This window comes from Mesorhizobium sp. EU05-FHT14A09 (assembly GCF_058790995.1).
In genome coordinates, this window is the sequence record NZ_JBYTDF010000003.1 from 1 (window position 1) to 55,360 (window position 55,360).

Annotated in this window: 55 protein-coding genes and 1 tRNA gene (1 of these 56 cut by a window edge); 22 read left to right on the plus strand and 34 right to left on the minus strand. The window is 62.4% G+C overall.

Going from position 1 to position 55,360, the window contains the following annotated elements:
* The first annotated feature begins 537 nt into the window (after positions 1-537).
* Both AC3WTO_RS11515 and AC3WTO_RS11520 read left to right on the plus strand, forming a co-directional pair.
* Complete coding sequence (locus AC3WTO_RS11515; RefSeq protein WP_492558412.1) at positions 538-3,003, plus strand: DNA translocase FtsK; 2,466 nt, start codon at positions 538-540, stop codon at positions 3,001-3,003.
* Positions 3,004-3,171: 168 nt separating this feature from the next.
* A complete protein-coding gene (locus tag AC3WTO_RS11520) occupies positions 3,172-4,665 on the plus strand; it encodes a M81 family metallopeptidase (protein WP_492460882.1) in 1,494 nt (497 codons plus the stop codon).
* A gap of 31 nt (positions 4,666-4,696) precedes the next feature.
* Here AC3WTO_RS11520 and AC3WTO_RS11525 read toward each other — a convergent pair whose 3' ends face one another.
* The 3 genes from AC3WTO_RS11525 to AC3WTO_RS11535 all read right to left on the minus strand — a co-directional run bounded on the left by AC3WTO_RS11525 (position 4,697) and on the right by AC3WTO_RS11535 (position 8,731).
* On the minus strand, positions 4,697-5,536 hold the full coding sequence (locus tag AC3WTO_RS11525; RefSeq protein ID WP_492461521.1) for an endonuclease/exonuclease/phosphatase family protein: 840 nt from the start codon (positions 5,534-5,536) through the stop codon (positions 4,697-4,699).
* Positions 5,537-5,643: 107 nt separating this feature from the next.
* A complete protein-coding gene (locus AC3WTO_RS11530) occupies positions 5,644-7,104 on the minus strand; it encodes a phospholipase D-like domain-containing protein (protein ID WP_492460883.1) in 1,461 nt (486 codons plus the stop codon).
* 271 nt (positions 7,105-7,375) lie between these two features.
* Positions 7,376-8,731, minus strand: coding sequence for a hypothetical protein (locus tag AC3WTO_RS11535; RefSeq protein WP_492558413.1), 1,356 nt, complete (start codon positions 8,729-8,731; stop codon positions 7,376-7,378).
* Positions 8,732-9,186: 455 nt separating this feature from the next.
* Between AC3WTO_RS11535 and AC3WTO_RS11540 the strand changes: the two genes are divergently transcribed.
* The 3 genes from AC3WTO_RS11540 to AC3WTO_RS11550 are packed head-to-tail and all read left to right on the plus strand — an operon-like array spanning position 9,187 to position 11,657.
* Positions 9,187-9,588, plus strand: a complete 402-nt coding sequence (locus AC3WTO_RS11540) for a PepSY domain-containing protein (protein ID WP_492460885.1) — start codon at positions 9,187-9,189, stop codon at positions 9,586-9,588.
* A gap of 3 nt (positions 9,589-9,591) precedes the next feature.
* Positions 9,592-10,251 (plus strand): response regulator transcription factor, encoded by a 660-nt coding sequence (locus AC3WTO_RS11545; protein ID WP_492460886.1) that lies wholly within the window; start codon positions 9,592-9,594, stop codon positions 10,249-10,251.
* Positions 10,251-11,657 (plus strand): sensor histidine kinase, encoded by a 1,407-nt coding sequence (locus AC3WTO_RS11550; protein ID WP_492460887.1) that lies wholly within the window; start codon positions 10,251-10,253, stop codon positions 11,655-11,657. The genes AC3WTO_RS11545 and AC3WTO_RS11550 overlap by 1 nt, the downstream gene beginning before the upstream one ends.
* 125 nt (positions 11,658-11,782) lie before the next feature.
* On the opposite strand, the gene AC3WTO_RS11555 is transcribed toward AC3WTO_RS11550, so the two are convergent.
* A tRNA-Gly gene (locus AC3WTO_RS11555) sits at positions 11,783-11,857 on the minus strand.
* Between the two features lie 211 nt (positions 11,858-12,068).
* On the opposite strand from AC3WTO_RS11555, the gene AC3WTO_RS11560 reads away from it, so the two are divergent.
* The 4 genes from AC3WTO_RS11560 to AC3WTO_RS11575 all read left to right on the plus strand — a co-directional run bounded on the left by AC3WTO_RS11560 (position 12,069) and on the right by AC3WTO_RS11575 (position 14,583).
* Positions 12,069-12,566, plus strand: a complete 498-nt coding sequence (locus tag AC3WTO_RS11560; RefSeq protein WP_492460888.1) for a prolyl-tRNA synthetase associated domain-containing protein — start codon at positions 12,069-12,071, stop codon at positions 12,564-12,566.
* 75 nt (positions 12,567-12,641) lie between these two features.
* Positions 12,642-13,613 carry a thioredoxin gene (gene trxA, locus AC3WTO_RS11565; protein ID WP_492460889.1) on the plus strand — a complete coding sequence of 324 codons (972 nt, stop codon included), beginning with the start codon at positions 12,642-12,644 and terminating at the stop codon, positions 13,611-13,613.
* 77 nt (positions 13,614-13,690) lie between these two features.
* The gene (locus tag AC3WTO_RS11570; RefSeq protein ID WP_492460890.1) at positions 13,691-14,362 is read left to right on the plus strand and encodes an LON peptidase substrate-binding domain-containing protein; all 672 of its coding nucleotides are present in this window, start codon (positions 13,691-13,693) and stop codon (positions 14,360-14,362) included.
* A gap of 14 nt (positions 14,363-14,376) precedes the next feature.
* Complete coding sequence (locus AC3WTO_RS11575; protein WP_492460891.1) at positions 14,377-14,583, plus strand: Trm112 family protein; 207 nt, start codon at positions 14,377-14,379, stop codon at positions 14,581-14,583.
* 53 nt (positions 14,584-14,636) lie between these two features.
* On the opposite strand, the gene AC3WTO_RS11580 is transcribed toward AC3WTO_RS11575, so the two are convergent.
* The 3 genes from AC3WTO_RS11580 to AC3WTO_RS11590 are packed head-to-tail and all read right to left on the minus strand — an operon-like array spanning position 14,637 to position 20,435.
* On the minus strand, positions 14,637-17,999 hold the full coding sequence (locus tag AC3WTO_RS11580) for an error-prone DNA polymerase (protein ID WP_492461522.1): 3,363 nt from the start codon (positions 17,997-17,999) through the stop codon (positions 14,637-14,639).
* 2 nt (positions 18,000-18,001) lie between these two features.
* Complete coding sequence (locus tag AC3WTO_RS11585; RefSeq protein WP_492460892.1) at positions 18,002-19,471, minus strand: DUF6504 family protein; 1,470 nt, start codon at positions 19,469-19,471, stop codon at positions 18,002-18,004.
* The gene (locus AC3WTO_RS11590) at positions 19,425-20,435 is read right to left on the minus strand and encodes an ImuA family protein (RefSeq protein WP_492460893.1); all 1,011 of its coding nucleotides are present in this window, start codon (positions 20,433-20,435) and stop codon (positions 19,425-19,427) included. Before AC3WTO_RS11590 ends, AC3WTO_RS11585 begins: the two co-directional genes overlap by 47 nt.
* A gap of 284 nt (positions 20,436-20,719) precedes the next feature.
* On the opposite strand from AC3WTO_RS11590, the gene AC3WTO_RS11595 reads away from it, so the two are divergent.
* The gene (locus AC3WTO_RS11595) at positions 20,720-21,142 is read left to right on the plus strand and encodes a metallopeptidase family protein (RefSeq protein WP_492460894.1); all 423 of its coding nucleotides are present in this window, start codon (positions 20,720-20,722) and stop codon (positions 21,140-21,142) included.
* Entirely contained in the window at positions 21,139-21,483 is a 345-nt protein-coding gene (locus AC3WTO_RS11600; RefSeq protein ID WP_492460895.1) for a YunG family protein, read from the plus strand. The genes AC3WTO_RS11595 and AC3WTO_RS11600 overlap by 4 nt, the downstream gene beginning before the upstream one ends.
* Before the next feature lie 69 nt (positions 21,484-21,552).
* On the opposite strand, the gene AC3WTO_RS11605 is transcribed toward AC3WTO_RS11600, so the two are convergent.
* Together AC3WTO_RS11605 and AC3WTO_RS11610 are read right to left on the minus strand one after the other, a co-directional pair.
* Entirely contained in the window at positions 21,553-21,762 is a 210-nt protein-coding gene (locus AC3WTO_RS11605; protein ID WP_129412415.1) for a DUF1737 domain-containing protein, read from the minus strand.
* Positions 21,763-21,870: 108 nt separating this feature from the next.
* Positions 21,871-22,761: an HpcH/HpaI aldolase/citrate lyase family protein gene (locus AC3WTO_RS11610; RefSeq protein ID WP_492460896.1), complete on the minus strand. Its 891-nt coding sequence runs from the start codon at positions 22,759-22,761 to the stop codon at positions 21,871-21,873.
* Between the two features lie 158 nt (positions 22,762-22,919).
* Between AC3WTO_RS11610 and AC3WTO_RS11615 the strand changes: the two genes are divergently transcribed.
* Together AC3WTO_RS11615 and AC3WTO_RS11620 are read left to right on the plus strand one after the other, a co-directional pair.
* The gene (locus AC3WTO_RS11615) at positions 22,920-24,089 is read left to right on the plus strand and encodes an NAD(P)/FAD-dependent oxidoreductase (RefSeq protein WP_492460897.1); all 1,170 of its coding nucleotides are present in this window, start codon (positions 22,920-22,922) and stop codon (positions 24,087-24,089) included.
* A gap of 356 nt (positions 24,090-24,445) precedes the next feature.
* Positions 24,446-25,480 (plus strand): aspartate-semialdehyde dehydrogenase, encoded by a 1,035-nt coding sequence (locus tag AC3WTO_RS11620; protein ID WP_144378619.1) that lies wholly within the window; start codon positions 24,446-24,448, stop codon positions 25,478-25,480.
* 269 nt (positions 25,481-25,749) lie between these two features.
* Here AC3WTO_RS11620 and leuC read toward each other — a convergent pair whose 3' ends face one another.
* Both leuC and AC3WTO_RS11630 read right to left on the minus strand, forming a co-directional pair.
* The gene (gene leuC, locus AC3WTO_RS11625; RefSeq protein ID WP_492460898.1) at positions 25,750-27,159 is read right to left on the minus strand and encodes a 3-isopropylmalate dehydratase large subunit; all 1,410 of its coding nucleotides are present in this window, start codon (positions 27,157-27,159) and stop codon (positions 25,750-25,752) included.
* Between the two features lie 72 nt (positions 27,160-27,231).
* Positions 27,232-27,360 (minus strand): hypothetical protein, encoded by a 129-nt coding sequence (locus AC3WTO_RS11630; protein WP_492461562.1) that lies wholly within the window; start codon positions 27,358-27,360, stop codon positions 27,232-27,234.
* 170 nt (positions 27,361-27,530) lie between these two features.
* Between AC3WTO_RS11630 and AC3WTO_RS11635 the strand changes: the two genes are divergently transcribed.
* Entirely contained in the window at positions 27,531-28,151 is a 621-nt protein-coding gene (locus AC3WTO_RS11635; protein ID WP_492460899.1) for a DUF1287 domain-containing protein, read from the plus strand.
* A 23-nt stretch (positions 28,152-28,174) separates the two neighbouring features.
* Here the strand turns inward: AC3WTO_RS11635 and AC3WTO_RS11640 are convergent, their stop codons facing one another.
* From AC3WTO_RS11640 to AC3WTO_RS11650, 3 genes are all read right to left on the minus strand, one after another.
* Positions 28,175-28,810, minus strand: a complete 636-nt coding sequence (locus AC3WTO_RS11640; RefSeq protein ID WP_492460900.1) for a class I SAM-dependent DNA methyltransferase — start codon at positions 28,808-28,810, stop codon at positions 28,175-28,177.
* 111 nt (positions 28,811-28,921) lie between these two features.
* Positions 28,922-29,740 (minus strand): amino acid ABC transporter permease, encoded by an 819-nt coding sequence (locus AC3WTO_RS11645; RefSeq protein ID WP_492460901.1) that lies wholly within the window; start codon positions 29,738-29,740, stop codon positions 28,922-28,924.
* The gene (locus tag AC3WTO_RS11650; protein ID WP_492460902.1) at positions 29,737-30,099 is read right to left on the minus strand and encodes a winged helix-turn-helix transcriptional regulator; all 363 of its coding nucleotides are present in this window, start codon (positions 30,097-30,099) and stop codon (positions 29,737-29,739) included. Before AC3WTO_RS11650 ends, AC3WTO_RS11645 begins: the two co-directional genes overlap by 4 nt.
* Positions 30,100-30,163: 64 nt before the next feature.
* On the opposite strand from AC3WTO_RS11650, the gene AC3WTO_RS11655 reads away from it, so the two are divergent.
* Positions 30,164-30,550: a YybH family protein gene (locus tag AC3WTO_RS11655; RefSeq protein WP_492460903.1), complete on the plus strand. Its 387-nt coding sequence runs from the start codon at positions 30,164-30,166 to the stop codon at positions 30,548-30,550.
* Between the two features lie 17 nt (positions 30,551-30,567).
* On the opposite strand, the gene AC3WTO_RS11660 is transcribed toward AC3WTO_RS11655, so the two are convergent.
* From AC3WTO_RS11660 to rplS, 4 genes are all read right to left on the minus strand, one after another.
* The gene (locus tag AC3WTO_RS11660) at positions 30,568-31,365 is read right to left on the minus strand and encodes a transporter substrate-binding domain-containing protein (RefSeq protein WP_492460904.1); all 798 of its coding nucleotides are present in this window, start codon (positions 31,363-31,365) and stop codon (positions 30,568-30,570) included.
* Positions 31,366-31,525: 160 nt separating this feature from the next.
* A complete protein-coding gene (locus tag AC3WTO_RS11665) occupies positions 31,526-32,038 on the minus strand; it encodes a MarR family winged helix-turn-helix transcriptional regulator (protein WP_492460905.1) in 513 nt (170 codons plus the stop codon).
* Positions 32,035-32,460, minus strand: coding sequence for an organic hydroperoxide resistance protein (locus AC3WTO_RS11670; RefSeq protein WP_492461523.1), 426 nt, complete (start codon positions 32,458-32,460; stop codon positions 32,035-32,037). Before AC3WTO_RS11670 ends, AC3WTO_RS11665 begins: the two co-directional genes overlap by 4 nt.
* A gap of 164 nt (positions 32,461-32,624) precedes the next feature.
* Positions 32,625-33,164 (minus strand): 50S ribosomal protein L19, encoded by a 540-nt coding sequence (gene rplS / locus AC3WTO_RS11675; RefSeq protein WP_492460906.1) that lies wholly within the window; start codon positions 33,162-33,164, stop codon positions 32,625-32,627.
* A gap of 276 nt (positions 33,165-33,440) precedes the next feature.
* Between rplS and AC3WTO_RS11680 the strand changes: the two genes are divergently transcribed.
* Together AC3WTO_RS11680 and AC3WTO_RS11685 are read left to right on the plus strand one after the other, a co-directional pair.
* Positions 33,441-34,340: an alpha/beta fold hydrolase gene (locus tag AC3WTO_RS11680; protein WP_492460907.1), complete on the plus strand. Its 900-nt coding sequence runs from the start codon at positions 33,441-33,443 to the stop codon at positions 34,338-34,340.
* Positions 34,341-34,404: 64 nt separating this feature from the next.
* Positions 34,405-35,157: a sulfite exporter TauE/SafE family protein gene (locus AC3WTO_RS11685; protein ID WP_492460908.1), complete on the plus strand. Its 753-nt coding sequence runs from the start codon at positions 34,405-34,407 to the stop codon at positions 35,155-35,157.
* On the opposite strand, the gene trmD is transcribed toward AC3WTO_RS11685, so the two are convergent.
* Positions 35,154-35,858: a tRNA (guanosine(37)-N1)-methyltransferase TrmD gene (trmD, locus tag AC3WTO_RS11690; protein WP_492460909.1), complete on the minus strand. Its 705-nt coding sequence runs from the start codon at positions 35,856-35,858 to the stop codon at positions 35,154-35,156. The genes AC3WTO_RS11685 and trmD overlap by 4 nt on opposite strands.
* The gene (gene rimM / locus AC3WTO_RS11695) at positions 35,855-36,475 is read right to left on the minus strand and encodes a ribosome maturation factor RimM (protein WP_492460910.1); all 621 of its coding nucleotides are present in this window, start codon (positions 36,473-36,475) and stop codon (positions 35,855-35,857) included. Before rimM ends, trmD begins: the two co-directional genes overlap by 4 nt.
* Positions 36,476-36,686: 211 nt before the next feature.
* Here rimM and AC3WTO_RS11700 point away from each other — a divergent pair, with 211 nt between their 5' ends.
* Complete coding sequence (locus AC3WTO_RS11700) at positions 36,687-37,625, plus strand: tyrosine recombinase XerC (RefSeq protein WP_492460911.1); 939 nt, start codon at positions 36,687-36,689, stop codon at positions 37,623-37,625.
* Positions 37,626-37,693: 68 nt separating this feature from the next.
* Positions 37,694-38,761 (plus strand): TraB/GumN family protein, encoded by a 1,068-nt coding sequence (locus AC3WTO_RS11705; RefSeq protein ID WP_492460912.1) that lies wholly within the window; start codon positions 37,694-37,696, stop codon positions 38,759-38,761.
* A gap of 6 nt (positions 38,762-38,767) precedes the next feature.
* Here AC3WTO_RS11705 and AC3WTO_RS11710 read toward each other — a convergent pair whose 3' ends face one another.
* Positions 38,768-39,226 (minus strand): DUF2867 domain-containing protein, encoded by a 459-nt coding sequence (locus tag AC3WTO_RS11710; protein WP_492460913.1) that lies wholly within the window; start codon positions 39,224-39,226, stop codon positions 38,768-38,770.
* Positions 39,227-39,549: 323 nt separating this feature from the next.
* Between AC3WTO_RS11710 and AC3WTO_RS11715 the strand changes: the two genes are divergently transcribed.
* Complete coding sequence (locus AC3WTO_RS11715; protein ID WP_492460914.1) at positions 39,550-39,813, plus strand: hypothetical protein; 264 nt, start codon at positions 39,550-39,552, stop codon at positions 39,811-39,813.
* 153 nt (positions 39,814-39,966) lie between these two features.
* On the opposite strand, the gene lpdA is transcribed toward AC3WTO_RS11715, so the two are convergent.
* The 12 genes from lpdA to mdh form a co-directional block, all read right to left on the minus strand.
* Positions 39,967-41,373, minus strand: coding sequence for a dihydrolipoyl dehydrogenase (gene lpdA / locus AC3WTO_RS11720; RefSeq protein WP_492460915.1), 1,407 nt, complete (start codon positions 41,371-41,373; stop codon positions 39,967-39,969).
* A gap of 24 nt (positions 41,374-41,397) precedes the next feature.
* Positions 41,398-42,153, minus strand: coding sequence for an SDR family oxidoreductase (locus tag AC3WTO_RS11725; RefSeq protein ID WP_492460916.1), 756 nt, complete (start codon positions 42,151-42,153; stop codon positions 41,398-41,400).
* Complete coding sequence (locus AC3WTO_RS11730; protein WP_492460917.1) at positions 42,150-42,632, minus strand: hypothetical protein; 483 nt, start codon at positions 42,630-42,632, stop codon at positions 42,150-42,152. The genes AC3WTO_RS11725 and AC3WTO_RS11730 overlap by 4 nt, the downstream gene beginning before the upstream one ends.
* Before the next feature lie 7 nt (positions 42,633-42,639).
* Positions 42,640-43,281, minus strand: coding sequence for a LysE family translocator (locus tag AC3WTO_RS11735; protein ID WP_492460918.1), 642 nt, complete (start codon positions 43,279-43,281; stop codon positions 42,640-42,642).
* 16 nt (positions 43,282-43,297) lie between these two features.
* The gene (locus AC3WTO_RS11740; protein ID WP_492460919.1) at positions 43,298-43,711 is read right to left on the minus strand and encodes an MAPEG family protein; all 414 of its coding nucleotides are present in this window, start codon (positions 43,709-43,711) and stop codon (positions 43,298-43,300) included.
* A gap of 21 nt (positions 43,712-43,732) precedes the next feature.
* Positions 43,733-44,404 (minus strand): DUF4241 domain-containing protein, encoded by a 672-nt coding sequence (locus tag AC3WTO_RS11745; protein WP_492461524.1) that lies wholly within the window; start codon positions 44,402-44,404, stop codon positions 43,733-43,735.
* Positions 44,405-44,464: 60 nt separating this feature from the next.
* Complete coding sequence (gene odhB, locus AC3WTO_RS11750; RefSeq protein ID WP_492460920.1) at positions 44,465-45,727, minus strand: 2-oxoglutarate dehydrogenase complex dihydrolipoyllysine-residue succinyltransferase; 1,263 nt, start codon at positions 45,725-45,727, stop codon at positions 44,465-44,467.
* A 41-nt stretch (positions 45,728-45,768) separates the two neighbouring features.
* Positions 45,769-48,756, minus strand: a complete 2,988-nt coding sequence (locus AC3WTO_RS11755) for a 2-oxoglutarate dehydrogenase E1 component (RefSeq protein ID WP_492460921.1) — start codon at positions 48,754-48,756, stop codon at positions 45,769-45,771.
* A gap of 131 nt (positions 48,757-48,887) precedes the next feature.
* Positions 48,888-49,790 (minus strand): succinate--CoA ligase subunit alpha, encoded by a 903-nt coding sequence (sucD, locus tag AC3WTO_RS11760; protein WP_492460922.1) that lies wholly within the window; start codon positions 49,788-49,790, stop codon positions 48,888-48,890.
* Between the two features lie 11 nt (positions 49,791-49,801).
* Positions 49,802-50,299 carry a DUF1579 family protein gene (locus AC3WTO_RS11765; RefSeq protein ID WP_492460923.1) on the minus strand — a complete coding sequence of 166 codons (498 nt, stop codon included), beginning with the start codon at positions 50,297-50,299 and terminating at the stop codon, positions 49,802-49,804.
* A 28-nt stretch (positions 50,300-50,327) separates the two neighbouring features.
* Positions 50,328-51,521 carry an ADP-forming succinate--CoA ligase subunit beta gene (gene sucC / locus AC3WTO_RS11770; protein ID WP_492460924.1) on the minus strand — a complete coding sequence of 398 codons (1,194 nt, stop codon included), beginning with the start codon at positions 51,519-51,521 and terminating at the stop codon, positions 50,328-50,330.
* 16 nt (positions 51,522-51,537) lie between these two features.
* The gene (gene mdh, locus AC3WTO_RS11775; protein WP_492460925.1) at positions 51,538-52,506 is read right to left on the minus strand and encodes a malate dehydrogenase; all 969 of its coding nucleotides are present in this window, start codon (positions 52,504-52,506) and stop codon (positions 51,538-51,540) included.
* 219 nt (positions 52,507-52,725) lie between these two features.
* On the opposite strand from mdh, the gene AC3WTO_RS11780 reads away from it, so the two are divergent.
* Both AC3WTO_RS11780 and AC3WTO_RS11785 read left to right on the plus strand, forming a co-directional pair.
* The gene (locus tag AC3WTO_RS11780; RefSeq protein ID WP_492460926.1) at positions 52,726-53,154 is read left to right on the plus strand and encodes a GNAT family N-acetyltransferase; all 429 of its coding nucleotides are present in this window, start codon (positions 52,726-52,728) and stop codon (positions 53,152-53,154) included.
* A 90-nt stretch (positions 53,155-53,244) separates the two neighbouring features.
* Positions 53,245-54,660 carry a phospholipase D-like domain-containing protein gene (locus tag AC3WTO_RS11785; protein ID WP_492460927.1) on the plus strand — a complete coding sequence of 472 codons (1,416 nt, stop codon included), beginning with the start codon at positions 53,245-53,247 and terminating at the stop codon, positions 54,658-54,660.
* Positions 54,661-54,771: 111 nt separating this feature from the next.
* On the opposite strand, the gene zapE is transcribed toward AC3WTO_RS11785, so the two are convergent.
* Positions 54,772-55,360, minus strand: partial view of a cell division protein ZapE gene (zapE, locus tag AC3WTO_RS11790; protein ID WP_492460928.1) — the 3' portion only. Its footprint extends 578 nt past the window's final position; only the last 589 of its 1,167 coding nucleotides appear in the window; its start codon lies beyond the right edge, outside the window; the stop codon is at positions 54,772-54,774.

A 55,360-nucleotide genomic window follows, 5' to 3' on the forward strand; every position in this document is an offset into this window, starting at 1 on the left:
CAATGGTACTTCGTCTCAAGACGCGGGAGAGTAGGTCGCTGCCAGGTCTGCTAAATGCACGTAATAATCTTCTCTTTATGACAACAGCTGAGCCAAGCGCCGGCTGTTGGCTGCAGGACACCCTTCTCCCAGCTCGGATCAGCCATCTTGCGGACTGTCGCGTTGCGACAGCCGCTGAAACTGTTTCCAACGGACAGCCGTTGCAGGGCGAGCTGACGCCCTTGATATCCTGCTGCCCTCTCCTGTTTCCGTCCGCTGTACGGCCTCAGCCTCGAAACCCGCCAGGCCGGCGTGATTTCGAGGTCTCTTCGTTGCGAGTCGCGATCGGGGCCCTGGAGCAATCCGCAAAAAAATCTTCGGCAGTTTCGCGCCTCCTGCTTGCCCGCAGGAGGCTGGTTTTGCGCCTCCAGGGCTGCTGCGCGGCTGTGCCAAAACGGCGCTGTTGCTTGCGTCCAGCCGGTTTTCGGAAGGGACTGTTAACCATCGGTTCCTATGTCTCAGGGGACATTCAATTGGCGAGTCTCCGGTATGGCATCCATGCGTTTTTCTCGGGCAAATCTGACGGCAACAGCGCTTGGGGAGGATGAGCAGCAACGCCACGAGCCGGCACAGCCGCATGCCATCGATTTTGCCGGTCGAATCATCGGCCGGGACACCAATGCGCATAGCTATGTGAAACCCCAGAACGACGGTGCGGTGTTCCCCAATTTCGGCGGAGACGGCGCGTTTGCACGCCCCGAATGGCAGGACTATTTCTTCTTGGCACCCAATGTCCGCTTCACGCGCACACCCGATCGCGAGATCAAGAAAATCTCGACTGAGGACGGGGAGCATGAGCCGCAGGTCGAGCAGCCGGCCGTAGCCGTTCAACAAGCTGCCGCGCCCGCTCCGGCGCCAACCACGACCACCAGACCAGCTTCTCCGCAGCCCCAGACGGCAATACCGTCCGCGCGGCAACCGTCACCTGCGCGTGTTGCAAACCAGGCTCCGGTCGCGCCCGTGATCGCTGCACCCGCTGCTGCCCCTGCGGTTGTTGCCCCCCGGCAGCCGGCGGCCCAGGCGCCGCGGCGCAACACACGCTGGTCCTACATTTCGGATCACGCCTTCTTCGAGTTTGCTTGCGAATTCCAGCCGCAGCACGCGGCAGCCCCTGCCCCGGTGGCGGCGGCCAAAGCACCGGCTATCACGCCGCGCCAGGCTGAGCCGCGGCGGCTCGTGTCTCCGGATGCGACGTCTCTCTACAAGGTCATCGAGGTGTCGACCTCCATGCAGCTGACGCCGGTCGAAGCGACCAGGGCAGCGGTCGTGGCGGATGTTGCCGAAGCAGTTGCGCCCGCCGTTGAAACGCCGGCTGCCGTTGCCGCCGCCTCGGCCAGCAGGCCGGTTGCCGCCAATGACGCCACGCCGGCCGCTCCGTCGCGCACCGTCGAGATCACTATGCCGGCGCCGCGCCAGTCGCTGCCAATGGTCGGCAAGGTGGTTCAGGTCGAGCCTGGCGAATACGAACTGCCGTCGGAAGAACTGCTGCAGCTGCCGCCGGAAGGCCAGGGTTTCTACATGTCGCAGGAGCGGCTGGAGCAGAACGCCGACCTTCTCGAAAGCGTGCTGGAGGATTTCGGCGTCAAGGGCGAGATCATCCACGTCCGTCCCGGCCCTGTCGTTACCCTTTATGAGTTCGAGCCGGCGCCGGGTGTGAAATCCTCGCGCGTCATCGGCCTTGCCGATGATATCGCCCGCTCGATGTCGGCCATCTCGGCGCGTGTCGCCGTTATCCCGGGTCGCAACGTCATCGGCATCGAACTGCCGAATGAGACCCGCGAAACCGTCTATTTCCGCGAGCTGATCGAATCCGACGGCTTCCAGAACACCGCCTGCAAACTGGCGCTCTGCCTCGGCAAGACCATCGGCGGCGAGCCCGTCATCGCCGAGCTTGCCAAGATGCCGCACCTGCTCGTCGCCGGCACCACCGGCTCGGGCAAGTCGGTGGCCATCAACACCATGATCCTGTCGCTGCTCTATCGGCTGAAGCCGGAAGAATGCCGCCTCATCATGGTCGATCCCAAGATGCTGGAACTGTCGATCTATGACGGCATTCCGCACCTTTTGACGCCTGTCGTGACCGATCCCAAGAAGGCGGTCACCGCGCTGAAGTGGGCGGTGCGCGAAATGGAGGATCGCTATCGCAAGATGGCGCGGCTCGGCGTGCGCAACATCGACGGCTACAACCAGCGCGCCGCGGTTGCCCGCGACAAGGGCGAAGTCGTGGTGATGCAGGTGCAGACCGGCTTCGAAAAGGGCACTGGCGCGCCGCTGTTCGAGGACCAGGAGATCGACCTCGCGCCGATGCCCTATATCGTCGTCATCGTCGACGAGATGGCCGACCTGATGATGGTCGCCGGCAAGGAAATCGAAGGCGCCATCCAGCGTCTCGCCCAGATGGCCCGTGCCGCCGGCATCCACCTGATCATGGCGACGCAGCGTCCGTCGGTCGACGTCATCACCGGCACGATCAAGGCCAACTTCCCGACCCGCATCTCGTTCCAGGTGACGTCGAAGATCGACTCGCGCACCATTCTTGGCGAACAGGGTGCCGAACAGCTGCTCGGCCAGGGTGACATGCTGCACATGGCCGGCGGCGGCCGCATCGCCCGCGTGCACGGACCGTTCGTCTCCGACGCTGAAGTCGAACATGTCGTCAACCACCTCAAGTCGCAGGGACGCCCCGAATATCTCGAGACGGTGACCGCAGACGAAGAGGAAGAGTTGCCCGAGGTCGACGAGAGCCCGGTGTTCGACAAGAGCGGCATGGGTGCCGAGGACGGTGACAACCTCTATGACGAGGCGGTCAAGGTGGTTCTGCGCGACAAGAAGTGCTCGACCTCCTACATCCAGCGCCGCCTTGGCATCGGTTACAACCGTGCCGCTTCGATCGTCGAGCGCATGGAAAAGGAAGGCATCGTCGGCGAACCCAACCACGTCGGCAAGCGCGAGATCATCCGATAATCGGGAATCGCCTGGCTCTGTCGCGCGGCAGGTGTCGCCCGAAGCCGGCTGCGCTTTGACGAAAATGCCGTCTGGCCCGCGCGCGAGCGCGGGTTGGCGCTATCGGAAACGCCGGTTCGACGGAACATCGCCGGCAGCGCTTCTGAAACAGCGCACGGAGAAACGAAAATGCGCATCGTTGTTGCCCGGCTGAACCATGAAACCAACACGTTCTCGCCGGTCGTGACGACGCTTGCTTCCTTCGATCCGCAATGGGGCGAAGCGGCGCGCATCTTCGGCAAGGGCTCCAACACCGCACTTGGCGCGTTCCATGCTTATGCAGAGCGTATCGGCGCCGAACTGGTGACGCCGCTGGCTGCCACCGCCAATCCCAGCGGTCCGGTCGACAACGAGGCTTTCGAGACGATGGCGAACGCCATTCTCCGCGCTGTGGAAGCCGGCTGCGATGCGATCCTTCTCGATTTGCATGGCGCCATGGTCACAGACCGTTTCGACGACGCCGAAGGGGAGCTGCTCGCCCGCATAAGAGCGCGCGCACCGCAGGTTCCGCTTGGCGTCGCACTCGACCTGCACGGCAATGTCACGCAGCGCATGGTCGACAACTGCGATTGCATCGTCGGCTTCAAGACCTATCCGCACGTCGACATGTATGCGACCGGCGAGCATGTCACCCGCATCATCGACGCGATGCTCAAAGGTGCCGGCCGCCCAAGCCAGCACTGGGTTCATCCACCCATGCTTGCGGCGACATTGCGCATGAACACCAACCTCTCCTGCGCGATGACCGACATCGTCGACCTGGCGCGGGAAGCGGAAAAGCGCGACGGCGTCCATGCCGTCACCCTCTTCGGCGGCTTTCCGATTGCCGACATGGCGCAGACCGGCGTCTGCGTGGTGGTGGTTGCTGATGATGCCGGTACGGCCAAAGCCGTGGCCGACGAGATCGCCGAACAGACCTGGCGCCGCCGCGCGGAATTCCTTTACGACGAGCAGCCATTGGCGGCTTCCCTGGCAAGCGCCGTCGAAGCTTCACAACGGCCGGGCAACGGGCCTGTGCTCCTGCTCGACCATGGCGACAACTGCATGTCAGGCGGTACCTGCGATACGATGGATGTTCTGGAGGCCATGCTTCAGGTCGGCCTCGACGGGATTGTCGCTGGTCCGATCTGCGATCCGGAAGCGGTCGAGGTCCTGACGTCCGCCGGCGTCGGCGCGTCGATCGCCATCGAGCTCGGCAACAAGCTGAGCGCGAAAGGTTTTGTCGCGCCGCGGCCTCCCCTGAAACTTGAAGGACGGGTCGCCGCGACCAGCGACGGCAACTACATCGTTTCGGGGCCGATATATACGGGACAGCTCTGCAGGATGGGGCGCGCGGTCAAGTTCGAGGCCGCAGGCGCGTCGATCCTGATCACCGAATTGCCGCACGAGCCGTGGGATCTCGGGGTCTTTCACTGCACCGCGCTTGATCCTCTGGCGGCGCGCTTCCTGCTGCTGAAGTCGCGTATGTATTGCCGGCCGGTGTTCGAGCCTCGCTGCAGGGCTGTCGTCGAATGCGCGAGTTCGGGTGTGACGAGTTCCAACTACGGTCTGTTTTCGTTCAGCAAGCTTGCCAGGCCGATCTATCCGCTGGATGGCGACTTCCATTGGACGCCGGCTGGCTAGCGCGTAACCGTCCGAAAGGATGCGCGGCGCTCTAAGCGGCCCGAAGCTTATCGCCGGCTGGCTTCGACTGCGCGGCGGCCAGGTTGACCCAGGCCTTGATCGGGAGGTGGTCGGAAGCCAGGCGTGCCAGAGGCGTGTCGTGAGCGATAACGGGCGACAGGATATCCTTCCGATTCGAGATCAGTCGGTCGAGCGCCAACAAGGGCAGCCGCGACGGAAAACTGGGAACGGCAGGCGGCAATTCGCCGAATGCGGTCTCGAACATGGCAAGCGCGGAACGGTCGTTGAGCCGCCACTCATTGAGGTCGCCCATCAGCAGCGTCGGGGTCTCGCGCTTGTCATTCATGATGTCCAGGATCGCGCGAACCTGCCGCGTTCGCGAGCGGCGCAGCAGACCGAAATGCGCTGCGACAATGCGGATGATGCCTCCCGCTTCGAGCTCGATTTCTGCAACCACGGCGCCGCGCGGTTCCAGACCGGGCAGCTTGATCTGGTGGACATCGCGCACACTGCCGCGCCTGAACAGCACGACATTGCCGTGCCAGCCATGCGCCTTGAGCTGGCCTGGGATCGGTACGGCGGTGAGCCCGGCCTCACGCTCGAGGCGCGCCAGATCCAGCAAGCCATTGCGGTCACCGAAGCGCTTGTCGGCTTCCTGCAAGGCGATGACATCGGAATTGATCTCGTGAATGACGCGCCCGGTGCGTTCCGGGTCGAACTTTCCGTCCGTGCCCACGCATTTGTGGACGTTGTAGGAGGCGACGAGCACACCTGCCTGCTCGTTGCTCCCGGTCGACGGCTCCGGGTGATCCCGGCGTGTCCGAATGCGCTCCAGGATGTTCGCGGGAAGGCCTCCGCCCAGCCTGTGCATGGTGTTTTTCGTCTCTTTGCCGATCATCAGTTCCGAGCCTGCGTCGCCCTTTTCTAATTAGGTAAAGCTTCGTCTCCCTGCAACCGGCAGAAATCCAGGGCGCCGGTTCAAAGATAGGGCGATCCAAGCCAGAGAATCCGGTCGATCAAACGTACAAGAAATGGACGCTGACGCAATTCATGCAGCGTCACCTGCTTTGCCGAACCGACCGCGCCTTCGATGCGCGCCGCGATCTTTTCGGCGAAGACAGGATCCAGCACTTCGAGGTCGATCTCGAAATTCAACCTCAGCGAGCGCGGATCCAGATTGGAGGAGCCGATGAACGCCCAGGTGGAATCGACGACAAGCAGTTTGGAATGGTCGAATGGCCCCTGCGCGCGCCACACCTTGCAATAACTTCTCAGCACCTGGTCGAACTGGGCGGTCATGGCGCGGTCGACGAGGACGAGATTGTTGGCGGACGGCACGACGATATCGATGTCGACGCCGCGCCGTGCCGCCGTGGTCAGGGCGCTGATCAATTCCCGGTCCGGAAGGAAATAGGGTGACATGATGCGGATGGAGCGGCGGGCGACCGAAAAGGCGGCCATCAGCATCTTGTGATTGGCTTCCAGGCTGGCATCGGGACCGGAGGGCAGCGCACGCATGAGTGTCGGTGAGCCTGGATCTCCATTGGTGTCGAACGCGATATGCCAGGCTTCGCCTTCCAGCCGCTCACCACTGGCGAAAAACCAGTCTTCGGCGGCAACCGAGAAAATATCGGCGACCACCGGGCCATCGATGCGGAAATGCGTGTCGCGCGCCATGTCGGCGCCGGCGAATTCGGCGGTGAAACCCTGCCTGATGTTCATCCCACCCATGAAGGCCACGGCGCCGTCCGCCACCAGGATCTTCCGGTGGGTTCGCAGATTCGCATAGGGCAGGCGCAAGCCGACGATGATGCTGCCGTTGAACACGTCGGTCGGGACGCCACTCTTTTGCAGATAACCGACAATGCTGGGGACCGAGTAGCGGGCTCCGACCGCGTCGATCAGAACCCGCACGGCAACGCCGCGCCGCACGGCTTTTATCAAGGCATCGGCGATGCGCAGCCCAATCGGATCGCGGTCGAAGATATAGGTTTCCAGGATAACGCTGCGTTGAGCACTGTCGATCGCCTCGATCATGGCGGCATAGGCTTCATCTCCGCTTTCGATCATGGTGAGCGCATTCGCCGTCGTCAGGATGTGGTGGGTTATCCGGTCGCCGGCGGTCTTGAGGGCAACGAAACGCGGGCCGAACCGGGCTTCGATGGAGCTGTCGGTTGCGTCGAAACGCGTATGCTCCAGCACCGCGCGGCCGGCGGCGGCTCGTTCCGCTGCGAGTGAAACACCCCGGATGCGGTTTATCCCGGCAATGGCATACAGCGCCGCACCGATGAAGGGCGACAGGATGATGATGCCGACCCAGCCTATGGCCGCACGCACCTCATCCTTGGTCATCGCCGCGTGAGCGGCAGCGACCGCCGTTATCACCATCGATACGGCTGCAAGGATTTGGCCCCAATGGGTCGCGATCAACGTCCACATGGCGACATCTACGCAATTATCCTCGATGTCGTCGATCGATATCCTTGAAGGCGCGCCGATTGGGCGGCTCCGAGCAGCCTGCTGTCGTTGATCTTCAAAACAGTGGCCGGAAAACCGAAAGCGCCCTGAAGGGCGCCTTTTCACATGACTGGTTTTCGGTTGAAAACTGCAGGGATGAGGTGATCCGAACGCCTGACCTCATCCCTGCAAAGGGAAAGATTGGCTATCGCGCGGCATTCGCAGTGCAGCCAAACCTTTCCGTCCGCCGATCTTATCGTCGGGGTAGAGTCCCATTTTGGGGTGGAGCGTCTTCGTTCTCCGGAGGCGTGTCATCCTGCGAAGGTGAGGCCTCGTCCGTTGGGGGTAAAACCTCATCATGCGGTCGGGTCTGATCAACGTCGGCCGGCATTTCTTCGTCTACAGATGGCTCGGCTCGGGGCGCTTGTCTCCCTGTGTCGATCGCTTCGCCATCATCCTGTCTGGAAGGCTCGGCTTGTTCACGGTCGATATTGGCATCGTTGATGTCGTTGTCGCTGCTATCCGGCCGTGCGGCGGTTTCATTCGTCGCGGCCCTTTCGACGGTGAAATCGACATCCGCTGGCAATGGCTCGACAGCGACCCGCGACAGGTCCTCTTCCGGCAGCGCCACATAGATGTTGGTCGTCTCGTTGGTCACATTGTAGATCGTCTCATAGGTGACGTCCTGATAGATCGCCGGCTGACGGACCTCCAGGATGGGATCGGCGATGATGATCGGGTCGTCGTACCAGCTTGAGGCCAGCCCGTCATAATATCCGTCATAGTAACCATCCCAATAATCATCGAAGCGCGGCGATATGTAGTAGGCATTGTCGAAATATACGTAATATGCGGGATAGTAGGTTCGTGTCGTCACAACGAAGGCATCGAAATATCCCGCGAACACCACCAGCATGAATGCGGCACGCTGGTAGACCACCGGGTCGTCGAAACGATCGTCGAGATAAGCAATCTCGCGATGCATGCGCCGAACTTCGGCCCGCAATGCGGCGTTGTCCGCCACCTGGTTCTCCAGTGTCCGAACCCTGACGGTAAGGTCGGAAACTTTCCTTTTGAGCGCCTGCACTTCTGCCTTGGAAGCCTTTGGAGCCGGTTTTGCCGGCTTGGAAAGCACATAGCGCGAGGAGTAGGCAGACCAGGCGACATTGAACCGCTGCAACGCTTTCGTGGCGGTGGTACTCTTCGTTGCTGACAGCGCGTATCGGGTCTGGAGATCTCCGACGGCCCTCGACACGGCCTTTGTGTCTTTGGCAATGGACGCCGCGTTTTTCGATGCCAACGCCCCTTCGAGTTTCTGCATGGCTCTGGACGTGTCGGTCACGGCCGCAACAACGTTCGCGCCGCTCCGACGTCTGCTGTCGGCGGAAGCTTCCTTGAAGCTGAAGGCCAGCGCTGCCAGAGAGCCACGCATGTCCTTGAGAAGAGCGGCAGCATTCATCTCAACCGGGGCGGATGCGTGTGCCTCGGTTCCCATTGAGAGACGGGGGCCGAAGACGGGCGCGATGAGCGGGCTTGCGGTGTTCATTGCAGCAGCAGCCAACGCGATGCCGAGCGTGAAAGGTCGCCTTTTTGTCGAGATCGAGGACATGTGTCTCCAGGGAAAACGTTGCGGTTTGGCTTTGCTGGTCAAAGGCTGGTGTTCAGGACATGTTCCAACCAATCCCAAACCGGAGTGGGTGGTCTTGTTCAACGGCTGAGGAAGCAGCCCATGTGTTTCCACTCATGGCATTGCAGCACCCGGTACAGGTTCGATGAAGGTCGGTGCTGCACCACGGGAATTGCGAGCGCGATCGCGCACAAGATGGTGACGAATGCGAAACCAGGGATGAGGCGAAACACCATTCTTACCCCTTGCCTGCCGTGGCGCGCTTGCGGGTCGCTCTGTCTCATAGGCGCGGTTTTAAACCGGCCAAGCTGACAGGCCCCTGAAGCGATTGTCAGCGAATTTTCAGCTACGCTCCTGTAAACTGACGAGCAGGTCCGGAGATTGCTGTGAGACGACTGGCTGAGTTGAGGTGTCTCGTGACATGCGGGGCGCTGCTGTTGCTGCTCTCGGCAGGCGCGCACGCTCAGGATTCGGGCGAAGGCTCGGACGATGGTGGAAACGGCGGCGTCAGCAGTTCGGATACGGAGTCCGAGGACGCGGGTAGCGGGCACGGCGGCGGTATCTGGGGGGACTATTCGGTTTCGCGGCCGTCCCCGGACCTTGAGGATGATGATCAAGGCAGGGACGCAGCCCTCGATGCCGTGCAGAATCAGCACGCCCTCCCCTTGGACGCCATCACTGAAGCGACCCGGAAGTTGACTAACGGCCAGATCCTGGATGCGCAGCTGAAGTCGGTCGGCGGGTCACTTCGCTACGAAATGAAGGTGCTGGAATCCGGGGATCAGCTCCGGCGCTATTCGTTCGACGCCCGCAGCGGTCGCCTGGTCGGAGTGAAATGACGGATGCGCGTTCTGGTTGCTGAAGATGATCGCCGCATCGCCCAGGCGCTTGGCCAGGCACTCGGCGCGGCCGGATTTGCGATCGAGTTCGCCTCCCAGGGGGAGGATGTCTGGTTTCGCGGCGATACCGAGACATTCGATGCCGTCATCCTCGACCTGGGGCTTCCGGACCTGGACGGCCTGACGATCCTCAAGCGCTGGCGTCGCGCAGGACGGAACATGCCTGTGCTGATCCTGACCGCCCGTGGCCAATGGAATGAGAGAGTGGAGGGCATTGAGGCCGGTGCTGACGACTATGTGGTCAAGCCCTTTCGTATCGAAGAGGTCGTAGCCCGGATACGTGCGCTCGTGCGTCGCGCGGGTGGGTTTTCATCGTCCCAGATCGAGGTCGGGCAATACATGCTCGACACGCGCATGAAGCAGGTGACCCGCGACGGGCTTCCGATAGCGCTGACACCGCAGGAATACCGCCTCTTTGCTTTTATGGTGCATCAGCGGGCGAGAGTTGTCTCGCAGCTGGAAATAACGGAGCATCTCTATTCGCAGGATTTCGCAAGGGACTCCAACTCCGTCGAGGTCCTGGTCGCCCGTCTGCGCAAACGCCTGGGCGCCGGCGTGATCGTGACGCGTCGGGGACTCGGATACACGCTTGGCAATTTCTGATGAAACTTGGCTCGCTCAAGGTTCGGATGATTGTCGGGACTGCAGTCTCGATCGCTTTTGCGCTCGTGCTGGCCGGAATCGCACTCGGCTACATGTTCGTGGAAAGCGTCGAGCGGGGTGCGCGGTCCGATCTGTCGGCAACCATGGCGCGTCTTGTGGCGCTGGTCGATCTGGACGTGAGCGGCGCTGTACCGCGTCTTTCGGGTCGATTGCCCGACCCCCGCTATGACACGCCGCAAAGCGGCCTTTACTGGCAGGTCCGTGATATGGACTCGCAGCGGACAACACGCTCGCGTTCACTCTGGGACCGGATGCTGGATACGGATCCCAAGCTGGAAGGACAGCGGTTCTCGACGATGACGGGACCTGCGGGGCAGTCCCTGATCGCGTTGTCGCTGAACGCGAACTTCAAGACCAATCAGCAGGACAAGCGTTATCAGATCATCGTTGCCCAAGACCGCTCCATACTCGACGATTCCATCAAGGATTTCGCCTGGTCAATGGTCATAGCCCTGCTTGTTCTGGGCGGCGCCCTCGTCGTCATTGCTGTCCTGCAGGTGCATTTCGGCCTCCTGCCGTTCAAGAAACTGCGCCAGGATGTCGAGAGCATTCGCAAGGGGACGGCCAGCTCTGTCGAAAGCAGCTATCCTGACGAGGTTGTTCCCTTGGTCGTCGAGGTCAACGAACTGCTCGCGTTGCAGCAAAAATCCATCGAGTTCGCGCGTTCGCGTGCCGCAGACCTGGCCCACGGGCTTAAGACCCCGCTGTCCGTAATAGGCACCATCGCCCACGAACTGGAGATGCGTGGCGATCATCACCATGCGGCCGCCATCTCCGACCTGGCGAACGAAATGCACGAGCGCATCGATTATCAGCTGCGCCTGTCGAGGCTGCGCCATCGCGCACGGCTGCACACGCTGAGAGCTCCGCTTAACCCTGTGATCACGCGGGCGATGCTCGTCCTGCAGAAGACAAAAGAAGGCGAACGCCTCGAGTGGCTGACCGACAACGACGAGCTCGATGTCGATATCGACGCAAACGACCTCATCGAACTTGTCGGGATCATTTTGGAGAACGCCGCCAAATGGGCGAAGTCCACGGTGAGCGTCGAGGTTCGCAAAGACGGCGACACGGCTGAAGTGAGAATCAGTGACGACGGGCCAGGGATAGGTCAGTCGAACTTGAATCTGGTTGGCGTACGAGGGCAGCGCTTTGACGAGAGCGCACCTGGAAGCGGTTTGGGGCTTGCAATCGCGAGAGAGATCGTAGCGCTGAACAACGGATCGATGTCGTTTCAGAACCCTTCGAGCGGTGGCACGCTCGTCATCCTGAGGCTGCCTCTCGCGCTGGCGCAGAATGCCGCCGAGGGAGAAGGGTCGAGCCGGCTGGCTGGTTCCACATCGTGAGATGGGCCTGCTGACAGCTCCATCGAACCGGTCCCGCTGAGGCTGGATTGCGACCAGACGTAAAAAACAGAAAAGGCCGCCTCGCGGCGACCTTTTTCTAACAGCTTGGTTTTCCGAAGGAAAACTGGAGCGGGTGAAGCGATTCGAACGCTCGACCCCAACCTTGGCAAGGTTGTGCTCTACCCCTGAGCTACACCCGCTCACACGGCCTTGGGCCGCAAGCCGGGCCTATATGGCCGAAGACCGCGCCGAATGCAACAGGGAAAAATGCGCTTTTTTCATCGTCGGCAAAACTGGCCAAAACGCCTTGGCTTGCAGGCTCCCTCTGCTCTATGGGTCAGAGGGTATGACATCGTATGGCTCAACGGTTGCGATGTCGGATATTTTTACGCGGCAACAGGGTGAAGCTTCATGGCCAAGACAGAAGACGAGCTTTTCGCTTTCCTCGCTGGGCTGGGCATCGAGGTTTCGACCCGCCGGCATGCGCCGCTGTACACCGTCGCCGATTCGCAGGCGCTGCGTGGTGAAATCGCCGGCGGACACACCAAGAACCTGTTCCTCAAGGACAAGAAGGACAATTTCTTTCTGGTGACGGTGGACGAGAATGCGGAGGTCGATCTCAAGCAGATTCATCGTCTGATCGGCGCGGCCAGCAAGGTTTCGTTCGGCAAGCCGGAGAAGCTGCTGGAACTGCTCGGCGTCGTTCCGGGCGCGGTCACCGTGTTCGGGCTGATCAACGACAGCGAAAAGCAGGTCAGGATCGTGCTGGATGCATCGTTGATAGAAAATGCGGTGATCAACGCGCATCCATTGACCAATGAAGCGACCACGTCGATCACTTCGCGCGATCTGGTCAGATTCATCGAGGCAACCGGCCATGAGCCTGTTATCTTGAAAGTCTCGGCGTGATCGCCACATTGGTGGCAAACCAGCCCCTGCAGAACAGGGCCGCCGTTTTGTGTGGCGACCCGAAAGGACAAGATGATGAGTGACCAAAATCCGTTCGGCGGCGGCAGTGCGTATACGACGACTGTGCAATATGGCGGGCAGAACGGCGCAGCAGCCCCCGCAAATGGTGCGGCCGGCAACCTGATCAAGGATACGACCACGGCGGCTTTCACCGCCGACGTCATCCAGGAATCGCGCAGCCAGCCGGTGCTAGTGGATTTCTGGGCGCCATGGTGCGGTCCGTGCAAGCAGCTGACGCCGCTGCTGGAAAAGGCGATCAACGCCGCCGGCGGCACGGTGAAGCTCGTCAAGATGAACATTGACGACCATCCCTCGATTGCCGGACAGCTTGGCATCCAGTCCATTCCGGCGGTCATCGCCTTCAAGAACGGCCAGCCGGTCGACGGTTTCATGGGTGCCATTCCCGAAAGCCAGATTCGCGAATTCATCGAGCGGGTCGGTGGCAAGGGCGGCGGCCAGCCGCAGCTCGCCGAGGCCTTGGCTGCCGCGACCGAGGCTCGCGACGCTGGCGATGTCCAGACGGCCGCGGATATCTATCAATCGATCCTGGAGCAGGCGCCCGACACGGTCGAGGCCATTGCCGGTCTTGCCGAGATCCTGTTCGAGGCAGGCGATACCGCCGGTGCGGAGGCCGTGCTGGCGCAACTGCCCGAAGGCAAGGCGGATGCTCCGGCCATCAGCGCCGTGCGCGCGCGCATTGCGCTTGCCGCGCAGGCGTCCGACCTCGGCAACCCCGCTGAACTGGAAAAGCGTCTTGCCGAGAACCCGAAGGATCACCAGGCCCGCTTCGACCTCGCCATGATCCAGAATGCGACGGGCGAACGTGAAAAGGCGGCTGACAATCTGCTGGCGATCGTGAAGGCCGACCGTACCTGGAACGACGACGGCGCGCGCGCGCAGTTGTTGCAGCTGTTCGAAGCCTGGGGCCTGACCGACGAGGTGACCTTGTCGACGCGCCGCAAATTGTCCTCGCTGCTGTTTTCGTAGAACGCAGCGCAGACGGAGCCCTGCCGGCAACCTGTCGGCAGGTTCTGCGCAGCAATGTGACTGGAACGGGAAGAAGAATGCGCGCGGGAAACACGCGATATCGGCTCGAAACCGATTTGCCTGCCTCGATCGCGGTTTTCCCGCTGGCGGGGGCGCTGCTCTTGCCGGGCGGGCGCCTGCCGTTGAACATCTTCGAGCCGCGCTACCTGCAGATGGTGGATGACGTTCTCGGCGGTTCTCGGCTGATCGGCATGATCCAGCCGAGCCTTGACGGCGCATTGCGCGACGATGGCGAGCCCGAACTCAGTGGCATCGGCTGCATCGGCCGGTTGACGTCCTACATGGAAACCGGCGACGGCCGTTATGTCGTGTCGCTGCAAGGCATTTGCCGCTTCCGGGTCGCGCAGGAACTTGCCGTGCGCACGCCTTTCCGCCAATGCCGGATGGCGCCGTTCCTGGCGGATCTCGAGGAGGACCCATCGGCCTCGGCGGTTGACCGAACGGCCCTGCTAAAGGCTTTCCGCGCCTATCTGCAGGCCAATGACCTGGAGGCGGATTGGGAAAGCGTAAGCCGGGCCGACAATGCCATGCTGGTCAACGCGCTTTCGATGATGGCACCTTACGGCGCGGCCGAAAAGCAGGCGCTTCTGGAGGCGCAGGACCTGAAGAGCCGAGCCGAGACGTTGATTGCGATCACCGAAATGACGCTCGCGCGCGAGGGCGAAGATTTCGGGCCGGGTCTGCAATAAGGGTGGAGGCAGGCATGGGCGAACGGGAAGGCAAGAAGGTCGATGTCGACCCGAAGCTCTTGGAGCTGCTGGTGTGCCCGCTGACCAAGGGACCATTGACCTGGGACGCCGAGCGCGGCGAGCTGGTCTCGCGCGTTGCCAGGTTGGCTTATCCCGTGCGTGACGGGATTCCAATCATGCTGCCCTCCGAGGCGCGGTCGATTGCGCCGGGTGAGGATTGAGCCCAGGCATTGCAGGCGACTTTGCAGGCTCTACCGACCTGATTCCCGGCGGATCAATGAAAATTGCGGCCTTTCGGCATGACGCGCTGCGCAGCATCGGCAAGGTTGCGGAAATCCTGTTCTGACGGCTTACGCTGAATTTCGGGCATACTGCTGTGACTTCGCCCGGCGGGACCGGTTAGGAGATTCTTGGCATCCGCTGATCTGGCAAGGTCCGGATGGGCGTCCTCCAGCAATGACGATAGCCAGGGTGTCAGGTCTTCGATCTTGTCGGCAACAATGTGAATGACGTTCGATTCACATTGCAACTTGCCGGCGACGCGGACCAAACGTGCGCCCATGATCACTGGCCGAAAGCGTTGGAAGACCCGTTCCCAGAAAATAACATTGGCCACGGTCTTCTCATCTTCCAACGTGAGAAAGATAGCTTTGCCACTGCCGGGCCGCTGGCGCACCAGCACAAGGCCGGCAACGGTGACGCGCCTGCCGTCCGGTACCGAAGACAACAGCGCGTTCGGCGTGACGCCGCTGCGGGTAAGCCGGTCGCGCAGGAACGAGACCGGATGCGCCTTGAGCGATAGGCCGAGCGAACGATAATCGTGAATGACGTGTTCACCCGACTGCATCATCGGCAGTTTTGTCGCCGGTTCGAGATCGGGAAGCCTGATGTCGGGCTGATCGAACAAGGGGAGTCGCTCCGCAGCCTTGCTAGCATCCAGGGCGCGCACCGCCCACAGGGCGTCACGCCGGCTGATGCCGAGCGAGCGAAAGGCATCGGCCTCGGCCAGTTTTTCGATCTCGTCGGTGTCGAGACCGGAGCGCAGCCAGACATCGCGCACGGATTCGTAGCCGTCGCCGCGCCGGGCGACGAAGACGGCCATTCTCTCTTCCGACAGACCCTTGATCTGGCGGAACCCAAGCCTGACAGCGTGGTCGGTCAGGATCACGTTCCGCATCTCGGCATGGCGGGTGACGATACGTTGTGGATCGAAGAAGGCTTTTTCGAGCGTGCAGTCCCAGACCGAGGTGTTGATATCGACATCACGAATCTCGACGCCGTGGTCGCGCGCATCCCGCACCAGTTGGGCTGGCTGATAGAAACCCATTGGCTGTGAATTGAGGATCGCGGCGCAGAAAACGTCGGGATAGAAAGTCTTGAGCCAGCAGGACGCGTAGACGAGCAAGGCGAAAGACGCGGCATGGCTTTCCGGGAAGCCGTATTCGCCGAAGCCCTCGATCTGCTTGAAGCAGCGCTCGGCAAATTCCCTGGGGTAGCCGCGCTCGACCATGCCGTTGATCATGCGGTCACGATAATTGCCGATGGTTCCGGTGCGCTTGAAGGTCGCCATGGCGCGACGTAACTGATCGGCTTCGCCGGGCGTAAAGCCCCCAGCATCGATCGCGATTTTCATGGCTTGTTCCTGGAACAGGGGTACGCCGAGCGTTCGTTCCAAAATGTGCTCAAGTTCGACACTCGGATATTCGACCTTTTCCTTTCCCTGTCGGCGGCGGAGATAGGGATGAACCATGTCCCCTTGGATCGGACCGGGGCGAACAATGGCCACCTCAATAACGAGGTCATAGAATTTTCTGGGTCGCAGACGCGGTAGCATCGACATCTGCGCACGGGACTCGATTTGAAAAACACCGAGCGTGTCGGCCCGGCAGATCATATCGTAAACATGGTTGTCTTCCTTAGGGATCGTGGCCAAATCGAGCTTGCGACCATATCGATCCCGAACGCCGTAGTGATTTTCCAACAAATCGAAAGCACGCTTCAGGCAAGACAGCATGCCAAGCGCCAGCACATCGACTTTAAGCAGCCCGACCGCATCGAGGTCGTCTTTGTCCCACTCCACCATCTTGCGTTCGTCCATCGCCGTCTTGATGATGGGCACGATCTCGTCGAGCCGATCCTTGGTGATGACGAAGCCGCCGACATGCTGGGTGAGATGGCGTGGAAAACCCATGATATCGTTGGCCAGATCGAGGACATGTCTGGTCAGGGGCTCTGTCTGATCGAGACCACCAGCCTGGGTTTCCCGTTCGCCAAGTTCCGATGAATACCAGCCCCAGATCGAGCTGGACAAAGCACTTCGAACATCTTCGGAAAGACCCATGGCCTTGGCGACCTCACGCAGGGCCGAGCGGCCGCGATAGCTGGTTACGGCTGCAGCCAGCGCAGTGTGTTTTTCGCTGTATTTTTCATAGATGTAAGCAATGATCTTTTCCCGCTTTTCATGTTCAAAATCGACATCGATATCAGGCGGCTCGTCACGTTCGGTCGAGATGAAACGTTCGAAAAGCACGTCCATCAGGCTGGGGTTCACCTCGGTGATTTTGAGGCAATAGCAAATCACCGAATTGGCAGCCGAGCCACGTCCCTGACAGAGGACATTCACGTCCTCGCGGCGGGCATAGCGAATGATGTCATGGACCGTGAGAAAATAGCGCGCGTAATTCTTCTGTCCGACAATCGCCAGTTCGTGGCGAATCAGCCGATCGACCTTCTCTGGAACACCTTCAGGGTATCGTTCATGTGCCCCTCGCCATGTCAGGCGCTCCAACTCCGTCTGCGGGTCCACGCCTTCTTCTGTGGTTTCGTCAGGGTAGTTGTGTTTCAATTCGTTCAGCGAAAACCGCAGCGTTTCGGCGAAGCATCGCGTTTGCGCCAAGGCGTCCGGATATCTGCGGAAAAGCCGGGCCATTTCGACAGCCGGTTTCATGTGGCGTTCGGCATTTGCCGCCAGTTCGAAACCGGCGTCGGCAACGGGGACGTTGAGGCGAATGGCGGTGACCACGTCCTGGAGCGGCCGGCGTGCAGGCGTGTGATAGAGCACATCATTGGTTGCCATCAGAGGCAGTCTGGCCGCCGCCGCCAGGGCGGCTGCCTGCTCCAGCCGGAAACGGTCGTTGCCCTGATAATTGGGTGCCGCCGCCAGCCATAGGTTGCCGTCGAAGCGATCCTTCAACTGCCGCAGCAAGGCCAGCTGCGTTTCACCGTTGCCCAGCAGATCGGGCAGGACGGCAAGCGACAGGCGGTCGCCCCATTCGAGCAGGTCGGTCCGCTCAAGCAGCGTCGCGCCTTTTTCCGTCTCGGGACGCAGATTGGCCTGGGTGAGCATGCGGCACAGATGGCCCCAGCCTTCGCGATCCTGCGGATAGGCAAGGATGTCGGGAGTGCCGTCACCGAAAACCAGCCGGCAGCCGGGATGGTAGGAGAGGCCTTCGACCTTCGACTGCTGCCAGGCGCGCACGACACCGGCGACCGTGTTGCGGTCGGCAAGGCCGACCGCCGATAAACCATAGAGCTTGGCGGTGACGACCAGTTCCTCGGGGCGCGAGGCACCACGCAGGAAGGAAAAATTCGATTGCACGCCGAATTCGGCATAAGCCGGTGCGTGCTGGACGATCATGTTCACGCAAACACCCCGTGCATGAACCAGCGCGGCGGCGGTTTCGAAGCGTCATAGAAGCCCTGGCGATAGAGCCAGTAGCGGCGGCCGTCAGTATCCTCGATGCGGAAATAGTCACGCGTTGGTTCGTCCTTGCGCCACCATTCCGCTGCGAGACGTTCCGGCCCTTCGACCTTGGCGACACGGTAGAGTGCCCGCCGCCAGCGGAATTGCCGCGGCGGACCGTCCGGAATTTCCGAGGCGGGGACTTCGACGGGTTCTGGCGCTTGAAACAGCCGGATCGGACGCTCCGGCTGAAAAGGCACGGCGGAGGGCTGTTCCTTGGGACCGGCCGGCTTTTTCGGAGGCGAAACCCGTTGCGGTGCATCCTGCCAATAAGGAATGACCGCAACGGCGCGTTCCGGCAGATGGCTCTCGATGGCGACTGGTTTCAGGATGGCGCCGTCGCCCAGGCGCGCACGGATGCGGTCGGCGAACAGGGCCAGATCCTCCTCACTGTCTTCGGTCGTATCGACAAGATCGGCCTGATGCATGTCGAAGGGAGCGGTTGCCAGGATGGCGAGGCGGACCAGATCGAAGCCGTAGCCGGCGTCGAAATCCTCACCGATTGCGGTCAGCTTTTCCTTGAACAGCTTCAGGATCAGCCGCGGCTCACGCATCGGGCGCGATGTGCCGACGACAAGGCGGGCGACCACGCCATCGACCCTGAAGAGCAGGAGCGCAATGGCGCGGGCGCCTTCACCCCGCCGCTCGAGATCGGTTTTCAAGGCTGTTGCAAGCAGAAGCACCAAACGTTCGATGTCATCGATCAGGGTGACCGGTTCGGCGAGATGGCGCTCGACCGAAAGCGGCGCAATGGGCAGGCGTGGCGAGACCGCTTCGTCCTGTCGCCCGAGCGCCTGGTCGATGCGCAGGAGCAAGGCCGCGCCAAAGCGGCGCACCAGCGGCGCGCGCGGTGCCGCCAGGACCGCGCCAACCGTGCGCAGGCCGACGCTTTCCAGGCTGCCGCGGATGGTCGGTTCGAGGCGCAGGGCCGCAAGCGGCAACGGGACGAGAAGAGCCTCCTCCTGCCCTACTTCGATAATGCAGCGGCCGCGAAACCTGGCGGCAGCCCAGGCTGCCCCCGCCGTCGAAGCGATGCCGGCACGAACGTCGAAGCCCTGGTGGAAGAAGCGGGCCAGGATTTCGTCGAGCATGGCGTGCTCGCCGCCGAACAGGTGCGTGCAGCCGGTGATGTCGAGGAACAGGCCGTCTGCACCGTCCAGCGCGACCAGCGGCGTGTAGCGGTCGCACCAGTCGGCGAGGCTTTCGAGCAGGCGCAGGTCAGCCTGGGCATCGGCCTCGACGACATCGATCTTGGGGTGCATGGCGCGGGCGTCGGCAATGCCCATGCCGGGTTTCAGCCGCAGGGCCTCGGCCCGTTCGTCAAGCGCGGCGATGCGCTGAGCGTTGCGGTCGCGATGGCTGATCACCAACGGGCAATGGCTGGCGGGACGGGAACGCCAGGACCGGCCGTGCCGCTGCCGCAGGATTCGTTCCGCCGGAAGGTAAGGGAACCAGAGCGACAGGATCCTCTGCTTGGTTCTGGATGTCCCATGGCCGTTGATGGATTGCGCCCGCGTGCGTTCGATCCAGGAATGTGCGTTCATCGGGGTTCCACTCCAGTGTGAATTGTCCAGGCTGTGCAGCACGGCTCTTGCCGATGGTGACGGCGATGCCCGGACGGCCGATCGTGCCGTCCAGGGGCCCAGCCAGGGTGTTGCGCAATGTGGCGGGTGCCGGCGCGACGACGAGGCGGACAGGTGCTGCGGTCGGTTCGGCAAAGGCGGCCTGGCGCAACAGGAAGACCGGCCGGCCAGCGGCTTGTGCACGACGATGCAGCCGGCGCGTTGCCGTAAGGTCGAGCCGGTCGGGGTTGCCGCGCAGTTCCAGCACGACTGCGGAGAGTGTGCTCAGGCCCGCCCCTTCCTCGGCGATCCACAGGGCATCGGTGATCTTCGGCCCCTCTGCGTAAAGCAGGTTTTCCGGGGCGATGCCGAAACTGGCTTGGAGACCACGCGCATAGGGAAAGCCCGCCTCGCGGAAGATCTCTGTGGTGCCGACCCACAGGATGGGCGCCGGAGTTGCCGCCGCTTTCAGCAGCAGGCCGGCGAGAGCCAGCGCAAAGCCGGCAACGATGCCGGCATCGCGGGTCTCGGCGCCATGGAACTCGGTCAAGGCAGCCTTGGGCAGTCCGCCATTCAGGGCGGCGTCAAAGTGATCCGCGCCGGTGGCGAGCAAGCCGTGGCTTTCCACCACGCCACCACGGCGCACCAGCATGCGGTCGGCGTCGAAACCAGCCGGCGCCTCAAGGCGATCCGGCAGCGTTCCTTCAATCTTCGCGATCTGGCGACGCAAGGCAAAAACAGTGTCTCGCGCCACGGCGTTTGTCGCCATGTCGGTCGGTGTCCGGTCAACATGTTCCTGTTATGTTCTTATAGATTCCAGAGGGTGGAACGAGAGTCAAGCGGACTCATGGAGAATTTATTCCTCTCCTGTCATGCCGGGCTGTCGGCGGAACGCGACCTGGTAAATCGCCGCCCCAAGGGTCTTTTATCCCTGCCACATGACCTTGACCGAAAAATCGGCACCGTTTTCCCAGGCCGACCTTCGCTTCGGGATCATGCTTTATTTGCCGATTTTACCGCAACAGCCTATATGCCGGGGTCAAAGGACAAAGAATGGCCCGCATCTACAAGACCCGCACCTGGCACAATGAGCTTTCCCCCTCCATCGAGGAGCTTGAGCTGCTGGCGCTGGAAGCCTACGCGCATCTGCCGGAGGAATTCCGCAAGCTGACCGGCGAGATCGTCATCCAGGTGGCCGAGTTCCCGACCGACGAGATCATGGACGACCTGTCGCTGGAAACGCCCTTCGACCTGCTCGGCCTGTTCGAGGGGCGCGGCATCGCCGAGCGCTGGAATCCCGCGACCGGCGAAGGACCGAACCGCATCACGCTCTACCGCCGGGCTATCCTCGACTACTGGGCCGAGAATGAAGAAACGATGGGCGACATCGTCACCCATGTGCTGATCCACGAGATCGGCCATCACTTCGGCCTCTCCGACGACGACATGGAACGCATCGAGGCTTCGGCGGAATGACAAAGGGCGGCGAGATCACTGCGATCCATCTGTATGAAAAGCTCAAGCAGGCCTGGAGCCTGGAAACGTCGAGCGGATGGCGACCCGATAATCCGGCAAGAGGCCAGTGCAGCGTCACCGCTATTGCCGTTCAGGATATCCTCGGCGGCGATATCCTGAAGACCCGGACGCCGGGTGGCACGCACTTCTACAATCGGATCAATGGCGTGAAATGGGATCTCACCATCAGCCAATTCGATCGGCCGATTCCATTTGAAGACCTGCCGTCGGATCGTGCTGAGGCGATGGCCGACACTTCGCCCGCCCAATACGCGCTATTGAGAAAAAACCTCGGCCTTTAGAGCAATTCCAGGAAAAGTGCGTAGCGGTTTTCCGTCCGGAATTGCGTCAAGCAAAGAGTTAGCGACCGCCTACCAGTCGCTCAGCTTGGTTTCGCCGGCCACATAGTCCTGGCCTTCGACATCCTTCACCACGGCCTGGCCGCAGCGCATCACCTTTTCCTTCTTGTCGTAGGCATAGGTCGGTGAGCCGTAGAGGTGCCAGCCCTTGTTCAGCGCGGCTGTCACCTTGTGGCAGAAGGTGGCGTCGTCGATGGCGGTGAGGAAACGGTAGAGGCGCATGGTCCTGTCCTTAAAACGGCTGCCCGATCATGCGCCGATGCTAGAGCGTTTCCGTTTTTACGGAAACGCTCTAGCATTTTGTTTTACGCAATTCCGGACGGAAAACCGTTACACTTTTCCTGGAATTGCTCTAGCAGCTTTCGCCAGCAATTTCTGAGCCTGGACCAAGTGGAGACGTTCCACCATCCGGCCATGCAGGGCGATCACGCCCTTGCCGGCGTTGCCGGGCTCGGCAAAAGCCGCGACGATGGCCCTGGCTTCCGCAAGAGCCTGTTCAGAGGGTGAGAAAGCGGCATTCGCCGCCTCGATCTGTGCCGGATGGATCAGCGTCTTGCCGTCGAACCCCATACCGGCGGAATCCGCGCATTCACGCACGAAACCGTCCGAATTGCGGAAATCGTTGAAGACCCCGTCGAGCAAGGCAATGCCGCCGGCGCGTGCGGCGAGCACCATCTGCATCAGCCAGGGCATCAGATAGCGCCGGTCCGCGGTCGCCAGAACGCCGGTTTCCTTGATCAGGTCGTTGGTGCCGGCAACCAGGCAGCTGAGCCGCGATGCGGGGTCGCGGCCGAGCTCGGCGATGGCCGCGATGTTGATCAGCGCTTTGGGCGTCTCGATCATCGCCCAAAGTTTCACCTCGTCGGGCGTATCGGCTTCGTCGAGGGCATCGCCGGCCTCCAGGATGTCGCGCGGCGTGTCGATCTTTGGCAGCAGGATGGCGTCGGGCTGGCAGGCAAGCGCGGCGGCAAGGTCTTCCGGGCCGCCTTCACCACCGAAGCGGTTGATGCGCACCACCATTTCACAGCGCCGTTGCGGGCGATTGGCGAAGATCGTCGCGAGCCTGTCGCGCGCCGAGGCCTTTTCACCGGACGCCACGGCGTCCTCCAGGTCGATGATGACGGCGTCGCAGGCAAGGCTCGGGAGCTTGGCAAGCGCGCGCTCGTTCGCAGCGGGAATGTAGAGAACGGAGCGGCGCGGACGGTAGGGATTTTCAGCCATCTGGTCTTCTTGCCCGCCAAAGCTGGCCCTTGCAAGAGAGTGAATAGCGAATAGCGAACAGGGAAGTAGAGTAGTATGAGGCTCATCGTCGGACCCAAAGCCGGCCCTATTTGCTACTCACCATTCGCTGCTCGCTCATCCAATCCGGAACGGACCTCATGGCGCAATACGACATCGTGATCATCGGCGGAGCCATCGTTGGCGCCTCGGTTGCCTATTATATGCGCGAGGAAGGCTTCTCCGGCTCGATCGCGCTGGTCGAACGCGACCCGCAATTCGCCCATGCCGCGACGACGCTGTCCTGCGCCTCCATTCGCCAGCAGTTCTCGATCCCGGAAAACATCCGCCTTTCGCAGTTCACCTTGAAATTGTTCCGGAGGATCAAGGAAGAATTCGGCGAGGATGCCGATATCGGCTTCCGCGAGGGCGGCTACCTGATCCTGGCCGGCGAGAACGGCCTGCCGATCCTGAAGGCCAACCACGACGTACAGGTGGCAGAGGGCGCCGATATCGTGCTTGAGGACGCGGAGGCGCTGACCCGCCGTTTTGCCTGGCTGTCGGCTGAAGGCATCACGGCCGGCGCCTACGGCCGCTCCGGCGAGGGCTGGTTCGACGCCCATGCCTATCTGCAGCTGTTCCGTAAGGCGCTGCGCAGCAAGTCGGTCGACCTGATCACCGCTTCCGTCACAGCCATTGCCCGTGACGGCGACACGATCCAGTCGGTGGCGCTGGACAATGGCGAGACGCTGCAGGCCGGCATCGTCGTCAACGCCGCCGGCCCCAATGCCGGCAAGGTTTCGGCGATGGCCGGGCTCGACCTGCCGGTCGAACCGCGCAAGCGCTCGGTGTTCGTGTTCGAGGCGCGCGAGCGCTACGAAGACCTGCCGCTGCTGGTCGATCCGAGCGGCATCTATGTGCGCCCGGAAGGTTCGGTCTACATCACCGGCGGCGCCGAGCCGGAAGACGGCGAACTTGCCGCCGATCCGACCGATTTCGAGCCCGACTGGTCCCTGTTCGAGGAAACGATCTGGCCGGTGCTGGCCACCCGCATCCCTGCCTTCGAAGCGATCAAGATGACGCGCGCCTGGGCTGGCCACTACGACTACAACACGCTCGACCAGAACGCGGTGATCGGCCCGCATCCCGAGGTGAAGAACTTCATCTTCGCCAACGGCTTCTCCGGTCATGGCCTGCAGCAGGCGCCGGCGGTCGGCAAGGCGCTGGCCGAGCTGATCATGCATGGCGGCTACCGCAGCATCGACTGTTCGGCTTTCGGTTATGCCCGCGTGGCGGAAGGCCGGCCGTTCCGCGAGCTCAACGTGATCTGACCGCCACAGCCCAGCCGAACTTCGTCGTTGGCGTTTCGCCGTGCCCATACCACGATTGACTCTTTGCGCAATCGGCGTAAAAGCCGGCACCGAACAGGAACGTCTTCATGCGCGGCCTTATTATGGCTCTTTTCGCATTCGACTTCCCCGGCCATGGCAACATGGTTGCGGGCGGCCGGCAGCGTGCGCTCCTGTCCTCGACCAAAACTATGGCCAAAAAAACTACCGTCACCACGGTTTGATCTCCCTTGGCCTTCTCGCCCTCTCCCCGGGTCTGGCCCGAGGGAGGCGAGACCCGCGGTGGCCGGCGGGTTTCTCCAAGCAGAACGAGCGGAGAGCGACAGGAGAATTTTTCTATGGGTTTCAAGGTTGCGGTAGTCGGCGCCACGGGCAATGTGGGCCGCGAAATGCTCAACATTCTGGAAGAACGCGGCTTCCCGGTCAGTGAAGTCGTCGCGCTCGCCTCGCGGCGCAGCCAGGGCACCGAAGTGTCCTTCGGCGACAAGACGCTGAAGGTGAAGGCGCTGGAAGGTTACGACTTCTCCGACACCGACATCGCCGTCATGTCGGCCGGCGGCAACGTTTCCAAGGAATGGTCGCCCAGGATCGGCAAGCAGGGCTGTGTCGTCATCGATAATTCGTCGGCGTTCCGCTACGACCCGGAAGTGCCGCTGATCGTCCCCGAAGTGAACCCGGACGCGATCGAGGGCTTCTCCAAGAAGAACATCATCGCCAATCCGAACTGCTCGACCGCGCAGTTGGTGGTGGCGCTGAAGCCGCTGCATGACGCGGCGACCATCAAGCGCATCGTCGTTGCGACCTACCAGTCGGTGTCGGGTGCCGGCAAGGAAGGCATGGACGAGCTGTTCACGCAGACGCGCGCCGTCTTCGTGGCCGACCCGGTCGAGGCCAAGAAGTTCACCAAGCGCATCGCCTTCAACGTCATCCCGCACATCGACGTGTTCATGGAAGACGGCTCCACGAAGGAAGAGTGGAAGATGGTGGCCGAGACCAAGAAGATGCTCGACCCCAAGATCAAGCTGACGGCCACCTGCGTGCGCGTGCCGGTGTTCATCGGTCACTCGGAAGCGGTTAATGTCGAGTTCGAGAAGCCGATCACGGCCGACGAGGCGCGCGACATCCTGCGCGAGGCGCCGGGCTGCCTGGTCATCGACAAGCGCGAGGACGGCGGCTACATCACGCCGATCGAGTCCGCTGGTGAAGACGCAACCTACATCTCGCGCATCCGCGAGGATTCGACGCTCGACAACGCCCTCAACATGTGGATCGTCTCCGACAACCTGCGCAAGGGCGCTGCCCTCAACGCCGTGCAGATCGCCGAGCTGCTGGTTGAGCGCGGCCTGATCCAGCCGAAGAAGAAGGCGGCTTAATTCGTCCTCACGCTGTCGCCGCTTCGCGGCTCGCTCCGGACGGGGCGCGCCACGAGGCGCGACGCACGGTCGTGCTTGCGGTCATCTGCCATTGTTCCGCTCACGGGCCGTACCGCCGCCTGTCGGCGGCTGGCCCTCCGCGGGGGGCGCCGGATGACCGGCGGCCCGCAGTCGCGGGCTTAGTCTGTGGTTGAAAAATCTCAAAGAAAAAGGCCCCGGCAGGTTTCCCGCCGAGGCCTTTTTTAGTTGTGAGGAAGATCGCTCTACAATCAGTTCCAGTCGCGGATGTCGACGAAGTGGCCGGCGATCGCGGCGGCGGCGGCCATGGCTGGCGACACCAGATGCGTACGGCCCTTGAAGCCCTGGCGACCCTCGAAATTGCGGTTCGAGGTCGAAGCGCAGCGCTCATGCGGCTTGAGGCGGTCGTCGTTCATGGCCAGGCACATCGAGCAGCCCGGTTCGCGCCAGTCGAAGCCGGCTTCGATGAAGATCTTGTCGAGGCCTTCGGCCTCGGCCTGCTCCTTCACCAGACCGGAGCCCGGTACGATCATGGCGTTGACGGTCGCGGCGACCTTCTTGCCCTTGGCGACGGCGGCGACGGCGCGCAGATCCTCGATGCGGCCGTTGGTGCAGGAGCCAATGAAGACGCGGTCGAGCTTGATGTCGGTGATCTTGGTGCCGGGTTCGAGGCCCATATACTCAAGCGCGCGCTTCTTGGAGTTGCGCTTGTTCTCGTCGGCGATCTCGTCGGGGTTTGGCACGACGCCGAGCACCGAGGTCACGTCCTCGGGCGAAGAGCCCCAGGTGACGATGGGCGGCAGCTTGCCGGCATCGAGCACCACGACCTTGTCGTAATGGGCGCCTTCGTCCGACTGCAGCGTCTTCCAGTAGTCGAGGGCCATGTCCCAGGCTTCGCCCTGCGGCGCACGCGGCTTGTCCTTCACGTAAGCGAAGGTAGTCTCGTCCGGGGCGATCAGGCCGGCGCGGGCGCCACCTTCGATCGACATGTTGCAGATGGTCATGCGGCCTTCCATCGACAGCGCGCGGATCGCCTCGCCGGCATATTCGATGACATAGCCGGTGCCGCCGGCGGTGCCGATCTCGCCGATGATGGCGAGAATGATGTCCTTGGCGGTGACACCCTCCGGCAGCTGGCCGTCGACACGCACCAGCATGTTCTTGGCCTTCTTCTGGATCAGCGTCTGGGTGGCGAGCACGTGCTCGACTTCCGAGGTGCCGATACCATGCGCCAGGGCGCCGAAAGCACCATGGGTGGAGGTGTGGCTATCGCCGCAGACGATGGTCATGCCCGGCAGGGTGAACCCCTGCTCGGGGCCGATGATGTGAACGATGCCCTGGCGGCGATCCTTCTCGGAATAATACTCGACCCCGAAGTCGGCGGCGTTCTTGGCCAAGGCCTCGACCTGGATGCGGCTTTCCTCGTTCTTGATGCCGTTCACGCGGTCCGGCGAGGTCGGCACGTTGTGGTCGACGACGGCGAGGGTCTTTTCCGGGTGACGAACCTTGCGGCCGGCCATGCGTAGGCCCTCGAAAGCCTGCGGGCTGGTCACCTCATGCACGAGGTGGCGGTCGATCCAGAGCAGGCAGGTGCCGTCGTCCTGGCGGTCGACCACGTGTTCGTCGAAAATCTTGTCGTAGAGGGTGCGCGGTGCGCTCATGTGCGTAAATCCGTCGATGTGATGCAAGGAAGATGCGGAGATGCGCCGGCCGGAATGGGGCGCAGTCGGCCGTCAGCTAAGTCGGCTGGTCAGCGCGCCGGAAATGCGGGCGAAGAAGCGCGCGGGCAGGCGTTTCTTGTCCTGCAGCACGAAGCCCTTGTAGGCCGGATCGCCGAAAAGCTCTTCCATCACTGTTGCCATAGCAATCTTTTGGCTTTTCGGCAATTGCGCCGCTTGGAGGCGCGCGTCCGTTCGGACACGCAAAGGACTTCTGCACTTTCCGAAAATCGGTTCCGATCTTCGGACCGCTGCGCTGGTCGCAAATATGCCTGAAAGCTCGATTGCCTTGGGGGCGAAACGAGGGGCCCTGCATGGTCGACCGCCGAACCGTCCTGAAATCCCTGGCGCTGGCTGCCGGTCCAATGCTTTTGCCACGTCCGGTCTTGGCCGCTCAGCAATCGCAGCCATGGACCATGCGGCTGGTCGATGCGGCGCTCGGTCAGGTCGGCGTGACGGTCATCTATGACCCGGCCTATGTGCAGCTCGATTATCCTGGCGGTGATGTTCCTGCGGAGCGTGGCGTATGCACGGATGTAGTGGTGCGCGCCTACCGCAAGGCGTTCAAAGTCGACCTGCAGCGCCTGGTCAACAAGGACATGCAAGCGGCGTTTAGCGCCTATCCGAAGATCTGGGGCCGCAAGCGGCCGGATCGCAACATCGATCATCGCCGCGTCCCCAACCTCGAAACCTTCTTCAAGCGGAAGGGCGCGGCGCTGGAGGTTGCCGATGATGCGGCCGCCTATCAGCCGGGCGATCTTGTCACCCAGCGGCTGCCCGGCAATTTGCCCCACATCGCCATCGTCACCGGCAAGATGGCATCGGATGGCCAGCGGCCGCTGGTGGTGCATAACATCGGCGCCGGCGCCAAGGTTGAGGATACGCTGTTCGCCTTCCGCATCGTCGGCCACTTCCGTTTTGCGCCAGAGGCGTGAGGCGCTTCAACTCGCCACTGGCGTCAGAGGACCTCGAACACGAGAGCCTTCACCTGAGCGTCGGGGTCGGCAACGGCGTAGCAGCGGAACCACGGGCTCTCTTCGAGCGGCCGCCATTTGCCGGCCTGTTCCAGTTCGATGAAAACCTGGCGGAACCCGCCGGTTTCGAACACCTGGTCGCGCACGGTGAAGATGGCATGGCCACCGGCTTTCGTGATGCGCACCAGTTCATGCAAGCCGGAGGCCGGCGCGTGACCGATGGTGAAGACACCGGTTGAGAAGAAAGCGCGGAAATGCCGGTCCGGCCAAGGCAGCGGGCCGCCGAGCATCGCCTTTTTCAGTTCGCCATAGGTCTGCCGCCCGGCTGCGACCTGGAGCATTTCATCAGAGAGGTCGAGCCCGGCAAGATCGGAATAGCCGAGCGCCCTGAGCTGCGGGCCGGTGAGACCGGTGCCGCAGCCGGCGTCGAGCAACGGGCCTTCGCCCGCCGCCACATAACGCGTCACCCAGGCGGTGATCAGGAAAGGCAGCAGATAGCCGAGCGAAGCGGTTTCCCGGTCATAGCTCGCCGCCCAGGCGGCATAGGCAGCATCGAGGGCATCAGGTGAACCAGCGCCATAGACGGAGTCCAGCGCCGCATGCGCCTTGTCGCTACCCATCGCGTCTCTCCCTGCAGTCAAGCTTCGGGCCAGCGTGGAAGCGAACCGTGCTGGCGTCAACCGTGGAGCGTTGCCGTTTTCACGGAAACGCGGAAAGGCTCCACGAGGGTGTCAGCCCTGGCGCTGGCTTCGCCGCATGCGTTGTTCCAGGGCTCTGAGCGCCAGCGACAGGCTGACGGTGAGGGTCAGGTAGATGTAGGCGACGATGGAATAGGTCTCGAAGAAGCGGAAGGAACCGGACGCGTAGATCTTGCCCATCTGGGTTATGTCGGCGACGCCAAGCACCGAGACCAGTGAGGAATCCTTGGTGATGGCGATGAAGTCGTTGCCAAGCGGGGGCAGGATGACCCTGATCGCCTGCGGCATGACGATGAACCTGAAACGCTGCCCGCGGCTCAAGCCGAGCGCCTTGGCAGCCTCGACCTGGCCAATGTCGACCGACTGGATACCGGCTCGAAAGATTTCTGCGATGAAGGGCGAATAACCGAAGGCAAGCGCGATGATGGCACGCCACAGCAGTGAAACTTCGCGCACCAGCAGTGCGTCCATGTAGCCGGCCTGCTGCAACGGCAAGGTGATGAAGTTCCAGCCTGCGACAAAAGCGGGCACGCCGGCGAAGGCGATCCAGAACAGAAGCACCAAAACCGGGATGCCGCGCATGATCTCGACATAGAAGCGTGCGGCCTGCCGCAGCCAGATCGATCCCGACAGTCCCATCAGCGCGATGCCAAGGCCGATCGTTGCCGCCAGCAGGAATGCAACCAGCGCGACGAAGATGGTGATGCCGATGCCTTGCGCGACGGTGGCGAAAACCTGGGCGTAGACGTCGCTGGTGGCGATCGCAAAGGCCGCGATCACCGCGATGGTGGCAGCTACCGCGAGCCACCAGGGAAATTCCTTGGCCTGCTTGCCGGATGCGGACGGGATCAATGTCGCGGCTCGCCAAAGGAGCAAGGCAGTGCCTCGAAGCGGTCGAGAATGGCAACGACCTGACGGCCACCGTCGGAAAGTGAATAGACGACACCGCGCGGGAAGGTCGAGACCGCATCACGTTCGATCAGTCCCCGCTGCATCAGGCCGTCCAGCCGTTCCGACAGCACTTTTGCGGTGATGCCGGGCAGGCAGGCCATCAACTCGCCGTGCCGCTTGGCGCCAGCGGACAGGTGCCACAGGACCAGCGCGTTCCAGCGATGACCGAGGAAGGCCAGCCAATCCTCGACCGGGCACAGATGCGGTCGTCGTGGTGCAGGCGTTTCCAGGCTGGCTTCGGCCATCGCCGGTTCGGTCATGTTGGGTTCCCATTTGGATAGTTCTGAGACGACATGGTTCTGTTCTCGAAACAGGAGAAAGCCAATGTCAAGAAAAGTCTATCAGCCGGCTGAGATGAATGGAGCTTTTGCGGCGGCCCGCAACATCGGAAATCTTGCCGAACTGCTCTCGCTCTACGAAGACGACGCGCAGTTGCTGGTCGATGCGAGTGGGAGACGTCTCTCTGGTAGCGCAGCGATCGCGACAGAATTGCAGAAGCTCATCGAATTGCCCGGCACGATGGTGTCGAACAACACCTTCTGCGTGGAACATGGCGATCTGGCGCTGCTGCGCGCCGATTTCACGCTGACCGATGACAAAGGCATCGTCTTCTATTCCGGCTTCACTGCCGAAATCATTCGCAGGCAGGCTGATGGCTCGTGGCTTTATGTGGTCGATCATGCCGGCGCCAGTCAGTACGCCGCCGGCTGATCCCATCAAGCGATTGCCTACTGGCCAACCTTGTAGTCGAGGAACCATTTCTTGTTCAGGGCGTCGATGGTGCCGTCGGCCTTGATGGCGGCGATCGCCTCATTGACCGGTTTCACCAGATCGGAGCCCTTGGCGAAGATGAACCCAAAATCCTCGGTGCCGAGCGCGCCGCCGACAAGCTTCAGCTTGCCTTCCGAGGCGTCGACATAACCCTTGCCGGCTGTGGAATCGGTGAGCACGACATCGACGTCGCCTGATTTCAGCGCCTGAACGGTAGCGCCGAAGGTTTCGAACAGCTTGATGCGCGGGTTCTGCTCATTGCCGTCCAGCACCGAATAGACCGCGGTGTAGAAGGGCGAGGTGCCCGGCTGTGCGCCGATCAGACCGTCCTTGAAGGCACCGAAGCTCTTGGCGTCATTGAAGCGGCTCTCATCGCCACGCACCAGCATGAACTGTTCGTTGCGCATGTAAGGGTCGGAGAAATCAACCTTGGCCTTGCGCTCGTCATTGATGGTGATGCCGGTCATGCCGATGTCATACTGCTTGTCGGCAACGGACTGGATCATCGCATCCCAGGAGGTGTTCTGGTATTCGACCTTAAAGTTCAGCCGCTTGGCGATTTCGTTCATGAAGTCATATTCCCAGCCGATCTGCTTGCCCGACTTGGGATCGACGAACTGCAGCGGCGGGTAGGCGTTTTCCGTCACTACCACGACCTTCTTGCCGGCGAGGTCCGGCAAGGTCTGGGCGGCGGCCGCAATCGGCGCGAGAAGGCAGGCAGCAATCGCGGCCAGCACGAGTTTCGATCGGATCATGAGACTTCCCCCGAGGAACACGGACCGCGCGGGAATTCCGTCGACGGTCGAAAAAGATCGCCGACATTAGCGTTCCGGCATAACCTTGCAAGCTGCGGTGCTGCAGCTGGGACGAAGAAACTGGAATTCGATACCGGAAAGAAGCGGAATCCGGGACGAATTATCCTTCACCGCCCTGTTCGACCGCTGCGGCCCGGGCTTCTACAGCCCGCAACTGGCTGACCAGTCCATTCAACGTGTCGCGCAGCTTGCCCAGTTCCGTCGGTTCGAGGGGCAGCTGGCAGCCAAGAGCCTCCTGGATACCGCTGGCCGCGGCGCGCAGCGCTTCGCCCTCTGCTGTTGGCTGCACCAGAACGCGCCGCTCGTCGGCAGGGTCACGGCGGCGGCTGATCAACCCGCCCACTTCCATGCGCTTGAGCAGTGGCGTCAGCGTGGCCGGGTCGAGACCGAGCGTGTCGCCCAGTTCGCCGACCGTGCGCGGTGCTTTTTCCCACAAAGCCAGCATGGTGAGATATTGCGGATAGGTCAGCCCAAGCGGCGCCAGCAGCGGGCGGTAGAGCTTGGTCATCAGCCCGCTGGCCGAATAGAGCGCGAAGCACAACTGCCGGTCGAGCCGGGGCGTCTGCACCCGGCTCGCAGCAATTTCTTCCGTGGTCGTGTTCGAAAGGGTCATCCAGCCTTCACCGAAAGAGCGACGTCTACATTGCCCTTGAGCGCATTGGAATAAGGGCAGACCTTATGCGCCGCGGCAACCAGCGCCTCGGCCGCAGCCTGATCCAGGCCCTTGGTTTCGGCGATGAGTTCAGCGCCGAGCCGGAAGCCGCCCTCGCCGTTCGGCAAAAGGTCGATCTTCGCTGTCACCGCGGCATCCGCCAGCGGCAGCTTCTGCTTGCCGGCAATGAAACGCATGGCGCTTTCGAAGCAGGCGGAATAGCCGGCAGCGAAGAGCTGCTCCGGATTGGTGGCGCCGCCCTTGCCGCCCAACTCCTTCGGCATGGCGAGGTCGAGGTTGAGCAGGCCGTCAGCGGACTTCACATGACCGGCGCGGCCGCCAACGGCACGGGCTTCGGTGGAATACAAAGCAGACATCGTCATCTCCATTTGATTTGTGTGCAAATTATTAGTGTACAAAATAAATAGAGTCAACTCGCTTGTTTGTTTTCCTCTCCGGTTGTCATCGCGTCGATGGCGCTGGCGAAACTGGAAATGAAAAAGGCGGCCCAAGCCGCCTTTTTCAAAATCGATATCAGCCGAAGATATTATTCGGCAGCCGCGGTTTCCGCAGCAGCAGCGGCCTCGGCGGCGGCCTTCTTCTCGGCGGCTTCCTGAGCTGCCTTCTCGGCGGCCAGCGCCTCGGCAGCAGCAACCTTCTCAGCTTCGATGCGGGCCTTCTCGGCGGCGAGCGCTTCGCGCTCCTCGTCGTTCAGCTTGCGGGCGCGCACGCCGGTGTTCTCGGAGATACGAGCCGACTTGCCGCGACGATCGCGCAGGTAATAGAGCTTAGCGCGGCGGACCTTACCGCGACGGACGATCTCGACCGCTTCGACCATCGGCGAGTAGACCGGGAACACGCGTTCCACGCCTTCGCCGTAGGAAATCTTGCGGACGGTGAAATTTTCCTGGAAGCCGGAGCCGGAGCGGGCAATCACGACGCCCTCATAGGCCTGAACGCGGGTGCGGGAGCCTTCGGTGACGCGCACCTGGACGCGCACGGTGTCGCCGGGCTGGAATTCGGGCAGCTTGCGCTTGGCTTCGATCTTGGCGGCCTGTTCGGCCTCGAGCTGACGGAGAATATCCATCTCAAAAATCCACTTCTTGTTCTTCCGACAGCCAGAGCGCCCTGCACTTGCCTTGCAGTCTGCATGACCGCTCGGTTATGCCTTCCATCCGAGGATGTCCAGCAGGGGCGACTACACCGCCATTGTTGACGGGTCCGGACGATGCTTGTCCGGTTCGGCGCGGCACATAGCGCTATTTCGCGCGTTTGTCACCTGTCCAACGGTATTTTTTACCGTGGCTGGTTGGTTGAGCTCTCTCACAATGCCAAAAAGACGGCCCAAAGGGAAGCTCTACCCATGACCGAACCCAGTCCCATCCGTTTCGCGCGTACCGCACTGCTCGACATCGCCTATGAAGAGCACGGCGGGCCAAACGGCGCCCCGATCATCCTGCTGCATGGCTTTCCCTACGATCCGCACGCCTATGATGCCGTCTGGCCCCTGCTGGCGGCGCATGGGCATCGCATCATCGTGCCCTATCTGCGCGGTTACGGGTCGACACGCTTCCGCTCTGAAGGTTCGATGCGTTCGGGCCAGCAAGCCGGGCTCGGACAGGATCTCATCGACCTGATGGATGCGCTGTCGATCGAAAAAGCCGCACTGGCCGGCTATGACTGGGGCGGTCGCGCCGCCTGCATCGTTGCCGCGCTGTGGCCGGAGCGGGCACGCTGCCTGGTAACCGGTGATGGCTACAACATCCAGAACATCCCGGCATCGGTGAAGCCGGCGTCGCCCAAGGACGAGTATCGCTACTGGTATCAGTACTATTTCCATTCGGCGCGCGGCGTGCGCGGACTGACTGAAAACCGCGAAGCGCTGACCCGGCTGTTGTGGAAGCTGTGGTCGCCGACCTGGAACTTCAGCGACGATGATTTCGCAAGCACCGCAGCGTCTTTTCACAATCCCGATTTCGTCGACATCGTCATCCACTCCTATCGGCATCGCTTTGGCTATGCGCCCGGCGATCCCGAGTTGCAGGCGATCGAGGACCGGCTGGAGAGGCAGCCGCTGATTTCGGTGCCGACAATCTCGCTGTGTGGTGCCGACGACGGCGTCGGTCCACCTGATGAGGAGGATGGCCATCAATTCTCCGGTCCGTTCGAACGCCGGATCCTGCCGGGTGTCGGGCACAACATTCCGCAGGAGGCACCGAAAGCGACGGCAGAAGCGTTGCTGGAGCTGATGAGCAAGGCCTGAGTTTGCTTGCGCAGCGGTCGAGACGTCCCTAAACCTGCATGACATGCTCGCGACAGGGACAGCCTTGACGTTCATCGACGCCGCCATTCTCTTTGCTGCCGGCCTGCTGTCCGGCATCGTCAACGCCGTTGCCGGTGGCGGCACTTTCCTCACTTTCGGGGCGATGAGCGTTCTGGGCATTCCGCCGATCTCGGCCAATGCAACATCGTCGATCACGCAGTTTCCGGGCTACATCACGTCGACGCTGGCTTACTGGAGCGACATCCGCGCCATCTGGCGCAGCGCCCTGCTGCTCTGCATCGTATCGGCCATCGGCGCGCTCGGCGGCGCACTGCTCCTGCTCGCGCTCGATAACCCGTCCTTCCGCATCATGGTGCCCTGGCTGCTGATCGCGGCAACCGCGCTGTTTGCCGCCGGCCCGTGGCTGAAGCCGAAGCCGAAACCGGGCCAGCCGGCCGCGGTCGGCACCGTGCCGGGCGCCCTCATGCAGTTCGCCACTGCCATCTATGGCGGCTTTTTCGGCGCCGGCATGGGCGTGATGATGCTGGCCACGCTGGGCCTGACCCAGAGCGGCGACTACCACCGCCTCAATGCGCTGAAGAACATGTTCTCCATCGTCATTGCCGCGGTCGCGATCCTGATCTTCGTGTCGGGCGGCGTGGTGTCCTGGCCGCAGGCGATCGTCATGATCCCGGCGGTCGCGGTCGGCGGTTATGTTGGCGTCTGGATTGCCAAGCGCGTGCCGCAGAACGCGGTGCGCGGCTTCGTCATCGCGGTGGGATTGTTCCTGGCGGCATATTACTTCCTGAAAGCCTAGCCACGCTCGCGGCTAAAGTTTCCGGCCAACAGATCCGGCCGTCGTTCTGCCGTCAGCTTTTCGGCCTGTTCGTGCCGCCATGCCGCGATCCTGGCGTGGTTTCCCGAAACCAGCACGTCAGGGATGGGCCGACCCTCGAACTCCTGCGGCCGCGTATAGTGCGGATGTTCGAGCAGGCCGTTCTCGAAGCTCTCTTCCTCGCCGGAACGTTCATTGCCCATGACGCCGGGCAGGAGCCGAACGACCGCGTCGAGCACAACCAGCGCTGCCGGTTCGCCGCCAGACAGAATGAAATCACCGATCGAAACCTCTTCCAACTCGCGCGCTTCGATCACACGCTGGTCGACGCCTTCGAAGCGGCCGCATAGGATGACGACGCCCGGCCCCGCCGCCAGTTCGCGCACGCGCGCCTGCGTCAGCGGCTTGCCGCGTGGGCTCATCAGCAGTTTCGGGCGGGGATCGCCGTCAGGTGCGGCATGATCGATGGCACGTGCCAGCACGTCGGCGCGCATCACCATGCCGGCGCCGCCACCGGCCGGGGAATCATCGACGGTGCGGTGCCTGTCGAAAGCGAAGTCACGGATCTGGATCGGCTGCAGAGACCAGTCGCCACGTTCCATCGCCCGGCCGGCCAGCGAGAGGCCGAGCGCGCCGGGAAACATCTCCGGATAGAGCGTCAGGACGGAAGCCGAAAAGCTCACCGGTTGCCTCCGGCGTCCTTCGGACCGCGCGGCCGCTTTTTGGCATCGAAGCCGTCACGGCCGGGTGCCGTCTCATCGTCGGGCTCGCCATCGCCGTCTTCATCGTCGACAAGGCCGGCCGCGACCGGATCGATGCGCACGAAGCCACCGGAAACTGAAACCTCGGGCACAGCTGCCTGGGTGAACGGGATGAGCACGCCCTTGCGAGACCCAAGCGTGAGGTCGAGGATGTCGCCGCCACCGAAATTCTGCACCGATACGATTTTTCCGATGGTTGCCCCGGTATCGTCCTTCACAGCGAGGCCCATCAGGTCGGTATGGTAGAATTCGTCGTCGTCGCCGTCGTCGGGCAGGGCCGAGCGGTCGATGAACAGTTCAACATTGGTCAGCGCCTCGGCCGCGGTGCGATCGCTGACGCTCTTGAAGCGCACCACGACGACGTTGCCGGCAGGACGGATATCAAGGATCTCCAAGGCCCGGCCGTCCTTCGAATAAAGCGGACCATAGTCGGCGAGCGCCAATGGATCGCCGGTGAAGGTTTTCACGCGCAGCTCGCCCTTGATGCCGTGTGGAGCGCCGATCACGGCCATCTGGACAGGATTTTTCGGTTTGCTCATCGGCCGCGCTTCATCGCTTGGTAACCTGAAAGGCAAATGCTGGTCCGCAGCACCGCCTCCCAATGGGGAGTCTGTCAGGTGTTCTAGAGCATTTCCGGCGAAAACAGAATCGCCTGCAATGCTCTAATCTTTTGTGTTTACGCAATTCCGGACGGAAAACCGCTACGCACTTTTCCTGGAATTGCTCTAGTCAACGGGACTCGCTCTGCCAATGCAGGAATTCCTCATCGCCGCCAAGCCGGACCTTCAGGCCGCCCGCGAAAGCTGGTTGAAGGCGTTGGCCGGTGAGCGCCGGCTGTCGGTGCTGACGGTGGACGCCTATGAGCGCGATACGCGTCAGTTCCTGCAATTCCTGACCGGCCATGTCGGCGGTCCGGCTGGCATCGCCGACATCGCCGCCCTGCGCCCTGCAGACCTGCGCGGCTTTCTTGCCCAGCGCCGCAACCAAGGTGCGGGCGCCCGCACCTTGGGACGCGGGCTTGCCGGTGTGCGCTCGCTGCTGCGGTTCCTGGAACGGCGCGGGCTGGCAAATGCCGCTGGCGCCGTGGCGCTGCGCGCGCCGAAACAGCCGAAGTCGCTGCCCAAACCGCTTACGGCGGCCGATGCGCGCCGGGTCGTTTCGACCGGCGAGCAAATGGCGGAGGAGCCCTGGATCGCCGCGCGCAATGCGGCCGTCCTTACCTTGCTCTACGGGTCGGGTCTGCGCATTTCCGAAGCGCTTGGGCTGACCGGTGGAGATCTTGCGCATGCGTCGGAGACCGTATTGCGCGTCAACGGCAAGGGCGGCAAGGTCAGGCTGGTGCCGGTGCTGCCGGTGGCGTTCCAGGCGGTTGCCGAATACCGCAGGCTCTCTCCTTATCATCTCGGCGCCGATGGACCGTTGTTTCGCGGTGCTCGCGGCGGACCGCTCAATGCCGCCATCATCCAGCGCGAGATGGTGAAGCTGCGCTCGGCATTGAACCTGCCGGAGACCGCGACGCCGCACGCGCTGCGCCATTCCTTCGCGACACATCTGCTGGGGCGTGGTGGCGATCTGCGCACCATCCAGGAACTGCTTGGGCATGCCAGCCTGTCGACGACCCAGATCTATACCGCCGTTGATACAGCGCGATTGCTCGACATCTACGAGGCGGCGCACCCTCGCGCCTGAGACTGTTCGAAGCAATTTTCATCGCCCGGTTAACCGTTTTGCCGCCTTTGGCGCCTAGAACAGTCGCCATGAACATTGCCCTGACAAAAGTCGACCGTTTCGCGCATCTGTCGCTGAAGCTGCTTGCGGCACTCAACCTGCTTCTGTTCCTGTCTTTCGTGGTGGTGGCGCTGCTCGCTTCCAGCCGTGCGCATGCAGAGGCGATAGCCTGCAGCGGGGCCGATATGGTTGCCGGGCTGCAGAAGAGCGATCCGGCGGCCTATGCCGCGATCGAAAAGGAAGCGGCAGCGGTGCCCAACGGCAAGGGCCTGCTGTGGAAGCTGGAGAAGGCCGGCGAGAAGCCGTCCTGGCTGTTCGGTACCATGCACATGACCGACCCGCGCGTGGTGACCCTGCCACCGCTTGCGCAAAAGGCCTTCGACGACTCCCAGACCGTGATCATCGAAACCACCGACGTGCTCGACCAGGGTAGGATGATGGCAGCGCTGGCCAAGGAGCCGGAGCTGATGATGTTTACCGACGGCAAGAGCCTCGGCACGTTCCTGTCGCCGGACGACGTCAAGGCGCTGGACAAAGGCCTGGGTGCGCGCGGCATTCCTTCGGCTTCCGTCGCCAAGATGAAACCCTGGATGCTGTCGGCGATGGTTTCGCTGCCGGCCTGTGAAATGGCGCGCAAGAATGAAGGAAAGCCGGTGCTCGACGTCAATCTGGCGGAACGGGCGAAGGCAGCGGGCAAGGACCTACAAGGGCTGGAGACAGCCGCAGATCAATTGCGTGCCATGGCTTCGCTGCCGATGGAACAGCACGTCAAGGGATTGCTGGAGACGCTCAAGCTGGGCGACAAGATCAACGATGTGTCTGAAACGATGATCGTGCTCTACCAGCGCGGTGACATCGGCATGATCTGGCCGCTGTTTCGGGTGGCGCTTCCGGAAGCAGCGGAAGACGCGGAAGGCTATGCGGCCTTCGAACAGGCCATGATCACCAACCGAAACAAGACCATGGCCGAACGTGCGCTGCCGGTCATGGCCAAGGGAAACGCCTTCATGGCAGTCGGTGCGTTGCATCTGCCCGGGGCGGACGGGCTGGTCGAGCATTTCCGCAAGGCGGGATATACCGTCACTGCCGTCAACTGACGGCTCTCAGGCAACTCGCGACAGCATCGCCGGCACGATGACGCGATGGAACGGCATGACGATCGCCAGGTAAGCACGGCCGAGCAGATTGTGCGTGGCAACGAAAGTCGTGGCGCTGATCGACTGCCGGCCGCCGCCGAGCTCGTCCACTTCGACCAGAAGCCGGAAATCGAGATGCCGGTCGTCCAGGCCCAGAACAACGGTTGACGGGCTTTCGTCGATCAAGGGAAAGAAACCGATCTGTTCCTGACCGGCCGGGATGTCGGTAGGCCCCGCCTTCAGACCGAATGGCTGGACCATGAGGTTGCGCAATGCCATCAGCCAGCGGATCCAGCCGGGCCGACGCAGCATGACACGTTCCGCCGCGGTGCGCGCGTCGAGGTTCTGGCCGTCGACTTCGATCGAATAGCGGTCGAAGAACTGCGCCGCGGGCAGGATGCTTTGATGTCCGGAGAGATTGTGCATGTCAGCCATCTCCTGTTGCTCCGGTTCCGAAGGGTCCCGAGCAATTTCATTCTAGCGCCATCGCAGCCATAGAATCAGCTGACCAAATGTCGCTGTCGTGGAACCAGGACTGGTGCCGGCGTCACGGTTTTCATCAGTAAAAAGCCGGCTATAGATTTCGATCTCTCGATTTTACCCTGCCGAAAGGCAAAAAAGCTGGGCGATTTGTTGATTTTAGCGCCACTGTCGTTGTTTTGACGCCTTGCGGCTTCTAGATTCAACACACAATCACGCGTTGCGCGTCGATTGGCGTTGATTGATAACTTTCTCCCAGGAGGACTTCCATGGCGGATTCATCCAACAGCTCTCCAAGCTCTGGTGGTGGCGGCAGCGGCTGGCTGATCGCACTCGTTATCGTCGTTCTGGCCGTCGTCGCGTATTTCGTCTTCGGCCGCAGCGGCGGTGAGCATCCGGCTCCGGCCGAAGCTCCGGCGGCCAGCACACCGGCCCCGGCAGCACCTGCCGCCGAACCGGCCAAGCCTGCCGAACCGGCGAAGCCTGCAGAGCCTGCCCCGGCCACACCGGCTCCAGCTGCTCCGGCCCAATAACCGGCAGTGTCATGAAACAAAACGGCCCGCCTTTCGGCGGGCCGTTTTTCGTTTGCCGGAGCAATTCCAGGGAAAGCGCATAGCGGTTTTCCGGCCGGAATTGCGTCAAAACAAGGAGCGAGAGCGGCGCGACGGAGCGCCGCCCCCAGCCATCTAGAGATGGATTGGCTTGAAGAAGGTGGCGAGCGCTGCCTCCTTGACCGCTTCCGACATCGTCGGGTGCGCGTGGCAGGTGCGGGCGAGATCTTCCGAGGAGCCGCCGAATTCCATCAGCACGGTCGCCTCATGGATCATCTCGCCGGCGCCGAAGCCCAGGATATGCACGCCGAGCACGCGATCGGTCGCCTTGTCGGCCAGGATCTTCACAAAGCCGTCGGTGTGCAGCATGGCGCGCGCGCGGCCATTGGCCGTGAACGGGAATTTCCCGACCTTGTAGTCGATCCCCGCCTTCTTCAGCTCTTCCTCGGTCTTGCCGACGGAGGCAACCTCGGGGCTGGTGTAGACGACGCCCGGAATGACGTCGTAGTTCACATGGCCGGCCTGGCCGGCGATGGTCTCAGCCACCGCGACGCCTTCGTCCTCGGCCTTGTGCGCCAGCATCGGGCCTGCCACCACGTCGCCGATCGCATAGATGCCTGGCACGTTGGTGCGCAGGTGCCCGTCGGTCTTCACCCGGCCGCGCTCGTCCACGTCCACGCCGGCTTCCTTGAGGCCGAGCGCATCGGTGTAGGGCCGGCGCCCGGTGGCGATCAGCACCGCATCGGCTTCGATGGTTTCGGCAGCGCCGCCCTTGACCGGCTCGAAGGTCACGGACGCACCCTTCTTGGCTTTGGCGACAGCCGTCACCTTGGCGCCGAGCTTGAAGTCGAAGCCCTGCTTGGCCAGCATGCGCTGGAACTGCTTGGAGACTTCGCCATCCATGCCGCCGAGGATGTTGTCGAGATATTCGACCACCGTGACCTTGGCGCCCAGGCGTGACCAGACCGAACCAAGCTCCAGCCCGATGACGCCGCCGCCGACCACGACGAGGTGACCGGGCACCTTCTCCAGCGACAGCGCGCCGGTAGAGGAAACGATCACCTTCTCGTCGATATCGACCTTAACGCCCGGGATGCCGGCAACGTCCGAGCCAGTGGCGATGACGATGTTCTTCGCCTCGATCTCCTGGACCTTGCCGTCTTCGCCGGTGACGGAGACCTTGCCGGCGGCGACCACCTTGCCGGTGCCGCGGAAGGCATCGATCTTGTTCTTCTTGAACAGGAAGGCGACGCCGTTGACGTTGGAGGCGACGGTCGCGTCCTTGTGCGCCAGCATCTTCTTCAGATTGAGCTTCGGCGTGCCGACCTCGACGCCGAGCGTGTCGAAGGAATGCTGCGCTTCGGCCAGCATTTCGGAGGCATGCAGCAGCGCCTTGGAGGGAATACAGCCGATGTTGAGGCAGGTGCCGCCATAGGTCTCGCGCTTTTCGACCACGGCCGTCTTCAGGCCAAGCTGCGCAGCCTTGATGGCGCAGACATAGCCGCCGGGGCCAGATCCGATAACGACGACGTCATAAGCCATGATCTTGTCCTTCCTGCCTGGCGGTCAGCGGCCGCCGCTTACGTTCACAATGGAGCCCGTCGTATATGATGCCGCGTCCGACAAAAGCCAGAGCACGGCGTGGGCGACTTCTTCGGCCTTGCCTTCGCGTTTCATCGGCACGGTGTCGCGGATTGCCGCGACCCGTCCCGGCTGGCCGCCGGAGGCATGGATTTCGGTGTCGATGATGCCTGGGCGCACGGCATTGACGCGGACACCTTCATTGGCCACTTCACGGGCAAGTCCGATGGTGAAGGTATCGATGGCGCCCTTGGAGGCGGCATAGTCGACATATTCGCCGGGCGAACCCAGCGTCGCCGCAGCCGAGGAAAGGTTGACGATCACGCCGCCCGTGCCGCCGCGCAGCGTCGACATGCGCCTGACCGCCTCGCGGGCGCACAGGATCGAGCCGACGACGTTGATGCGCATCATGCGCTCCAGCCGTTCGACACTCATCTCATCGACGCGCGCCTTACGGTCGACGACGCCGGCATTGTTGACGAAGGCATCGAGCCCGCCGAATGTCCTGTCGACGGCTACAAACATCGCGATCACGTCGGCCTCGTTGCCGACATCGCCCCTGATGGCAAAAGCCTCGCCGCCAGCGGCCTTGATTTCGGCCACGAGCGTCTCAGCCGCGGCTTCATTCGAAGCATAGTTCACCGCGACACGATAACCGGCTCCGGCTGCCAGCCGGCAGACGGCAGCGCCGATGCCGCGGCTGCCACCAGTGACAAGCAATGTCTTTCCGAAAGCGGTCATTCCTGGCATCCCTTCAACGCAAAGGCATCCCAGGGCAATTTGGGCAGTTTGTCCTTGATGGCGGAGCGGCCGAGTTGCCCGGCGAGATCCGGGAAGATCAATGTGCCGGGCGCATCCTTGTGCTCGTTGGGCAGGAGGTCGACCGTGCCGGCGGCATCCGCCGTGTAGACCACGCCTTCCCAGACGGTGCAGGCGGCCAACTCTTCGCCGGTGACATCGCCTTCCGGGCACTGATGCATCAGGGTACCGTGCGGCCGCGCCGTATCGCTGCTCCACAACACCACGCCGTCGAGCACGAGATCCTTGCCCAGCAGCATCTTGAAGCTGTTCGTGGTCGTGGCCGAGCCCATGGTCGGCCGGAAATCGATCTCCGCCACCTGCTCGCGTTCGCCATATACGGCCAGCTCGACCGGGCAGGCGGCCAGCGCAGGCGAGACGCAGAGCAAGGCCAGGGAAGAGATGAGGAATGGCAGTCTCATAGGATGCTCAATTCGCCTGCTGCGTCGCCAAGCGGATGCCGAGCCCGATGAAGATCACGCCGGTGACCCGATTGAACCAGCGGCCCCAGGCGACGAAGCGTTCGCGGACGGAGGTGACCGTGAAGAAGGTCGAGACGCCGACAAACCACAGGATCAGCGTCGCTGCCATCAGCAGGCCGTAGATGGCCTGGACCGACGCCGGCGTATCGTGGCTGACCAGGGCCGTGAACAGCGACAGGAAGAACAGCACCGGCTTGGGGTTCAGCGCATTGGTGGCGAAGCCGAGCAGGAACAGGCGCAGCGTGGAAGGCGGCGCGGCCTGCGTGGTTTGCGCAGCCGCCTTTTCATCCGGCATCTCGAAAGCGTCGGCACGCAGCGACTTCCAGCCGAGATAGACCAGATAGGCGGCACCCGCCCATTTCAGCAGGCCGAACAGGAACAGCGACTGGGCGACGATGATGCCGATGCCGAGGATGGTGTAGCCGATGTGGAACAGAAGCGAGGCACCAATGCCGAAGCTGGTGACAATGGCCGCGCGCCGGCCATGCACGAGGCTCTGGCGCACCACCAGCAGGAAATCGGCGCCCGGAGAGATCACCAGCACCGAAAAGACTGCCATCAGGCCGAGAAACTCATAGACGTAAAGCATCGATCGGTGCCCCTTGTTAGGCCATCAGCCTGACCACCATCAGCGCAAGGCCGAGGATGGAGACAAACCAGACCAGTGTGCGCAGCACCGGTACGCCGGCCGCGTAGAGGACTACATACACGATGCGCGCCGCAAACCAGAGCCATGCGCCACTGGCACCAAGGCCGCCGGTCTTGCCGGTGACGGCGAGGGCCAGTGCCATGGCGACAAAGGCCGGGTAGGTCTCCAGCAGGTTGTTGAGGGCGCGTTTCAGTCGGCCGGGCAGGACATTTCCAGTCTCCTTCGGCTGATCACGCGGGCCGAGCAGATATCTCAGGCCGAGGTCGCTCGAAAGGTCGAGCGACAGGGCCTGGACCAGAATATGAATCACCAGGAAGACGACACTCCAGCCGAGCACGGTGATTTCAGCGGATGCGGCCGAGATTTCCATTTCCAATCCCCAGTCCGATGCTCATTGCAGGTTCTTGAGCGGGCTTTCGCCCTGGCGAGCGTCGGCATTCTCGATGACGCCGAAGTCGGTCATCAACACCAGCGGTTCTCCCTGTGCGTCAAGCCCCCAATAAGAAGCGTAAAAGCCGTCACCCCATCCGCTCCAGAACATGGCGACGTTGAGGGGATTGCCGGCGACGGGCTGATGCATGACGAAACGGTCGGCATTGGGCTGAAATTCGGCGGCCAGGACATCATCATAGTAGTTCTTGTCGTTGCCCAGTCCGGTCTGCGCCTGCGTCAGCAGGGGCATTGCCGTCTTGTCCATGAAGGAGCCGAGGCCGGCGTCGACGGGATAGCCGAAGATCTCGCCTTCCTTGAGCGTCGAGACGTCCTGGCCGGGCACCACCGCCATCTCCCAGCGGGAGGGCTTTCCAGGCGCCAGCCGCAACACCGCCAGCCCTACCCTGCCCTGTGCTTCGTACAGCGTCACCGGATATCTGCCGGGCTTGACCTTGCGAACCAGTGCCGGCCACTCGGGACCGGTCACCAGCGGATCGCAGGCAATGATCTCTCCCGTCGGCAGATCAAGCGTGCCGATATCGGTCCGCTTGATCTCGCGCCTGCCGAGTTCGTCAGCCGAGAGCGAGACGACCTCGGCATTGGCTGGCGTAGAGGGAGCAGCCTTCGCCATCCCTGTCGAGGCAAGGCCAACCGCCAGTATTGCAGCAAGCCTGCCCAACGAGAGCTCGCCTTAAAGATCCAGGACGAGGCGTTCCGGATCCTCGAGGCTTTCCTTGACGCGCACCAGGAAGGTAACGGCTTCCTTGCCGTCGACGATGCGGTGGTCGTAGGAGAGCGCCAGATACATCATCGGACGGATGACGATCTGCCCGCCGACCACCATCGGACGCTCCTGGATCTTGTGCATGCCGAGGATACCCGACTGCGGCGCATTCAGGATCGGCGTCGACATCAGCGATCCGTAAACGCCGCCGTTGGAAATCGTGAACGTGCCGCCCTGCATGTCGGCGACCGAAAGCTTGCCGTCACGCGCGGCAATGCCGAGGCGGCCGATTTCCTTCTCGATCTCGGCGATCGACATGGCGTCCGCGTCACGCACCACCGGCACGACTAGGCCCTTGTCGGTGCCGACGGCAACGCCGATATGGGCGTAGTTCTTGTAGATGATGTCGGTGCCGTCGATCTCGGCATTGACCGCCGGGATCTCCTTCAGCGCGTGGGTCACCGCTTTGGTGAAGAAGCCCATGAAGCCGAGCTTCACGCCGTGCTTCTTCTCGAAGATGTCCTTGTACCTGGCGCGCAGGTCCATCACCGCCTTCATGTCCACCTCGTTGAAGGTGGTGAGCATGGCGGCCGTCGACTGGGCATCCTTCAGGCGGCGCGCGATGGTCTGGCGCAGCTTGGTCATGCGCACGCGCTCTTCGCGCACCGCATCGCCTTCGGCGGACGGCGCGCGCGGAGCGGCAGGCACCTTCGGCGTTTCAACAGGCTGCGACGGCGCACCCTTGGCGATGGCATCTAGCACATCGCCCTTCAGCACCTGGCCACGCTTGCCGGAACCCGACACCTGGTCGACCGCGATGTTGCTTTCGGCGAGCAGCTTGGCGGCGCTCGGCGCCGGCGGCATGGTGCGCGCTTCGATCGGGCCTTCGCCGGCGACCTGGTTGCTCTGGGCGGCTGCTTCCTTGACAGTGGAGGCCGCAGTGGGCGCCGAAGCCTGGGCAACCGCCTCCGGCTTGGTGGCCGGCGCGACTGCACCGGCACCGATGGTGCCGAGCAAGGCACCGACGCCGACCGTCTCGCCTTCCTTCACGGTGATCTCCACCAGCGTGCCGGCAGCGGGAGCCGGCACTTCGACCGTCACCTTGTCGGTTTCCAGCTCGACCAGCGGTTCGTCGGCGGCAATGGCATCGCCGACCTTCTTGAACCACTTGCCGATGGTTGCTTCGGAGACCGACTCGCCGAGTGTCGGGACTTTGATTTCGGTAGCCATGTGCCTGTCCGTTGTTGTCGGTTGGGTTCGGTATGCTCGACTTAACCGCCGAGCGCGTCTTCGAGAAGGGCAGCCAACTGCGCCAGATGCTTCGACATCAGGCCGGTGGCCGGCGAAGCGGCAGCCGGACGGCCGGTGTAGCGCACGCGCTGGTGCTTGGCATCGATGTGGGCGAGCACCCATTCCAGATACGGGTCGATGAACGACCAGGCGCCCATGTTCTTGGGCTCTTCCTGACACCAGACCATCTCCGCATTGCGGAAACGGGACAGCTCGGTGATCAGCGCCTTGGCCGGGAACGGATAGAGCTGCTCGACACGCAGCAGGTAGATGTCGTCGATGCCGCGCTTCTCGCGTTCTTCGTAGAGGTCGTAATAGACCTTGCCGGTGCACAGAACGACGCGGCGGATCTTCGAATCCTTGACCAGCTTGATCGCCTGGTTCTGGAGCAACTGGGCATCGTCCCACAACAAACGGTGGAACGAGCTTTCGCCCGACAGTTCGGCGATGGTCGACACCGCGCGCTTGTGGCGCAGCAGCGACTTCGGCGTCATCAGGATCAGCGGCTTGCGGAAGTCGCGCTTCAGCTGCCGGCGCAGGATGTGGAAGTAGTTGGCCGGCGTCGTGCAGTTGGCGACTTGCATGTTGTCTTCGGCGCAAAGCTGCAGGAAGCGCTCGAGGCGTGCCGACGAGTGTTCCGGGCCCTGGCCTTCATAGCCGTGCGGCAGCAGGCAGACGAGGCCTGACATGCGCAGCCACTTGCGTTCGCCCGACGAGATGAACTGGTCGAACACGACCTGCGCGCCGTTGGCGAAGTCGCCGAACTGCGCTTCCCACAAGGTCAGCGCCTTGGGGTCGGCCAGCGAGTAGCCATATTCGAAACCGAGCACGGCCTCTTCCGACAGCATCGAGTTGATGACCTCGTAGCCGGCCTGCGCTGGCGACAGGTTGTTCAACGGGATGTAGCGGGTCTCGTCGCGCTGATCGTAGAGCACGGAGTGGCGCTGCGAGAAGGTGCCGCGCTCCGAATCCTGGCCGGACAGGCGGATCGGATTGCCGTCGAGCAGGATCGCGCCGAAGGCGAGCGCCTCGGCAGTCGACCAGTCGATGCCTTCGCCGGTTTCGATGGCCTGGCGACGGTTTTCGAGGAAACGCGCAATGGTCTTGTGCGCCTCGAAATCCTTCGGCACCTCCGTCAGCTTCTTGCCGATTTCCTTCAGCGTCTTGACTGGCACTGCGGTCTTGCCGCGGCGCAGTTCGTCCTGCTGGTCGGCCGAGCGCAGTCCGGACCAGGCGCCGTCGAGCCAGTCGGCCTTGTTCGGCTTGTAGGCCTGGCCGACTTCCCATTCGCTTTCCAGATGCGCGCGCCAGTCCGCCTTCATCTTGTCGAAGTCGGCCTGGGCAAGGTGACCTTCGGCGATGAGGCGGTCGGCATAAAGCTGCACGGCGGTCTTCTGCGTGCGGATCTTGCGGTACATGATCGGCTGGGTGAAAGCCGGCTCGTCGCCTTCATTGTGGCCGAAGCGGCGATAGCAGAACATGTCCACAACCACCGGCTTGTGGAACTTCATGCGGAATTCGGTCGCCACCTTGGCGGCGAACACCACGGCTTCCGGATCGTCGCCGTTGACGTGGAAGATCGGTGCCTCGATCATCTTCGCCACATCGGACGGATAGGGCGAGGAGCGCGAGAAGCGCGGGTTCGTGGTGAAGCCGATCTGGTTGTTGATGATGAAATGCAGCGTGCCGGCGACGCGATGGCCGCGCAGGCCGGAAAGACCGAGGATTTCGGCGATCACGCCCTGGCCGGCAAAGGCAGCGTCACCATGCAGCAGCAGCGGCATGACCTTGGCGCGTTCGGCCAGCGGCACGATCTCGCCGCGTTCGCGGCCAGCCAATTGGTCCTGCTTGGCGCGGGCCTTGCCCATCACCACCGGGTCGACGATTTCCAGGTGTGAAGGGTTGGCGGTCAGCGACAGGTGCACCTTGTTGCCGTCGAACTCGCGGTCCGACGAGGCGCCGAGGTGATACTTCACGTCACCCGAACCCTCGACGTCGTCGGGAGCGTAGGAGCCGCCCTTGAATTCGTGAAAGATGGCGCGATGCGGCTTTGCCATCACCTGCGAGAGCACGTTGAGGCGACCGCGATGGGCCATGCCGAGCACGACTTCCTTGAGGCCGAGCTGGCCGCCGCGCTTGAGGATCTGCTCCAGCGCCGGGATCAGCGATTCACCGCCATCGAGGCCGAAACGCTTGGTGCCCTTGTATCTGACGTCGAGGAACTGCTCGAAGCCTTCGGCCTCGATCAGCTTCTGCAGGATCGCCTTCTTGCCTTCGGCGGTGAAGGAGATTTCCTTGTCGGCACCTTCGATGCGGGCCTGGATCCAAGCCTTTTCCTCAGGATCGGAGATGTGCATGAACTCCACACCCAGCGTCGAGCAATAGGTGCGCGTCAGGATCTCCAGCATCTGCCGGATGGTGCCGAATTCGAGGCCCAGCACATTGTCGAGGAAGATCGGCCGGTCGTAATCGGCTTCGGTGAAGCCATAGTTGGCCGGTGACAGCTCGTTATAGTCCTCGAGCGGGTTGGCGATGTTGAGCGGATCGAGCTTGGCGTGCAGGTGACCGCGCATGCGGAAGGCGCGGATCATCATGATGGCGCGCACGGAATCGCGGGTCTGTTGATGGACATCGGCCTCGGAGATGGCAACGCCATTGGTGGCGGCCTTTTCCTTGACCTTCTTCTCGATGGTCTTTTCGACCAAGCCCCAATTGCCGTCGAGCGCCGAAACCAGTTCACCATTGGCGACCAGCGGCCAGGAAGGACGCGCCCAGGAAGCGCCCTTGGCGTTCTTCTTCACATCGGCGGCGTCATCCTTGAGCGCCGCGAAGAAATCCTGCCATTCCGGATCGACCGATGCCGGATTGTCCTCATAGGCGGCGTACAGCGCGTCGATGTAGTCCGCGTTGCCACCATAGAGGAACGAGGTGAGGGAAAATTGGTCGTTGGCCTGATCTTGTCGTGCCATCTGCCTTATCGGAGCTTTGCTCCGTCTCCTTTCAAGAGGCTGTAGGCAGTAGGCAACAGGGAGTAGTCGGACCCGTTTTTCTATGTGAGTCCACGCTTCTCTCTACTGCCTAATGCCCATTGCCTACTGCCTTAACCCTTGATCGCCTCGACCAGCGTCGTGCCGAGACGAGCCGGTGACGGCGACACGCGGATGCCTGCCGATTCCATCGCTGCGATCTTGTCTTCCGCGCCACCCTTGCCGCCCGAGATCACCGCGCCGGCGTGACCCATGGTGCGGCCGGCCGGAGCTGTGCGGCCGGCAATGAAACCGGCCATCGGCTTCCTGCGGCCACGCTTGGCTTCGTCCTTCAGGAACTGTGCGGCGTCTTCTTCGGCAGAACCGCCGATCTCGCCGATCATGATGATCGACTTGGTCTCGTCGTCGGCCAGGAACATCTCCAGCACGTCGATGAATTCGGTGCCCTTGACGGGATCGCCGCCGATACCGACGGCAGTGGTCTGGCCGAGGCCAACATTGGAGGTCTGGAACACAGCTTCATAGGTAAGCGTTCCCGAGCGCGAAACAACGCCCACCGAACCCTTCTTGAAGATGTTGCCCGGCATGATGCCGATCTTGCACTGCTCCGGCGTCAGGACGCCCGGGCAGTTGGGGCCAAGAAGCCGCGACTTGGAGTTTTCCAGCCGTGCCTTGACCCGCACCATGTCCAGCACCGGGATGCCTTCGGTGATGCAGACGATGAAAGGGACCTCGGCATCGATTGCCTCGATGATTGCTTCGGCCGCGCCTGCCGGCGGCACATAGACGACCGAGGCGGTTGCACCGGTCCGCTCCTTGCCCTCAGCCACCGAGGCGAAGATCGGCAGGGTTTCGCCCTTGGCGCCGGTCCAGGTCTCCCCACCCTTCTTCGGGTGGATGCCGCCCACCATCTGCGTGCCGTAATAGGCCAGCGCCTGTTCGGTGTGGAAGGTGCCGGTCTTGCCGGTCAGGCCCTGAACCAGGATTTTGGTGTTCTTGTCGACGAGAATGGACATGCCCAACCTTTTTACGAGAGGGTGATGGAGGAAGGTGAAACGCGCCGGTAGACGCCGCTCACCATGTCTTGCCAGACGTCGCTGCCGGCCGCCTTGAACTCGAGGCGCATGCGGTAGCTGTCGGCGGTATCGAAATTGTAGGTCATGCGTGCGGCACCGCGCGGCGAGGTCTTCACCAGGGCCAGTTCGGTGCCGCTCCAGGCGCCGGAAGCCGGCGTTGCCGGCACAAAACCCATGGTGTCGAACTGATGCATGGTGCAGGCGCTGTTCGGCTGGTCGAAACCAAAGACGTTGTGCGAAGCGAAGGACGCCTTGCCGTCGCGGCTCTGGCGATAATGCTGCACCACGAACAAGCCGTCGAACTCGGCTTCCGCCACGATCTCGGCACTGGCCTTGCCGGCCGGCGCCCATTGCGTGGCCGAGATCTCCTCCTCGCCATGCCACGCGCCCACCAGCACCTGCAGGCGCTGGTGGTCGGGTGACAGAGCGGGTGAAGATGCCGTGCTCATGATCAAAGCCGTTTCAGCCTGATGCCATTCAGCCCTTGACCGCCGCCACGATCTTCTTGGCGGCGTCGTCGAGATCGTCGGCCGGCGTGACGTTCAGGCCGCTCTCGCGGATGATCTTCTTGCCAAGCTCGACATTGGTGCCTTCGAGGCGCACGACCAGCGGCACTTTCAGGCCGACTTCCTTGACGGCCGCGACAACGCCCTCGGCGATGACATCGCATTTCATGATGCCACCGAAGATGTTGACGAGGATGCCCTCGACCGCCGGATCCTTGGTGATGATCTTGAAAGCGGCCGTCACTTTTTCCTTGGAAGCGCCGCCACCGACGTCGAGGAAGTTTGCAGGCTCGGCGCCATAGAGCTTGATGATGTCCATGGTCGCCATGGCAAGGCCGGCGCCATTGACCATGCAGCCGATGTTGCCGTCGAGCGCGACATAAGCGAGGTCGTATTTCGACGCCTCGATTTCCTTCTCGTCCTCTTCGGTCTCGTCACGCAGTTCCATCATGTCGGCATGGCGGAACAGTGCGTTGTTGTCGAAAGACACCTTGGCGTCGAGCACGCGCAGGCGGCCATTCTTCATGACGATGAGCGGGTTGACCTCGAGCAGGCTCATGTCCTTCTCGGTGAAGGCCTTGTAGAGCAGCGGGAACAGCGTTTCGCCGTCCTTGGCCGCGTCGCCGGAAAGCTTCAGTGCTTCATTCAGCTTGGCGACGTCGTCGTCGGTGACGCCCTTGGCCGGGTCGATCGCCAGTGTGACGATCTTCTCCGGCGTGTCATGCGCGACGGTCTCGATGTCCATGCCGCCTTCGGTCGAAACGACGAAGGCAACGCGGCCGACGGTACGATCGACAAGGATCGAGAGATAGAGTTCGCGGTCGATGTCGGCGCCGTCTTCGATATAGAGGCGGTTGACCTGTTTGCCGGCAGGACCGGTCTGCTTGGTCACCAGCGTGTGGCCAAGCATCTCGTTGACGTTGGAGACCACTTCGGCGATCGACTTGGCCAGCCGCACGCCGCCCTTGGCATCGGCGGACAGTTCCTTGAACTTGCCCTTGCCGCGGCCGCCAGCGTGGATCTGGCTTTTCACGACATAGAGTGGTCCGGGCAGGCGCTTGGCGGCTGCTTCCGCGTCACCGGCCTGAAACACCGGCACGCCTTCTGCGACCGGAGCGCCGAAACCCTTGAGAACCTGCTTTGCCTGATATTCGTGGATGTTCATCTGGAACGGTCCCCGTTTACTTTTGGCCGAGTTGCGGTGCGATCGCCACGCAGGCCTCGCAGAGGCCCTTCACGGCCTCGACCGACTTCTCGAACATCTTCTCTTCGGTCTTGTTGAAGTCGAGTTCGATGATGCGCTCGACGCCACCGGCACCGATCACCACCGGCACGCCGACATAGGTGTCCTTGAGGCCGTACTGGCCATTGAGGTGGGCGGCGCAAGGCAGCACGCGCTTCTTGTCCTTGAGGTAGCTCTCGGCCATGGCGACCGCCGAGGCAGCCGGGGCATAGTAGGCCGAGCCGGTCTTGAGCAGGCCGACGATCTCGCCGCCACCCTTGCGGGTGCGCTCGACGATGGCGTCGAGTTTCTCCTGGCTGGTCCAGCCCATCTTGACAAGATCCGGCAGCGGAATGCCGGCGACGGTGGAGTAGCGGGTCATCGGCACCATGTCGTCGCCGTGGCCGCCCAGCGTCATGGCGCTGACGTCTTCGACCGAAACCTTGAATTCCTCAGCCAGGAAGTAACGGAAGCGGGCCGAGTCGAGCACGCCGGCCATGCCGACCACATGGCTCTTCGGCAGGCCGGAGAACTTCTGCAGAGCCCAGACCATGGCGTCGAGCGGGTTGGTGATGCAGATCACGAAGGCGTTCGGGGCGTATTTCTTGATGCCGGCGCCAACCTGTTCCATGACCTTGAGGTTGATGCCGAGCAGGTCGTCACGGCTCATGCCAGGCTTGCGCGGCACGCCGGCGGTGACGATGCACACGTCGGCGCCTTCGATGCCGGCATAGTCGTTGACGCCGACATAGCGGGTGTCGAAGCCGTCCACCGGCGAGGATTCCGCGATATCCAGCCCCTTGCCCTGAGGGATGCCTTCCGCGATGTCGAACAGGACGACATCGCCAAGTTCCTTCAGGCCGATCATGTGAGCGAGCGTGCCGCCAATCATGCCGGAGCCGATGAGCGCTATCTTGTTGCGTGCCATGTGAGGATCAATTCCCTTGTCTAAAGACGGCGCCATTGCGGCGTCGGAGGAGAGGCCGGTAGGATCGGGAAACCCGCGAGATTTCGCCGCACCCAATAGTCCCGTTGTGGAAAAAATTCAAACGATTATTTTGAGGCTAAATATTTCAATCGGTTAGATTGTTTTGGTCTTACGTAAACGTCAAAATTTGAAGTCACTTATAGAGGAACTTCAGACGCCATGACCATAGAGATCAGAAGATTGTTGCCGGGTGATGACGCCGTGCTTGGCCGTGTTGCCGAGGAGGTGTTCGACGAGCCGGTCGATCCGGCCCGGCTCGGTGCCTATCTGGCCGCGCCGGACCATCTGATGATCGTCGCGCTGTCGAACGGGATCGTCGTCGGACAATGCGCGGCGGTGGTCCATCGCCATCCAGACAAAGCGACCGAGCTCTATATTGACGAAGTCGGCGTTTCTCCTGCGTTTCAGCGCCAGGGTATTGCCCGCGGGATGCTTGCAGCCATGTTCGCGGTTGGCCGCGAACTCGGGTGCGAAGAGGCCTGGGTTGGGACCGAACCGGACAATATCGCCGCGCGTGTGCTCTACGAGAAGCTGCCGGAAAGCGCCGATCCGGCAGAAGGCTTCGTGATGTATAGCTACAAGCTCTAGCCGGCCGACCTCCCGGTTTGTCGGCTCCCGGCCCGTTCTGCTCCTGTCAGCCCATTGGCAGGCCCCCGCACTTCCTGCCATGAATGCATCATGGCGATGCTGCTCACGACATTGCATCTTGTGGTCTTCGCGGGCGTGACACTGCGGGTGCTCGCACGCACCGACATGCTGCCGACGACGCGCGTGGCATGGATCCTGGTGCTGCTGATCATGCCGGTCCTTGGCCTTCTGCTCTATTTCTTTTTCGGCGAGGTCAGTTTTCGCGGACAGGCGCGTGCCGCCCACGCTGCCGCCGAAGCAGCGACCAGGCCATTGGTGATTGCCAGCGGAGAGCGCCCGGATCTCGATCGTTTCGGCGTTGCCAGCGGCTTTGCCTCCTCGATCAACGGGTTCGGCGCAAGCGAAGGCAATCGGGGCGAACTCCTGGACAGTCCAGCCGGGGCCAGGGCACGCATGATCGAGGATTTCGACAGTGCCCGGGCGAGCATCAGCGTCCTTTATTACATCTGGCTCGACGACGGCACCGGACGTGCCGTTGCCGATGCGCTGATCCGTGCAGCAAAGCGCGGAGTGCGCTGCAAGGCCATGGTCGATGCGCTTGGTTCGCGCGCCTTCATCAAGAGCGAAACATGGGCCAGGCTGCGGGCAGCAGGCGTCCAAACCGCGGTGACGCTGCCGCTCGGCAATCCCGTCACAACCATGTTCCAGCGCCGGCTGGATCTGCGCAATCACCGCAAGATCACCGTTATCGACGACAGGATCCTGCATTGCGGAAGCCAGAACAGCGCCGATGCCGAATTTCGCGTGAAACCCAGATTTGCGCCATGGGTGGATATCATGGTGCGTTTCGAGGGGCCGCTCGTGCGCCAGATGCACCTGCTCTTTGCGCAAAATTGGCTCGGCTATCACCTGGATGATCTGTCCAGTTTCAACACCGCCATCGAACCCTTGCCGGACGGCTTTGTCGCCCAGGCGGTCGGTACCGGACCGAATGTCAGACACGGGGTCACCGCACAGCTGTTTTCACGGCTCATCTATGAAGCCCGCGCCGAACTCATCATCACCACGCCCTACTTCGTGCCGGGAGAAACGGTCTGCGAAGCGCTGACGAGTGCCGCGCAATCGGGCGTGAGCGTGACGCTGGTTCTCCCTCACCGCAATGATTCCGGCTTCGTTTCAAACGCCAGCAGATCCTACTATCCGCGCCTCGTCGCCGCCGGCGTGAAGATCGCGGAGTACAATGGCGGGCTGCTGCACTCCAAGACACTGACGATCGACGGCAAGACCAGCTTCCTTGGTTCGTCCAACATGGATATCCGAAGTTTCGATCTGAATTTCGAGAACGACGTGCTGTTCACCGACAAGACGTTGACAGGCAAAATCCGCGAACGACAGATGGTCTATCTGGCGAGTTCGACACCTGTCGATCCTGCTGCAGTAAAAGCGTGGTCGATCCCGCGACGCATCTGGCTGAACGCTTTCGCGATCGTCGGGCCGATTCTCTAGAGTGAGCCGGAGGATGTTACCGAGCTGACACGTCGCGACTGAAGCCGGCTATGCGAGTAGCGAAAACAAAACTCACGGTGTTTCCGCGTTTCCGTGAAAAACGGAAACGCTCTAAGGGTGCCGTTCTTCCCAATCCTTCAGCCAGTCCCTGCTCTGCATTTCGATGAGGCGGGAGACGGTGCGGTCGAATTCGAATGCCTCCGTCGTGCCGGCGCGACCGGCATAGAGCTTGTCCGCCGTCGCTTCGGCGCTCACGACGACGCGCTTCCTGGTGTCGTAGAGTGTATCCACCAGCAGGATGAAGCGCTTGGCCGGATTGCGGCGCGTCTGGTCGAGCACCGGGATATGGTCGATGAAGATGGTGTCGAAACGCTGGGCGATTGCCAGATAGTCGCGTGCGCCGAGCGGCGCGTCGCAAAGATCGGCGAAGGAGAAGCGCGCGCTGGCGCCGACGGCACGGGGAACCGTGACATGACGCCCCTTGAGCGGGATCTCGACGACCGCCGCGACATGGCCGCGGGTGACGGCGTGCCAGGCTTCGTCCATCCTGCGGTCGGTCTCTTCACCCAGCGGGCTCATATAGACCGGCAAGCGGTTGAGTTTCTCCAGCCGGTAGTCGGTATCGGTGTCCAGCGTTACCACATCGGCGTGCTGCTCCAGAACCGTGACAAACGGCAGGAAGAGCTGGCGGTTGAGGCCA

Coding starts and splice junctions, on each gene's coding strand:
- AC3WTO_RS11515 (WP_492558412.1), top strand. CDS start 538: ATGCGTTTTTCTCGGGCAAATCTGACGGCAACAGCGCTTGGGGAGGAT.
- AC3WTO_RS11520 (WP_492460882.1), top strand. CDS start 3,172: ATGCGCATCGTTGTTGCCCGGCTGAACCATGAAACCAACACGTTCTCG.
- AC3WTO_RS11525 (WP_492461521.1), bottom strand. CDS start 5,536: ATGCACAGGCTGGGCGGAGGCCTTCCCGCGAACATCCTGGAGCGCATT.
- AC3WTO_RS11530 (WP_492460883.1), bottom strand. CDS start 7,104: ATGTGGACGTTGATCGCGACCCATTGGGGCCAAATCCTTGCAGCCGTA.
- AC3WTO_RS11535 (WP_492558413.1), bottom strand. CDS start 8,731: ATGTCCTCGATCTCGACAAAAAGGCGACCTTTCACGCTCGGCATCGCG.
- AC3WTO_RS11545 (WP_492460886.1), top strand. CDS start 9,592: ATGCGCGTTCTGGTTGCTGAAGATGATCGCCGCATCGCCCAGGCGCTT.
- AC3WTO_RS11550 (WP_492460887.1), top strand. CDS start 10,251: ATGAAACTTGGCTCGCTCAAGGTTCGGATGATTGTCGGGACTGCAGTC.
- AC3WTO_RS11560 (WP_492460888.1), top strand. CDS start 12,069: ATGGCCAAGACAGAAGACGAGCTTTTCGCTTTCCTCGCTGGGCTGGGC.
- trxA (WP_492460889.1), top strand. CDS start 12,642: ATGAGTGACCAAAATCCGTTCGGCGGCGGCAGTGCGTATACGACGACT.
- AC3WTO_RS11570 (WP_492460890.1), top strand. CDS start 13,691: ATGCGCGCGGGAAACACGCGATATCGGCTCGAAACCGATTTGCCTGCC.
- AC3WTO_RS11575 (WP_492460891.1), top strand. CDS start 14,377: ATGGGCGAACGGGAAGGCAAGAAGGTCGATGTCGACCCGAAGCTCTTG.
- AC3WTO_RS11580 (WP_492461522.1), bottom strand. CDS start 17,999: ATGATCGTCCAGCACGCACCGGCTTATGCCGAATTCGGCGTGCAATCG.
- AC3WTO_RS11590 (WP_492460893.1), bottom strand. CDS start 20,435: ATGGCGACAAACGCCGTGGCGCGAGACACTGTTTTTGCCTTGCGTCGC.
- AC3WTO_RS11595 (WP_492460894.1), top strand. CDS start 20,720: ATGGCCCGCATCTACAAGACCCGCACCTGGCACAATGAGCTTTCCCCC.
- AC3WTO_RS11600 (WP_492460895.1), top strand. CDS start 21,139: ATGACAAAGGGCGGCGAGATCACTGCGATCCATCTGTATGAAAAGCTC.
- AC3WTO_RS11605 (WP_129412415.1), bottom strand. CDS start 21,762: ATGCGCCTCTACCGTTTCCTCACCGCCATCGACGACGCCACCTTCTGC.
- AC3WTO_RS11610 (WP_492460896.1), bottom strand. CDS start 22,761: ATGGCTGAAAATCCCTACCGTCCGCGCCGCTCCGTTCTCTACATTCCC.
- AC3WTO_RS11615 (WP_492460897.1), top strand. CDS start 22,920: ATGGCGCAATACGACATCGTGATCATCGGCGGAGCCATCGTTGGCGCC.
- AC3WTO_RS11620 (WP_144378619.1), top strand. CDS start 24,446: ATGGGTTTCAAGGTTGCGGTAGTCGGCGCCACGGGCAATGTGGGCCGC.
- leuC (WP_492460898.1), bottom strand. CDS start 27,159: ATGAGCGCACCGCGCACCCTCTACGACAAGATTTTCGACGAACACGTG.
- AC3WTO_RS11630 (WP_492461562.1), bottom strand. CDS start 27,360: ATGGCAACAGTGATGGAAGAGCTTTTCGGCGATCCGGCCTACAAGGGC.
- AC3WTO_RS11635 (WP_492460899.1), top strand. CDS start 27,531: ATGGTCGACCGCCGAACCGTCCTGAAATCCCTGGCGCTGGCTGCCGGT.
- AC3WTO_RS11640 (WP_492460900.1), bottom strand. CDS start 28,810: ATGGGTAGCGACAAGGCGCATGCGGCGCTGGACTCCGTCTATGGCGCT.
- AC3WTO_RS11650 (WP_492460902.1), bottom strand. CDS start 30,099: ATGACCGAACCGGCGATGGCCGAAGCCAGCCTGGAAACGCCTGCACCA.
- AC3WTO_RS11655 (WP_492460903.1), top strand. CDS start 30,164: ATGTCAAGAAAAGTCTATCAGCCGGCTGAGATGAATGGAGCTTTTGCG.
- AC3WTO_RS11660 (WP_492460904.1), bottom strand. CDS start 31,365: ATGATCCGATCGAAACTCGTGCTGGCCGCGATTGCTGCCTGCCTTCTC.
- AC3WTO_RS11665 (WP_492460905.1), bottom strand. CDS start 32,038: ATGACCCTTTCGAACACGACCACGGAAGAAATTGCTGCGAGCCGGGTG.
- AC3WTO_RS11670 (WP_492461523.1), bottom strand. CDS start 32,460: ATGACGATGTCTGCTTTGTATTCCACCGAAGCCCGTGCCGTTGGCGGC.
- rplS (WP_492460906.1), bottom strand. CDS start 33,164: ATGGATATTCTCCGTCAGCTCGAGGCCGAACAGGCCGCCAAGATCGAA.
- AC3WTO_RS11680 (WP_492460907.1), top strand. CDS start 33,441: ATGACCGAACCCAGTCCCATCCGTTTCGCGCGTACCGCACTGCTCGAC.
- rimM (WP_492460910.1), bottom strand. CDS start 36,475: ATGAGCAAACCGAAAAATCCTGTCCAGATGGCCGTGATCGGCGCTCCA.
- AC3WTO_RS11700 (WP_492460911.1), top strand. CDS start 36,687: ATGCAGGAATTCCTCATCGCCGCCAAGCCGGACCTTCAGGCCGCCCGC.
- AC3WTO_RS11705 (WP_492460912.1), top strand. CDS start 37,694: ATGAACATTGCCCTGACAAAAGTCGACCGTTTCGCGCATCTGTCGCTG.
- AC3WTO_RS11710 (WP_492460913.1), bottom strand. CDS start 39,226: ATGCACAATCTCTCCGGACATCAAAGCATCCTGCCCGCGGCGCAGTTC.
- AC3WTO_RS11715 (WP_492460914.1), top strand. CDS start 39,550: ATGGCGGATTCATCCAACAGCTCTCCAAGCTCTGGTGGTGGCGGCAGC.
- lpdA (WP_492460915.1), bottom strand. CDS start 41,373: ATGGCTTATGACGTCGTCGTTATCGGATCTGGCCCCGGCGGCTATGTC.
- AC3WTO_RS11725 (WP_492460916.1), bottom strand. CDS start 42,153: ATGACCGCTTTCGGAAAGACATTGCTTGTCACTGGTGGCAGCCGCGGC.
- AC3WTO_RS11730 (WP_492460917.1), bottom strand. CDS start 42,632: ATGAGACTGCCATTCCTCATCTCTTCCCTGGCCTTGCTCTGCGTCTCG.
- AC3WTO_RS11735 (WP_492460918.1), bottom strand. CDS start 43,281: ATGCTTTACGTCTATGAGTTTCTCGGCCTGATGGCAGTCTTTTCGGTG.
- AC3WTO_RS11740 (WP_492460919.1), bottom strand. CDS start 43,711: ATGGAAATCTCGGCCGCATCCGCTGAAATCACCGTGCTCGGCTGGAGT.
- AC3WTO_RS11745 (WP_492461524.1), bottom strand. CDS start 44,404: ATGGCGAAGGCTGCTCCCTCTACGCCAGCCAATGCCGAGGTCGTCTCG.
- odhB (WP_492460920.1), bottom strand. CDS start 45,727: ATGGCTACCGAAATCAAAGTCCCGACACTCGGCGAGTCGGTCTCCGAA.
- AC3WTO_RS11755 (WP_492460921.1), bottom strand. CDS start 48,756: ATGGCACGACAAGATCAGGCCAACGACCAATTTTCCCTCACCTCGTTC.
- sucD (WP_492460922.1), bottom strand. CDS start 49,790: ATGTCCATTCTCGTCGACAAGAACACCAAAATCCTGGTTCAGGGCCTG.
- AC3WTO_RS11765 (WP_492460923.1), bottom strand. CDS start 50,299: ATGAGCACGGCATCTTCACCCGCTCTGTCACCCGACCACCAGCGCCTG.
- sucC (WP_492460924.1), bottom strand. CDS start 51,521: ATGAACATCCACGAATATCAGGCAAAGCAGGTTCTCAAGGGTTTCGGC.
- mdh (WP_492460925.1), bottom strand. CDS start 52,506: ATGGCACGCAACAAGATAGCGCTCATCGGCTCCGGCATGATTGGCGGC.
- AC3WTO_RS11780 (WP_492460926.1), top strand. CDS start 52,726: ATGACCATAGAGATCAGAAGATTGTTGCCGGGTGATGACGCCGTGCTT.
- AC3WTO_RS11785 (WP_492460927.1), top strand. CDS start 53,245: ATGGCGATGCTGCTCACGACATTGCATCTTGTGGTCTTCGCGGGCGTG.